55 protein-coding genes and 2 pseudogenes are annotated in these 54,727 nt (G+C 42.7%); 25 read left to right on the top strand and 32 right to left on the bottom strand.

Annotated elements, in window-relative coordinates:
* Positions 1 to 378 precede the first annotated feature (378 nt).
* From F6K51_RS12730 to F6K51_RS12705, 6 genes are all read right to left on the bottom strand, one after another.
* Positions 379 to 738, bottom strand: coding sequence for a hypothetical protein (locus F6K51_RS12730; RefSeq protein WP_293020810.1), 360 nt, complete (start codon positions 736 to 738; stop codon positions 379 to 381).
* 51 nt (positions 739 to 789) lie between these two features.
* A complete protein-coding gene (locus tag F6K51_RS12725; protein ID WP_293020808.1) occupies positions 790 to 1,029 on the bottom strand; it encodes a hypothetical protein in 240 nt (79 codons plus the stop codon).
* 31 nt (positions 1,030 to 1,060) lie between these two features.
* Complete coding sequence (locus F6K51_RS12720; protein ID WP_293020806.1) at positions 1,061 to 2,506, bottom strand: PRC-barrel domain-containing protein; 1,446 nt, start codon at positions 2,504 to 2,506, stop codon at positions 1,061 to 1,063.
* A 486-nt stretch (positions 2,507 to 2,992) separates the two neighbouring features.
* Positions 2,993 to 3,394 carry a hypothetical protein gene (locus F6K51_RS12715; RefSeq protein ID WP_293020804.1) on the bottom strand — a complete coding sequence of 134 codons (402 nt, stop codon included), beginning with the start codon at positions 3,392 to 3,394 and terminating at the stop codon, positions 2,993 to 2,995.
* 118 nt (positions 3,395 to 3,512) lie between these two features.
* Positions 3,513 to 4,442, bottom strand: coding sequence for a 30S ribosomal protein S6--L-glutamate ligase (gene rimK, locus F6K51_RS12710; RefSeq protein ID WP_293020803.1), 930 nt, complete (start codon positions 4,440 to 4,442; stop codon positions 3,513 to 3,515).
* Complete coding sequence (locus F6K51_RS12705) at positions 4,439 to 4,915, bottom strand: ATP-dependent zinc protease (protein WP_293020802.1); 477 nt, start codon at positions 4,913 to 4,915, stop codon at positions 4,439 to 4,441. The genes rimK and F6K51_RS12705 overlap by 4 nt, the downstream gene beginning before the upstream one ends.
* 15 nt (positions 4,916 to 4,930) lie before the next feature.
* On the opposite strand from F6K51_RS12705, the gene F6K51_RS12700 reads away from it, so the two are divergent.
* Positions 4,931 to 5,062: a hypothetical protein gene (locus F6K51_RS12700; protein ID WP_293020801.1), complete on the top strand. Its 132-nt coding sequence runs from the start codon at positions 4,931 to 4,933 to the stop codon at positions 5,060 to 5,062.
* 169 nt (positions 5,063 to 5,231) lie between these two features.
* Here F6K51_RS12700 and F6K51_RS12695 read toward each other — a convergent pair whose 3' ends face one another.
* A complete protein-coding gene (locus tag F6K51_RS12695; protein WP_293020800.1) occupies positions 5,232 to 6,440 on the bottom strand; it encodes a VCBS repeat-containing protein in 1,209 nt (402 codons plus the stop codon).
* A gap of 1,104 nt (positions 6,441 to 7,544) precedes the next feature.
* Between F6K51_RS12695 and F6K51_RS12690 the strand changes: the two genes are divergently transcribed.
* The 5 genes from F6K51_RS12690 to typA all read left to right on the top strand — a co-directional run bounded on the left by F6K51_RS12690 (position 7,545) and on the right by typA (position 11,872).
* Positions 7,545 to 7,694, top strand: coding sequence for a hypothetical protein (locus F6K51_RS12690; protein WP_293020799.1), 150 nt, complete (start codon positions 7,545 to 7,547; stop codon positions 7,692 to 7,694).
* Positions 7,695 to 7,928: 234 nt separating this feature from the next.
* Positions 7,929 to 9,659: a peptidoglycan-binding domain-containing protein gene (locus tag F6K51_RS12685; RefSeq protein ID WP_293020798.1), complete on the top strand. Its 1,731-nt coding sequence runs from the start codon at positions 7,929 to 7,931 to the stop codon at positions 9,657 to 9,659.
* Positions 9,660 to 9,710: 51 nt separating this feature from the next.
* Positions 9,711 to 9,839: a hypothetical protein gene (locus F6K51_RS12680; RefSeq protein ID WP_293020797.1), complete on the top strand. Its 129-nt coding sequence runs from the start codon at positions 9,711 to 9,713 to the stop codon at positions 9,837 to 9,839.
* 11 nt (positions 9,840 to 9,850) lie between these two features.
* The gene (locus F6K51_RS12675) at positions 9,851 to 10,009 is read left to right on the top strand and encodes a hypothetical protein (RefSeq protein ID WP_158069414.1); all 159 of its coding nucleotides are present in this window, start codon (positions 9,851 to 9,853) and stop codon (positions 10,007 to 10,009) included.
* Between the two features lie 60 nt (positions 10,010 to 10,069).
* Positions 10,070 to 11,872: a translational GTPase TypA gene (gene typA, locus F6K51_RS12670; protein WP_075896790.1), complete on the top strand. Its 1,803-nt coding sequence runs from the start codon at positions 10,070 to 10,072 to the stop codon at positions 11,870 to 11,872.
* Positions 11,873 to 11,959: 87 nt separating this feature from the next.
* Here typA and F6K51_RS12665 read toward each other — a convergent pair whose 3' ends face one another.
* Together F6K51_RS12665 and F6K51_RS12660 are read right to left on the bottom strand one after the other, a co-directional pair.
* Positions 11,960 to 13,171: a PilT/PilU family type 4a pilus ATPase gene (locus F6K51_RS12665; RefSeq protein ID WP_075896792.1), complete on the bottom strand. Its 1,212-nt coding sequence runs from the start codon at positions 13,169 to 13,171 to the stop codon at positions 11,960 to 11,962.
* 658 nt (positions 13,172 to 13,829) lie between these two features.
* Positions 13,830 to 14,816: a GntR family transcriptional regulator gene (locus F6K51_RS12660; protein WP_075896794.1), complete on the bottom strand. Its 987-nt coding sequence runs from the start codon at positions 14,814 to 14,816 to the stop codon at positions 13,830 to 13,832.
* Positions 14,817 to 15,483: 667 nt separating this feature from the next.
* Here F6K51_RS12660 and F6K51_RS12655 point away from each other — a divergent pair.
* Together F6K51_RS12655 and F6K51_RS12650 are read left to right on the top strand one after the other, a co-directional pair.
* Complete coding sequence (locus F6K51_RS12655; protein ID WP_293020796.1) at positions 15,484 to 16,227, top strand: dienelactone hydrolase family protein; 744 nt, start codon at positions 15,484 to 15,486, stop codon at positions 16,225 to 16,227.
* Positions 16,228 to 16,304: 77 nt separating this feature from the next.
* Positions 16,305 to 17,210, top strand: coding sequence for a S1 RNA-binding domain-containing protein (locus F6K51_RS12650; RefSeq protein WP_293020795.1), 906 nt, complete (start codon positions 16,305 to 16,307; stop codon positions 17,208 to 17,210).
* Between the two features lies 1 nt (position 17,211).
* Here the strand turns inward: F6K51_RS12650 and F6K51_RS12645 are convergent, their stop codons facing one another.
* On the bottom strand, positions 17,212 to 17,340 hold the full coding sequence (locus tag F6K51_RS12645; protein WP_293020794.1) for a hypothetical protein: 129 nt from the start codon (positions 17,338 to 17,340) through the stop codon (positions 17,212 to 17,214).
* Positions 17,341 to 17,357: 17 nt separating this feature from the next.
* Here F6K51_RS12645 and F6K51_RS12640 point away from each other — a divergent pair, with 17 nt between their 5' ends.
* Positions 17,358 to 18,065, top strand: coding sequence for an ROK family protein (locus F6K51_RS12640; protein WP_293020793.1), 708 nt, complete (start codon positions 17,358 to 17,360; stop codon positions 18,063 to 18,065).
* Positions 18,066 to 18,111: 46 nt separating this feature from the next.
* Here the strand turns inward: F6K51_RS12640 and F6K51_RS12635 are convergent, their stop codons facing one another.
* The 5 genes from F6K51_RS12635 to F6K51_RS12615 form a co-directional block, all read right to left on the bottom strand.
* A complete protein-coding gene (locus F6K51_RS12635; protein WP_293020792.1) occupies positions 18,112 to 18,960 on the bottom strand; it encodes an alpha/beta fold hydrolase in 849 nt (282 codons plus the stop codon).
* A gap of 19 nt (positions 18,961 to 18,979) precedes the next feature.
* On the bottom strand, positions 18,980 to 20,449 hold the full coding sequence (gatA, locus tag F6K51_RS12630) for an Asp-tRNA(Asn)/Glu-tRNA(Gln) amidotransferase subunit GatA (protein ID WP_293020791.1): 1,470 nt from the start codon (positions 20,447 to 20,449) through the stop codon (positions 18,980 to 18,982).
* A gap of 75 nt (positions 20,450 to 20,524) precedes the next feature.
* Positions 20,525 to 20,674 (bottom strand): hypothetical protein, encoded by a 150-nt coding sequence (locus F6K51_RS12625; protein ID WP_293020789.1) that lies wholly within the window; start codon positions 20,672 to 20,674, stop codon positions 20,525 to 20,527.
* A 372-nt stretch (positions 20,675 to 21,046) separates the two neighbouring features.
* Complete coding sequence (locus tag F6K51_RS12620) at positions 21,047 to 21,634, bottom strand: class I SAM-dependent methyltransferase (protein ID WP_293020788.1); 588 nt, start codon at positions 21,632 to 21,634, stop codon at positions 21,047 to 21,049.
* Between the two features lie 237 nt (positions 21,635 to 21,871).
* Positions 21,872 to 22,030: a hypothetical protein gene (locus tag F6K51_RS12615; protein ID WP_293020787.1), complete on the bottom strand. Its 159-nt coding sequence runs from the start codon at positions 22,028 to 22,030 to the stop codon at positions 21,872 to 21,874.
* A gap of 152 nt (positions 22,031 to 22,182) precedes the next feature.
* Here F6K51_RS12615 and F6K51_RS12610 point away from each other — a divergent pair, with 152 nt between their 5' ends.
* Both F6K51_RS12610 and F6K51_RS12605 read left to right on the top strand, forming a co-directional pair.
* The gene (locus F6K51_RS12610; protein WP_293020786.1) at positions 22,183 to 24,210 is read left to right on the top strand and encodes a hypothetical protein; all 2,028 of its coding nucleotides are present in this window, start codon (positions 22,183 to 22,185) and stop codon (positions 24,208 to 24,210) included.
* On the top strand, positions 24,207 to 24,662 hold the full coding sequence (locus tag F6K51_RS12605; protein WP_293020785.1) for a hypothetical protein: 456 nt from the start codon (positions 24,207 to 24,209) through the stop codon (positions 24,660 to 24,662). Before F6K51_RS12610 ends, F6K51_RS12605 begins: the two co-directional genes overlap by 4 nt.
* Positions 24,663 to 24,962: 300 nt before the next feature.
* Here the strand turns inward: F6K51_RS12605 and F6K51_RS12600 are convergent, their stop codons facing one another.
* On the bottom strand, positions 24,963 to 25,295 hold the full coding sequence (locus F6K51_RS12600; RefSeq protein WP_293020784.1) for a DUF433 domain-containing protein: 333 nt from the start codon (positions 25,293 to 25,295) through the stop codon (positions 24,963 to 24,965).
* A gap of 170 nt (positions 25,296 to 25,465) precedes the next feature.
* On the bottom strand, positions 25,466 to 26,101 hold the full coding sequence (locus F6K51_RS12595) for a restriction endonuclease subunit R (protein ID WP_293020782.1): 636 nt from the start codon (positions 26,099 to 26,101) through the stop codon (positions 25,466 to 25,468).
* Between the two features lie 327 nt (positions 26,102 to 26,428).
* Between F6K51_RS12595 and F6K51_RS12590 the strand changes: the two genes are divergently transcribed.
* Entirely contained in the window at positions 26,429 to 27,001 is a 573-nt protein-coding gene (locus F6K51_RS12590) for a Uma2 family endonuclease (RefSeq protein ID WP_293020780.1), read from the top strand.
* Here F6K51_RS12590 and F6K51_RS12585 read toward each other — a convergent pair.
* Entirely contained in the window at positions 26,944 to 27,096 is a 153-nt protein-coding gene (locus tag F6K51_RS12585; RefSeq protein ID WP_293020779.1) for a hypothetical protein, read from the bottom strand. The genes F6K51_RS12590 and F6K51_RS12585 overlap by 58 nt on opposite strands.
* A gap of 134 nt (positions 27,097 to 27,230) precedes the next feature.
* Between F6K51_RS12585 and F6K51_RS12580 the strand changes: the two genes are divergently transcribed.
* Complete coding sequence (locus F6K51_RS12580; protein WP_293020778.1) at positions 27,231 to 27,380, top strand: hypothetical protein; 150 nt, start codon at positions 27,231 to 27,233, stop codon at positions 27,378 to 27,380.
* Here F6K51_RS12580 and F6K51_RS12575 read toward each other — a convergent pair.
* The 5 genes from F6K51_RS12575 to F6K51_RS12560 form a co-directional block, all read right to left on the bottom strand.
* A complete protein-coding gene (locus tag F6K51_RS12575; protein WP_293020777.1) occupies positions 27,355 to 31,323 on the bottom strand; it encodes a DUF6519 domain-containing protein in 3,969 nt (1,322 codons plus the stop codon). The genes F6K51_RS12580 and F6K51_RS12575 overlap by 26 nt on opposite strands.
* A gap of 47 nt (positions 31,324 to 31,370) precedes the next feature.
* Positions 31,371 to 32,462 (bottom strand): transposase, encoded by a 1,092-nt coding sequence (locus tag F6K51_RS12570; protein ID WP_293020776.1) that lies wholly within the window; start codon positions 32,460 to 32,462, stop codon positions 31,371 to 31,373.
* Positions 32,446 to 32,709, bottom strand: a complete 264-nt coding sequence (locus F6K51_RS12565) for a hypothetical protein (protein ID WP_293020775.1) — start codon at positions 32,707 to 32,709, stop codon at positions 32,446 to 32,448. The genes F6K51_RS12570 and F6K51_RS12565 overlap by 17 nt, the downstream gene beginning before the upstream one ends.
* 57 nt (positions 32,710 to 32,766) lie before the next feature.
* Positions 32,767 to 33,045 carry a MerR family transcriptional regulator gene (locus F6K51_RS38425; RefSeq protein ID WP_365939951.1) on the bottom strand — a complete coding sequence of 93 codons (279 nt, stop codon included), beginning with the start codon at positions 33,043 to 33,045 and terminating at the stop codon, positions 32,767 to 32,769.
* 354 nt (positions 33,046 to 33,399) lie between these two features.
* Positions 33,400 to 35,562 carry a phage tail protein gene (locus F6K51_RS12560; protein ID WP_293020773.1) on the bottom strand — a complete coding sequence of 721 codons (2,163 nt, stop codon included), beginning with the start codon at positions 35,560 to 35,562 and terminating at the stop codon, positions 33,400 to 33,402.
* 739 nt (positions 35,563 to 36,301) lie between these two features.
* On the opposite strand from F6K51_RS12560, the gene F6K51_RS12555 reads away from it, so the two are divergent.
* Positions 36,302 to 37,783: a putative Ig domain-containing protein gene (locus tag F6K51_RS12555; RefSeq protein WP_293020771.1), complete on the top strand. Its 1,482-nt coding sequence runs from the start codon at positions 36,302 to 36,304 to the stop codon at positions 37,781 to 37,783.
* A gap of 178 nt (positions 37,784 to 37,961) precedes the next feature.
* Here F6K51_RS12555 and F6K51_RS12550 read toward each other — a convergent pair whose 3' ends face one another.
* Entirely contained in the window at positions 37,962 to 38,249 is a 288-nt protein-coding gene (locus F6K51_RS12550) for a DUF433 domain-containing protein (protein WP_293020770.1), read from the bottom strand.
* A 911-nt stretch (positions 38,250 to 39,160) separates the two neighbouring features.
* On the opposite strand from F6K51_RS12550, the gene F6K51_RS12545 reads away from it, so the two are divergent.
* Both F6K51_RS12545 and F6K51_RS12540 read left to right on the top strand, forming a co-directional pair.
* Positions 39,161 to 40,126: a hypothetical protein gene (locus tag F6K51_RS12545; RefSeq protein ID WP_293020769.1), complete on the top strand. Its 966-nt coding sequence runs from the start codon at positions 39,161 to 39,163 to the stop codon at positions 40,124 to 40,126.
* Positions 40,127 to 40,330: 204 nt separating this feature from the next.
* Positions 40,331 to 40,816, top strand: coding sequence for an NINE protein (locus F6K51_RS12540; RefSeq protein WP_293020767.1), 486 nt, complete (start codon positions 40,331 to 40,333; stop codon positions 40,814 to 40,816).
* 474 nt (positions 40,817 to 41,290) lie between these two features.
* Here the strand turns inward: F6K51_RS12540 and F6K51_RS12535 are convergent, their stop codons facing one another.
* The 3 genes and pseudogenes from F6K51_RS12535 to F6K51_RS38415 all read right to left on the bottom strand — a co-directional run.
* Positions 41,291 to 41,800: a DUF29 family protein gene (locus F6K51_RS12535; protein ID WP_293020764.1), complete on the bottom strand. Its 510-nt coding sequence runs from the start codon at positions 41,798 to 41,800 to the stop codon at positions 41,291 to 41,293.
* A gap of 195 nt (positions 41,801 to 41,995) precedes the next feature.
* A complete protein-coding gene (locus tag F6K51_RS38420; protein ID WP_365939950.1) occupies positions 41,996 to 42,151 on the bottom strand; it encodes a hypothetical protein in 156 nt (51 codons plus the stop codon).
* A 30-nt stretch (positions 42,152 to 42,181) separates the two neighbouring features.
* Positions 42,182 to 42,301: pseudogene (locus tag F6K51_RS38415) on the bottom strand (DUF433 domain-containing protein); the annotation flags it as partial.
* 307 nt (positions 42,302 to 42,608) lie between these two features.
* Between F6K51_RS38415 and F6K51_RS12525 the strand changes: the two are divergent.
* Positions 42,609 to 42,944, top strand: coding sequence for a XisI protein (locus F6K51_RS12525; protein WP_293020762.1), 336 nt, complete (start codon positions 42,609 to 42,611; stop codon positions 42,942 to 42,944).
* 149 nt (positions 42,945 to 43,093) lie between these two features.
* Here the strand turns inward: F6K51_RS12525 and F6K51_RS12520 are convergent, their stop codons facing one another.
* From F6K51_RS12520 to F6K51_RS12505, 4 genes are all read right to left on the bottom strand, one after another.
* Positions 43,094 to 43,258 (bottom strand): hypothetical protein, encoded by a 165-nt coding sequence (locus F6K51_RS12520; protein ID WP_293020760.1) that lies wholly within the window; start codon positions 43,256 to 43,258, stop codon positions 43,094 to 43,096.
* Complete coding sequence (locus F6K51_RS12515; RefSeq protein WP_293020758.1) at positions 43,224 to 44,498, bottom strand: glycosyltransferase; 1,275 nt, start codon at positions 44,496 to 44,498, stop codon at positions 43,224 to 43,226. Before F6K51_RS12515 ends, F6K51_RS12520 begins: the two co-directional genes overlap by 35 nt.
* 105 nt (positions 44,499 to 44,603) lie before the next feature.
* Positions 44,604 to 45,575 (bottom strand): CinA family protein, encoded by a 972-nt coding sequence (locus F6K51_RS12510; protein WP_293020757.1) that lies wholly within the window; start codon positions 45,573 to 45,575, stop codon positions 44,604 to 44,606.
* 362 nt (positions 45,576 to 45,937) lie between these two features.
* Complete coding sequence (locus F6K51_RS12505; protein WP_293020755.1) at positions 45,938 to 46,600, bottom strand: Uma2 family endonuclease; 663 nt, start codon at positions 46,598 to 46,600, stop codon at positions 45,938 to 45,940.
* A 261-nt stretch (positions 46,601 to 46,861) separates the two neighbouring features.
* Between F6K51_RS12505 and F6K51_RS12500 the strand changes: the two genes are divergently transcribed.
* The 6 genes from F6K51_RS12500 to F6K51_RS12480 all read left to right on the top strand — a co-directional run bounded on the left by F6K51_RS12500 (position 46,862) and on the right by F6K51_RS12480 (position 51,033).
* Positions 46,862 to 47,065 (top strand): hypothetical protein, encoded by a 204-nt coding sequence (locus tag F6K51_RS12500; protein WP_293020753.1) that lies wholly within the window; start codon positions 46,862 to 46,864, stop codon positions 47,063 to 47,065.
* 284 nt (positions 47,066 to 47,349) lie between these two features.
* Positions 47,350 to 48,198: a hypothetical protein gene (locus F6K51_RS12495; RefSeq protein ID WP_293020751.1), complete on the top strand. Its 849-nt coding sequence runs from the start codon at positions 47,350 to 47,352 to the stop codon at positions 48,196 to 48,198.
* A gap of 9 nt (positions 48,199 to 48,207) precedes the next feature.
* Positions 48,208 to 48,363 (top strand): 3-oxoacyl-[acyl-carrier-protein] synthase III C-terminal domain-containing protein, encoded by a 156-nt coding sequence (locus tag F6K51_RS38410; RefSeq protein ID WP_365939954.1) that lies wholly within the window; start codon positions 48,208 to 48,210, stop codon positions 48,361 to 48,363.
* Between the two features lie 121 nt (positions 48,364 to 48,484).
* A complete protein-coding gene (locus tag F6K51_RS12490) occupies positions 48,485 to 48,766 on the top strand; it encodes a hypothetical protein (protein WP_293020749.1) in 282 nt (93 codons plus the stop codon).
* 401 nt (positions 48,767 to 49,167) lie between these two features.
* Positions 49,168 to 50,274 (top strand): hypothetical protein, encoded by a 1,107-nt coding sequence (locus tag F6K51_RS12485; RefSeq protein WP_293020747.1) that lies wholly within the window; start codon positions 49,168 to 49,170, stop codon positions 50,272 to 50,274.
* Between the two features lie 189 nt (positions 50,275 to 50,463).
* Complete coding sequence (locus tag F6K51_RS12480) at positions 50,464 to 51,033, top strand: Uma2 family endonuclease (protein WP_293020745.1); 570 nt, start codon at positions 50,464 to 50,466, stop codon at positions 51,031 to 51,033.
* A gap of 1 nt (position 51,034) precedes the next feature.
* Here F6K51_RS12480 and F6K51_RS12475 read toward each other — a convergent pair.
* Positions 51,035 to 51,966: pseudogene (locus tag F6K51_RS12475) on the bottom strand (transposase).
* A 679-nt stretch (positions 51,967 to 52,645) separates the two neighbouring features.
* Here F6K51_RS12475 and F6K51_RS12470 point away from each other — a divergent pair.
* Positions 52,646 to 53,374 (top strand): calcium-binding protein, encoded by a 729-nt coding sequence (locus F6K51_RS12470; protein WP_293020743.1) that lies wholly within the window; start codon positions 52,646 to 52,648, stop codon positions 53,372 to 53,374.
* 526 nt (positions 53,375 to 53,900) lie between these two features.
* The coding region (locus F6K51_RS12465; RefSeq protein WP_293020741.1) for a calcium-binding protein at positions 53,901 to 54,727 on the top strand (827 nt) is incomplete at its 3' end.

Below are 54,727 nucleotides of genomic sequence, written 5' to 3'. Positions count from 1 at the left end.
TGGCCTTGATTTGAAACTGTTGAGTGTTGAGTGTTTATAGCAAAGAGAACAGTGAGTAGGGAGTAGGGAGTAGGGAGTAGGAAAATTATGATCAAAAATGGGCACAATTAATTTAGTAATACTCTAGTATTTATTAGAGCAATTATATATGCCATGAGGTACCAAGAGATCCCCCTAAATCCACCTTATCAAGGGGGACTTTGAGGTTGAGAAGCGTACCTCATAAATCCTAGAAACGCTATATTTAGTTTTAATGGTAGACCTCTTGCAAAAGTATTTTTATGATAGTGTTTGCGTCAATTCTTCTCCACTGTTCCCTGTTCCCTGTTCCCTGTTCCCGACTTCTGCAAGAAGTCTGGTGAATAATTAATCAAAAAATCACCGGTTTTGTTGAGTGGTTTTCCAGGAATTTACTGGTGCGAATTGCTGCTGCAACTGCTTGTAAGTCATAGCACCAAGGGGACTGATAGCAGCAATACTACCTCCTAGGATCACAATACTTAAAACCAGCCAGATTTGGAGCCGTTTCACTGAGGCTTCTAGGAACTCCACCTCCTGTTGCAACCCATTAATAACTCTTATTGCTCTGAGGTCAGACCATATACTGTCTTCTTGAAGAAATTCACAATCGCTATTGTTGTCAGTGGTGATCATTATTTGAGTACTTCTTAAATAAACGTTTCTTGCCACCTTCTGAGATATTACTAAGTAAGCATTCAGCCGTTGGCCGTAGGCCAAGGGCTGATCGCTGAGGGCTGATCGCTGAGGGCTGATCGCTGAATACTGATATTACTGATCAGCGACCATTAACACAGAGATTATGTTCTGCAGAGAGCTCTGTTTTTCTTTTCTCTCGGATGCAACGGTTTCTGCTGGTGTTTGGGGTGCAGTTGCTTCTGCTGAACTCGGAGTCGGTTTAGACTGAGAGTTCTCATTACCATCAGTAGCTAGAGACAACCAAGATGCGATCGCTAAAATACTTAGCACCATTGCAAATTGTCTAGTTACCAGTATTGCAACTTGTCTCATGGTATTTTTCTCCTTGAGTTGTATAGATCAGTTAGTGCTTAAGAGCTGTTTTGGCAGATTCTGGCTCAGAACTAGCTTTGAGTGTCTTGTCTTTCTGAGCAGCTTCTGTAGTAGTAGCGGAGTCAGCACTCGGCAACTTTGTCTTTACTTGAACTAGTTTTTCCTTAGCCTGGTCAGTCAGCTGTTTAGTGGTCTGTTGTGCTTGACCAGCGACCTCAGAGAGCTTTTCTTGGGTATTCTCCGCTACTTTTTTAGTAGTTTCTTGCACTTGAGCGGTGACATCAGAAAGCTTCTCTTGAACATTACCAGTCACCTGTTTAGTGGTCTGTTGCACTTGAGCAGCAATCTCAAAAAACTTCTCTTGGGCATTCCCCGCTACTTTTTTATTGGTCGGTTGTACTTGACCAGCAACATCAGAGAGTTTCTGTTGAGCATTACCAGTTAACTGTTTAGTGGTCTGTTGTGCTTGACCAGCGACCTCAGAGAGCTTCTGTTGAGCATTACCAGTTAACTGTTTAGTGGTCTGTTGTGCTTGACCAGCAACCTCAGAAAACTTATTTTGGCTATTCTCCGCTACTTTTTTAGTAGTTTCTTGCACTTGACCAGCAACATCAGAGAGCTTCTGTTGAGCATTATCAGTCACCTGTTTAGTGGTCTGTTGCACTTGACCAGCAACCTCAGAAAACTTATTTTGGGTATTCTCCCCTACTTTTTTAGCATTTTCTTGCACTTGAGTGGTGACATCAGAAAACTTCTCTTGAACATTACCAGTCACCTGTTTAGTGGTCTGTTGCACTTGACCAGCAACCTCAGAGAACTTATTTTGGGTATTCTCCGCTACTGTTTTAGCATTTTCTTGCACTTGAGTCGCTAACCCCTGAGCCCCTTCCATCAGCGCCGCCATATCTTCCTTAGTTTTGGCGTAGTCATCTTTCAAGGATTCAGCCGCCTGAGCAACTTTTTGGTTGATGCCATCGGTATACTGCTCAGCGTTTTGCACCATCGCCTCTATGGCCATCACTCGTTTACCGCCCACACTGGCGATGGCGACAGGGGGAAGTCGGTAGGTGCCATCAGTGACACCACGCCAACCCTTGGAGCCAAAGATATACTCAACTACCGTCCCGGTGTTGGGGTCAAATCGATAGTCCACCAAAGTACCTGCCTGATTCCCTCCGTCCGTCCACAACTGATGTCCCACAATCGATTCCACTGATGGGGGTTTTTTCGCTGCGGTTTCCGAGTCAAGGTAAACTAGAATGCTGTCGGAGCCAATCGCCTCAATTTCTGCCCAAGTAAATGACCGTTTTTTGCGACCCAGCAGTCCTGACTTGCAAACCAAACCCAAAACTTTATGAGCCATTGGGTCGAGCCACAGCTCAGCTACCCGACCAATTTCTTCAGTGTTTTGGCGATTCAGTACTATCCGGTTGATTACATCACTGTGCTTAATGGCAGTTTCTGATTGTGTGTTCATCAACGTTCTCCTTAGTTTTAAATCAGAGTTTTTAGAGCAAATCTGGTAGCATCGGAGTTGTTAACAACTAGCATTTGCCGACCTTGACTCTCTCCATCTCCTCCCCTTTTTAGTCATGACATTAGGCATCAGCTGGTTGTTTACGCCGAAACAGAGTATTTACTTAGACATTCGGCTCCTTTGATTAAGCTCTGATGAAAGATTAATCAAACTTTGTGAACAAACTGTGAGTATGCTAGGGGCGCACTCGCGCTAAAAAAGCTTTTGAATGACTGATATCAGCAGAAAATTGTCAACTGCTTGACCAGATTTGTAAACTATTGGTTTTGTGAAAATTCCTAACTCAAGGTGTCAGCATTCAGCCGTCAGCTTATTTTATTCAAAAGCTGTTCGGTGTCAGGATAGGCTGAGCCAGCGGTAAACTTTTCAGGACTTACGCATAAAGGCGTTTCTCGTACTTATCAGGTACACTCAATTTTATTCCCCCTACTCCCTACTCCCTACTCCCGACTCCCGACTCCCGACTCCCGACTCCCGACTCCCGACTCCCGACTCGCTGCTCCCTTGCACTTGCTCCCCCAGCCACTTAGTAATTAGTTCTGGACAATTCTTCTTAAACCAGCGCAGAGCAACAACTCTGAAGGCTGGTTTGGACATACGGGCAATTGATTTCATCATCCAGTTGAGGGAGCGAGACTGAAACTTTTTGTTGATCAGGTTTACTGAGCCCACATCGTAGAGGCAATCGAGGATGAGCTTCACGGTAGCCTCTTCCCTTTCTACTAAATGTTCCAGCAGCAGCAGGACATCATGCATACGCTCCTTTTGCATGCGCTCTTCTTCCAAGATTTTCGGCACCTCGACCAATGGTTCGGAAGATGTCATCATAGTCGTAGTATCTATACTTGACTGTTCCAGGCTTGGATTCATTCCTGACACCCTAATCAATAATTTACCTATGTTCTAGTAACAATAACCTAGTATTCCGTCAAAATTGAATGACAATTTAATACTTTATGCGATCGCGAACAGCTCCACTGCGAGGTGTACCTTTTTTATCATTTGCAGCACTTTTTTCCAAAAATTCAATAATCTTCCCCGCCACATCTACTTCAGTCGCCTTTTCAATTCCTTCTAGTCCTGGTGAAGAATTTACTTCCAACACTACCGGACCATGATTGGAGCGTACCATGTCTACCCCAGCTATGCGTAATCCCATGGCTTTAGCAGCACGAATTGCTGTGCTACGCTCTTCAGGGGTTAACTTGATTTTTTCTGCTGTTCCCCCTCGGTGTAGGTTCGAGCGAAATTCCCCTTCTGCTCCCTGTCGCTTCATTGATGCTACTATTTTACTATCAATCACAAGGCAACGAATATCCATACCCCCTGCTTCTTTGATAAATTCTTGGACTAAAATATTGGCTTCTAAACCGCGAAAGGCTTCAATGACGGACGTAGCAGCTTGATGGGTTTCTGCCAGTACCACCCCAATGCCTTGGGTACCCTCCAATAGTTTAATCACCAAAGGAGCACCACCTACCATCTCGATTAAGCCGTCAATATCTTGGGTGGAATGGGCAAAGCCAGTTACGGGCAAACCAATACCTTCACGAGAAAGGATCTGAAGAGAGCGTAGCTTATCACGAGAGCGGGAAATTGCCTGAGTTGGATTAGCACTAAAAACACCCATCACTTCAAACTGCCGTACAACGGCGGTGCCATAGAAGGTCTTTGATGCCCCGATCCGGGGAATAATGGCATCAAAGTCATCTAAGGGTTTGCCCTGATACATTACCATTGGCTTGTGAGCTGTAATATTCATATAACAGCGCATATAGTCAATCACCCGCATTTCATGACCCAGCTTTTCCCCAGCATCCTTCAAGCGTCGGGTAGAATATAAGCCAGCATCTAGGGATAAGATAGCAATTTTCATCCTTGATTACTCCTATCATTGCTCTGGTGACTCGTAGTTGAACTTTGTACAAAGGAATGACCTGAGTCTACCAAAAAGCGCCTCTGAACAGCTTGACGCCCCAGCAACATCCGGAAACCCATGGCATCTCGATTGGTTAAGGTAAGTTCAATCGGCCACTGCTTGCTACCTAGTTTTACAGTAGTCTGGATAACCGGTCGCAACTGAGTTTGTCCATTGGAACTGCGTACCTTTCGCTGGTCTAACAGTTTCGCTTCTGCGATTACAGTTTGATGGCTGTCCCGCTGATAGGGATGCACTTTGAAGCGAACCCACTTGATCCCATCATGGTCGAAGGTTTTGATATCAAAGGCATGTAAGGCGGATGAACGTGCGCCAGTGTCAATTTTCGCCTTGACCTGTATAATACCAAGTTCAGGCAACGTCAACCATTCTCGCCAGCCAATGATTGGCAAGTGTTCGGAGTGCTTCATTTAGGGTAAATTAGTATGCTATGGCGCAGGGAATCGGGAATCGGGAATCGGGAATCGGGAATCGGGAATCAGAACAGTGTGGGGAGAGGGGCGGGGGCGCGTTCCTATAACTATCGTTCTCTTGATAATGAATATAACAAAAATTAGCCTTAGGGGCGCATCCCGTGCGCCCCTAAGGTGTGTGAGTAATTGATTGTATGCGACAGCAAGTCAGAAGTGCGATTGGCCGTAGGCCACGCTACGCGAACGCATAATTTGATTGAGCGCTGTTTGTTGACAGTCAACCGTCAACAAACAGCGCTCAACAAAGGTCACTTTAGGCATGGCTTTCCCAGCTCAAATCTATCGACTCAGAGATTACTGGTCGCTCGTAACCGTTTTCATTGATCATCCACATCCCTGTCTTGCCATCAACAGTATTGCTCCAGAAAATGTCATCGTAATTATTGTCGTCAAAATCCATAACTCCTTGAAATTTCCAGGTGTTGTCGAAGGGTGCATTATTCACCAACACTGACTCTATGTAATCTGTACCTGCCATCCGCCAGTAGGAAACATTTTGGTTTTCAGTATTAAGCCAGAGAATATCCCCGTCATCATCTCCATCAAAGTCTCCGGCACCAAGCATCTTCCATTTACTGTCGGCTGATTCTGATTTGATTAGTACTCCCTGAGTTAGCTCAGTGCCATTCATCAGCCAAACTGCATTTTCGCCAGTGGAGTGATTACGCCACAGCAGATCGGTTTGCTGATCACCGTTGAAATCTGCTGTGCCATGGATTTGCCAGTTAAGGTCTGAGACTGGGACGATGGATACTGCTTCTTGGAACTGGGAACCCTTCATTAACCAGATACCAATGTCTCCAGTAACGGTATTGCGCCAAACCATATCTTTGTGGCTATCATCGTTAAAGTCTCCAGCAGCACGAATCTCCCAGTCACTGTTAACTGATTCCATTTGAATCGTCACTGCCTCATCTAGGTCAGTACCCATGACCCCATGCATCCGCCAAGCTCCCATGGCACCAGTCTGAGAATTATGCCAGAACAGATCCACTTCAGCAGAGGTAAATTCGATGGCGTCAATTCGCCCTAACTCGAAGGTCTCATTATCAAGACTATCTGCCTCTACAACAATTTCGATGCGATCGCCTGGGGCAAGTTGTACATCCTTAAAGATAGGATTTGGATTAGGATCACCATTGCTGAGAGAGTCAGTGAAACCGACATAGTTAAGGGAGTTGGGTCCATCTCCACCAAGGTTTTTCTCCAAAGTATAGGTGTCAATTTCAATACCGTTAACCTGTAGTTTTAGTTTGGCTTTTCCATCCACTTCATCAAAGTGAGCGATACCGATATGGTATTTGCCAGCAACACCATCACTTTCTGTCCAGTCAATTCTGATTATGCCGTTGCTTTCAATGTCTTCGATTCTGACTGCTTTAGAGCCTGAAGCAATATCATTATCAAAAACCTCGTAATTTTCCAGGGTAACGCGAATTGAGTTTTCTGCTTCGATTTTCATGGTTGTTTTCCTGTTTTAGATGAAGCGCGTTTTGTGGATTGGTAACTGTTGACAGTAAACTGTCAGCGGTCAGCCGTCAGCGGTCAGCCGTCAGCGGTCAGCTTCAAATAAAATAGAAAGTCTGGGGAAAACCCCCATTTCACGTAGCCCATAGGCTGATAGCTGATAGCACCTCAAGTAGCACCATCTGTAGCGCATTAGCTGATAGCTGATAGCTTACATTAACAGCTAATTAACTAGTAGTTTGCTGAAAATCCCTTTGGCATAACTGTTAGGAATTGCTCTAAGAATTCCCAAACTATTGAGCAAAACTATTGGTAGAATGCAGTTTTTGGTTTAAATGCAGCCTGGTTTTGTCTTGTGTCGATTGCACAAGTGTCTCTTTTACGTGGATGGTAGAGATTGCACACTAGATTATTTTATACCATGACAGATTTTTGAGCTGTTTTGAAATTAGGTCACTTTGACAAGTGGCACAGTTAAATGCTATTATCGAAATTAGCTGCTATAATATTTCGGGTTTTAATTGGGTGAGGTATAGGAAAGGGAATAGGGAACAGGGAATAGGGAATAGGGAATAGGAAACAAAAATTATCACAATTCCTACACGGATTCCTCTTTAACCATCAAAAATAAATTATTTGAATTATTTATAATAGTTTATTTACGATATTTATTTAAATAAGTATGAAGCTTTATTTAAGCTAATTTATGATTGCTATAGCGATAATATATAGGACAGGTAACCAACAAAAAAAATCACCATTGACTTAGGTTTTTTATACTACTCATATCTTAAAAAATCCTGCTAAAATTTGTGACTCGCTAGTCTGATATAAAAAGCTTTTTGAAGGAAATAATTTAAAATTCAAAAATAATTAGTGCGTAGTTAGGGGCGGACTTGCCATTATTTTTCGCCTCTTAGCCAGCCTTGGGATAGTCCGCCCCGTAACGCACCACTACTAATAACGTTTAATAATAGCATTTTCTAGTCAGGGTGGGGGGAGTTTCTGGAAATTGATAAACGCGATTGACCTTGGCCAAAAGGCCACGCTACGCGAATGGTCACGCTACGGGATTGGCCGTAGGCCACGCTAAAAGCGATTGACCTTGGCCAAAAGGCCACGCTACGCGAATGGTCACGCTACGCGATCGCATCTAGCCGAATTCCCCATATTCCCTACTCCCTACTCCCTACTCCCTACTCCCTGTTCCCTGTTCCCTGTTCCCTGTTCCCTGCTCCCTTTACCATAGTTTACAAAACTTTACAAATTTCCTCACTAAAATATCCGGGTTGACAAAATAAATTGTGCAAAGCTTACTAGACTCAAGTGCTGTCTATAGCGTTTCTCCATCAGATGTAAACCGAGGAGGTCTTTTTTTATTGTCGAATAAAACTCCGGATCTCTTTCCCCTCTAGCATGCATGCCTCTTACCTCTTGCCTTTTAAAGCAAGAGGTGTGTTTACAACCTAGATAAAAACGCTATATGCCTGACCCCTCTACTCTCCTACTACTAGCCTACAGCCACTGCAAAAATGCCACTGCTAGTCTTGACTACAGTGACAGCATTATCTGCACGCCCACTCAAGAGCCCAACCAATCCCCTCGGCTGGGGAAACCCTCCAAGAGCATCACTGCTCCAGAAGCGATCGCAATTGCTCAAAACTCTCGATTCAGTAATCTCAAAACAGTCCAGGGACGGTCTTTACCAGGAATAAATGTCCCCCCAACACTGCGTTTGGGGAGTAAAGGGGAAGTTGTCACTAGACTACAAACTATACTGCAACAGTTAGGAAACTACCAACAGCCAGTGGATGGTGTATACGGTTCCAATACCTTTGCTGCTGTCTCTACATTCCAGCAAGCACTAGGATTGAATGCGGATGGTATTGTTGGACCAATAACCTGGATAACTCTACAACAATTGCACTCAGAATTCTTATCTGCTACCCAAGAGAGGGAGTTGATCGAGATTTCCCCAAATCAGCCACAAACTAGAGGGGAAGGTCAGGATACTATCATTAATAATTTTATTTCAACACCAGAGTCTGCCTTAGCAAATCAATCGGTTACTTCAACCCCCTTGAACGCCCTCTCCAATAAACCACTATACCGATGGTTGTTTGGCTGGGCAGTGGTATCTCTTGGAGGATGGGGAGTAATTGCGCTACAGATAAACTATCAACGGCTGCCGATTCGGCTGAGGATAGGAAAATCCTCTACAAAAACAGGGCAACCTGAGAATATTGTGCCCAGAGAAGATATAGAAGATAGCGAATCAAGCATCTATTCCATGGATGATTTGCTAACTACCATCAGTGAGAGCGAGATAGACCAATCTTCAACCCCTGAAACGGTCTCTGAAACGGTTGCTATTGAGGAAACTGTAGACCAAAACAATCAAGACTTAAGCTTAGAGAAGTATGGTCTACTTCTGTTCACCAGCCCAGTGGCAACAAGCCCTAATGTTTTACCGATACAATTTGAAGATAGTAATGAAAATAAAGCTAAGCTAAACTTAGCTAAATCCTCTACTTTGTTCTTGCCCTTAGATCAGATTAAATTTAAACAATCCCCACCATCGAGCGGTGAAGATAATCTATCTTTATCAGCTGTTTTGGAATCTTATGAGGAAGGTCTCTACAGTTTTACCCACCCTTCTATATCCTCCGTTATTCAAGAATTGACCAACAGTGAGTTAGTGGAAGTCGAGGCAGCTAAGGGTGGGATTAAACCTCTCAATAACTTCTTTACTGACCTGTATCGCCTTGCTCAAAACGCTAGCTTACCTGACCAAAACCATCACCAAGATACCAGCACAACTCAGGAAAACGTTCCCCAAAGATCCCAAAACTCTGACCAAGCTGATCAACGTATCCCTGATCAGATCAAACCAGGAACTGTAGTTGGTATCCTATCCCCGACTAATCCAAAAACAGGAGAACGGTATACCTACTCATTAATTGATGATGCTGGCGGGCGGTTTATGTTGAAGGAGAATAAACTGGCTCTTACCGAGCAAAGCTTGATTAATTTCAAAACAGACACCAGCCATACCGTGATTGTCCGTCGCACGGATTCCAAAGGTATCTATGTTGATAAATCCTTTACTCTGCGTTTGAAGGCTGAGAACGAGTCAGCACCTCCTCAGCCCCCGGTTGAAAGCCAGAAGAAGGTATCCACGGAAACGCGATCGCTTACCACTGTCAGCAGTTGATCAATTCATCACTGACCCAGTAACTTTACAGTAACAGGTAACCCAGAACTGATGGAACTAGCAGCAACGATTGACCTTGGCCTTTGGGCCACGCTACGCGAATGGTCACGCTACGCGATGTTCCTTTGGAACCGCTTCGCGAACGCAAACCTATCAAGACGGCATAGTTTGATAGGGTAACTAAATCAATTGTGATAATTTTTGATGCCATATTCCCTACTCCCGATTCCAGATTCCCTACTCCCTACTCCCTACTCCCTACTCCCTTTGCTATACATAGGTTTAGCTTAGCCGGATGCTACAAGTGGAACACCAGCTATTTTTCTTCGGGTCTTCCCAAGGTAAGCTAGAATTATTAAGAAATCTTTAGAAAAAATTGTAACTGCTGCTACCTATTTCCAGGCGCTGGTATGACTCTCCCAATTCGCAACGTTGCTATTATTGCTCACGTCGATCACGGCAAAACTACCTTAGTTGACGCTCTACTCAAACAATCCGGTATCTTCCGCGAAGGGGAAGACGTTCCAGACTGCGTCATGGACTCCAACGATTTAGAGCGGGAGCGGGGTATTACTATTCTTTCTAAGAATACCGCCGTTCGGTACAAAGACATCCTAATTAATATTGTTGATACTCCCGGTCACGCTGACTTTGGTGGAGAAGTAGAGCGGGTATTGGGTATGGTGGATGGCTGCATCCTAATTGTGGATGCTAATGAAGGACCAATGCCTCAAACCCGATTTGTCCTGAAAAAAGCTCTGGAAAAAGGACTCCGCCCGATTGTAGTGGTCAATAAAATTGACCGACCCCAAGCGGACCCTTATGGTGCCATCGACAAAGTGCTGGATCTGTTCCTAGAATTAGGAGCAGACGATGACCAGTGTGAGTTTCCCTACCTATTTGCCTCCGGTCTACAAGGCTACGCCAAAGAAGATTTGGACGCAGAAGCGGTAGATATGCAACCACTGTTTGAAGCGATTTTGCATCATGTCCCGCCACCAGTAGGAGACCCTGCCAAGCCGCTACAACTACAAGTCACCACCTTGGACTATTCCGAGTACCTAGGTCGCATTGTGATTGGCAGAATTCACAACGGAACCATTAAGGCCAGTCAACAAGCTGCTTTAGTTAAGGATACTGGGGACATAGTTCAGGCAAAAGTTACCAAGTTGATGGGATTTGAAGGACTCAAGCGAGTTGACCTAAAAGAAGCATCAGCTGGTTATATCGTGGCGGTAGCTGGGTTTGCTGATGCCAATATTGGTGAAACCATTACTTGTCCCAATGAACCCCAAGCTTTACCCCTAATTAAGGTAGATGAGCCTACCTTGCAAATGACCTTCTGCGTGAATGATTCGCCCTTTGCGGGTAAGGAAGGGGACTTTGTAACTTCGCGACAATTACGCGATCGCTTATTCCGAGAATTAGAAACAAACGTAGCACTACGGGTAGAACCCACTGACTCCCCCGATAAATTCCTAGTATCTGGTCGTGGAGAGCTACACCTGGGTATTCTGATCGAAACCATGCGTCGCCAAGGATATGAGTTCCAAGTTTCCCAACCCCAAGTCATCTACCGGGAAGTCAATGGTCAACCTTGCGAACCCTTTGAATATCTAGTGCTAGATGTGCCAGAAGAAGCCGTGGGTAGCTGTATCGAGCGTTTAGGACAGCGCAAAGGGGAAATGCAAGATATGCAAGTGGGTGCCAATGGTCGCACCCAAATCGATTTTGTGATTCCTGCCCGTGGCTTAGTTGGTTTCCGGGGGGACTTCCTTCGCTTGACCAAAGGTGAAGGGATCATGAATCATAGCTTCCTAGAATATCGTCCCATGACTGGGGAATTAGAAACTCGCCGCAATGGAGTAATTGTAGCCTTTGAAGAAGGGATGGCTACCTTCTATGCCCTGAAAAATGGAGAAGACCGTGGTGTATTCTTTATTAAACCAGGCACTAAGGTTTACAAAAACATGATTATTGGGGAACACAATCGTCCTCAGGACTTAGATCTAAATGTCTGTAAAACGAAGCAGTTAACTAACCATCGTTCCGCCACTGGGGATGAATTAGTGCAGTTACAAGCCCCAATGGAGATGAGTTTGGAACGGGCTTTGGAGTATATTGGACCCGATGAACTGGTGGAGATTACACCTCAGTCAGTTCGTTTGCGGAAGCTGTCTAAGAAGAAGTTGGCGAAGCAAGGTAAAAGGTAAGAATTGAGAATGTAGAATTTAGAATTTAGAATTTAGAATTGGGAATTGAGAATGCATTCTTAATTCTAAATTCTGACAGACAACCTCCTAACCTTCATTCATCCAATCACGAGCCGAGGCGGAAGCATCTATACCACCAGTGCGCATCTGGCGTATCAAAGCCTGGGGATCAGGAGACACTTTAAGGGCTTCGGTGGGTGTGATTTTTTCATCAATTAGGTAGTTGTAGAGAGCCTGATTCATAACTTGCATTCCTTCAATGGTTTCAGTTTCCATCAGTCGGAACACATCCCCATCTTCTCCCTTAAGCAGGTAATCCTGTACAGTTGGGGTATTGATTAAAATGTCATGAACCGCAATCCGACCCTTATCGATGGTTGGTACTAAGAGTTGGGCAATAACTGCCAACAGGGACTCAGCAATCTGGATGCGGATCGCTGACTGTTCATCAGGATTGTAGAGATTCAACAGACGGTTAATACTGCTGATGGCATTGCGAGTGTGTAGAGTACCCAAGACCAGATGACCGGTTTGGGCAGCTTGCAGGGCAGTATCAACTGTGATGCGATCGCGCATTTCCCCAATTAGAATTATATCGGGATCCTCCCGTAACACAGACCGCAGAGCGTGGTGAAACTCATGGGTGTGTAATCCCACTTCTCGCTGACTAATCAGGCACTTTCGGGAGCGGTGGACATATTCAACCGGGTCTTCAATGGTAACAATATGTTTGTACTCTGTTTCATTGAGATGGCGAATCATCGCCGCAAGAGTCGTTGATTTACCTGATCCTGTCGGACCGGTAACTAAAATAATTCCCTGACCCTTGCTAACTATTTTTTTTAAAACTTGCGGTAGAGTTAAATCATCGATTGAAGGAACATCAAGGCTGATTAATCGCAGCACAATGGCTCCGCCGTTTAGGGAGTCAAAACAATTCACCCGACAGCGCACTAAGCCAGGGTAAAAAATAGCAGTATCCAGTTCTTTGGCTTCAGCAAACTGCTTCCTCTGAGCCGGAGTGAGAATCTCATTGAGGTATGCCTCAAAGACTTCCACTGTGACCTTGGTATGACGTTTAGCCACATACATCTTGCCCCGAATCCTAAATCTGGGGACCTGTCCCACTCGAATATGAATGTCAGAAGCTTTGTGACCATGAGCCTCTGCGACGATTTGCTCGATAGAAGGGGGATGGCTAAGGTTCGAGTTAAGTTCTACTACTGGTTTAAGTGGTGATGGTAAAGTTTGAGGCTCTTGATCAATTTGCACTCCTACACCAGAATTCGTGTTCTTCATATGATGTACCTAGGGATACCCTTGCTGGACTGATCAGGTCGGGGCGTTGATGTTTGCTGATCTTCTTGTTGGCAGTGAATTTCGGTTGCTTGTGATCCAACCAAAGAACTGTCAACCCTAGAGAAATTTTACTTTATATAAAAAGTTTTCACACTAATCCAGCTAGGTTTTTGATATTGCTGTCAGACCTCACCTAGATATGATATACTTAAATGCCACGGATTAGTATGATAGCCTTAGGTACCGAACTTAAGCGTAAGTATTCAGCTATCAGCGGTCAGCCGTGAGCTTTTAGCTCACGGTACTTGAGGTGCCCTCAACGGGTCGCACCTCTGCATCGCTTATTCCATAGCTGCTCGCGTAGCGTATCCGTAGCGCATTAGCTGATAGCTAGCTGATAGCTGACGGCTAAATGCTTACGGCAGAAGGTAGAAGGCAGAAGGGACGAGATTTGGAGCTAGTTTTTAAAAAGTCCAGTGATTTTACGAATAATTAATTGCTTTAGTTAAGTTAAAGGAGTTAATTTAAACTAGGGAATTGAGCTGATGGAGTGAATTTTATAAAAAGGTTTACTGGACAAGATATTTTGATTTTGATATTGATTTTTAGCAGTTTAATCCATGATATTCCATAGTTTTAATTCCATCAAAGCGTTCAATTAACCCAAACCCAGTTCCCGTTTGAGCAGATTAATCGACTTGCTACCAATATAGTTTTCACAACGGATCAGCTTGGGTGGTCGAATAATATCTTCACGAGCGGCTAAGATGGCCTCTTTAACAGTTTGATAACTTGCTTGATCGCTAATAATTATCTGGGAACTACGAACCAGAGCTTTTAGTTTGTAGTTGTCCTTGATTTGAGCCGTCATCACTAACAACTCATCTCCCCGTAGACTATGGATAATAATTTCTACTATTTTTAAAATCCCAGAACTGATGCTAACCACTCCTAAACGGCTACCTTTGGAGAGATTCTTAATTAGCTTAATTTCTGGCTCATAGTCATAAATATCAACAGGGATGACACGGACAGATTTAGGGGCAACAATCCCTTCTGCTTTACCGATAAAATAGCGACTAGTAACTACTGTCGCCGAGTGAGTTTGATCCAAAGCTTCCGAGAGTTCTTCCATTGGCACCAACTGCACCGGGATTCCCAAGGATTGTTCTAACTCCTGCACCATCAATTCTCCAGCACCAATGTCTCGTGACTCTACTGTCACCAGTACCCTAGCGCTACACCGTAACCGCCAGTCAATCTCCGACAAAAATAGTTCCCTAGCTTGGTTAAGGGAGCAACCTTGTCCGAGAAGTTGATTGAGGCTATCTTGAACAACCTTGTAAGCTTCGGGGGAAAACTGGTTAAGAATGCCAACCTGACGTCGATTACCCCCTTCATGACCCTGTGCCTTAACATAAATGCCTGACCCAGCATGGGACTCTACTAGTCCTGTTTCTTCTAACTGCCGATATACCTTGCTGATGGTATTGCGGTGCAAACCCGTCTCCATCGCTAGCTGACGGGTACTGGGCAGTTTATGACCTGGGGAATATTGTCGGGATGCGATCGCAAACTGAATTTGGTCAAATAGCTGCTTCGAGGCAGGTATTTCACTATCTTGTTGAATATGATACTGAACCATTACAGAGTCTCCAAAATCCCCTGTTTATCACTATTATATGGTAAATTTTATATTTTAAACTTTTCGTTCAAATTTTGCTATCCACTTCAGCTATAATGTAAGCATTCAGCTATCAGCCGTGAGCTAAAAGCTCACGCGTGCGCGTTCAGCGGTCAGCTTAAAATAAGATTTGGGATAATTTAATAGTTCGAGATTTTATCGAATTCAAAGTCTCGGTAGTAATGATTCAGCCGTCACCTGATAGCACCTCAAGTAGCATCTCAAGTAGCGCATTAGCTGATACGCGACACGCTGATACCATCTCAAGTAGCACCATCTGTAGAGCCTAGGCTGATAGCTGATCCCTAATAGCTTATCGCTGATCCCTAATAGCTTATCGTTTAAAAATTAGCTAATTATAACTAAGTTAGCTCCCAAATAACTAAGTCAATAAAAATCAATAAAAATCAATAAAAATTAATAGATTTTTAATTTATACTCTGGACTATACTGAACTATCCAATTAAGTAAACTAGTTAATTAACTTATTATTTATTTATTAAATACAGGTATAATTTAGAGTTAAGCTACTGCTGTAGAATTGGCGCTGAATTCAGAAAGCCAAGAAAACCTTTAGCTTAGCATCTATAACTGCCAAGCAAGAGCTTCACATCCTTCCAAATCGATTATGACACATAGCGAAATTCGTACCATTACCGTCAAGGTGGTCAATGGTGATCTAGACATAGCAGCTTACCTGGCAATGCCGGTGGCAGAAAGACCTCTTCCTGGAATTGTGGTGCTGCAAGAAATTTTTGGGGTGAATGGCCATATCCGGGATATCACAGAACGATTTGCCAAAGAAGGCTATGTTGCGATCGCTCCCGCACTCTATCAACGCCAAGCCCCAGGCTTTGAGACAGGTTACACCACTGAAGACATTAAGATTGGCAAGGAATACAAGGCACAAACCAGAGCAGCTGAACTGCTGGGAGACATACTCGGGGCCATCGATTACCTGAGGAGTCAAACCCCTGTGCAAGATAACTCCATCGGCTCTATTGGCTTTTGTTTCGGCGGTCATGTTGCCTATCTGGCTGCTACCTTACCCGATATTAAAGCTACTGCTTCGTTCTATGGCGCTGGGATTACTACTATGACTCCTGGCGGTGGTGAACCAACGATTACTCGCACACCAGAGATTAACGGTACACTCTATGGTTTCTTTGGCATGGAAGATGCTAGCATTCCAGCAGAAGAGGTTGATCAGATTGAAGCTGCTCTTGAGAAAAATAAAATTAATTATCGTGTCTTTCGTTACGATGGAGCAGACCACGGATTTTTCTGTGACCAACGGGCTAGCTACAATGAAAAAGCAGCTACTGATGCTTGGCAAAACGTTTTGCAGCTCTTTAGGGAAAAACTTGACTAAACTGTCACCGGCTCCCAACTTTTTAAGCAGCTGATCCCATATCAGAAATCATCACTGATTTTAAACCGTTAATCATCATGAATTCAAAATCAACCTCTTCGACCACCAGCAATTCATCCTTTTCTATGGATGATTTTGCTCAAGCCCTAGAAGAATACGACTATGAGTTTAAACAGGGACAGGTGGTTCGTGGCAGAGTACATAACTACGAAACCGATGGTGCTTATGTAGACATCGGTGGTAAGTCCCTGGCTTATCTACCAATTAGTGAAGTTTCCTTAGAATTGGATCTCGATTGGTCGGAAGTACTGCCCTTGAATGAGGAAATGGATTTCCTGATTATTCGGGAGCAGAATGCCGATGGTCAAGTTACCCTTTCCCGGCGTCAGCTGGAGATTAAGCAGGTTTGGGATGATTTAATGGAACTCCAAGAGAATGGAAAATCATTAGATGTCCGGGTTTCTGGAGTGAATAAAGGTGGTGTCACCGTGGATGTGCGCGGATTGCGGGGATTTATTCCGCGATCGCACTTGAGTCAGCACGACCATCTAGATTCCTTGATTGGTCAGAAACTAACAGTCACTTTCCTAGAAGCTGACCGCGATCGCAATAAGCTAGTGCTTTCTCAGCGGGAAGCTGTGCGTGCTGCTACTTTCTCTGAGCTAGAAGTGGGACAATTAGTGGAAGGTAAAGTAGCTGCGATCAAGCCCTTTGGTGTGTTTGTGGACTTTAATCAAACCAATGGCTTGCTACACATTAAGCAAGTAAGCCAAAATTTCGTTGAAGACCTCTCCAAGGTGTTTGAAATCGGTCAAGTGATCCAGGTAATGATTATTAACTTGGATGAAGGCAAAGGTCGTATTTCTATGTCTACCAGGGTTTTAGAAAATTACCCAGGAGAAATGCTCGAAAAGATGGCAGAGGTAATGGCTAGTGCTCCAGCTCGTGCTGAACGTGCTAGGCAAAAACTATTACAAGCATAAGTTAGGTCTTTTTAATCGATAATGTTTGTTGTTGGCTGTTGACCGTTGACCGTTGACTGTTGACTGTTGACTGTTGACCATTGACTGTTGACTGTTGACCGTTGACCGTTGACCGTTGACAGTGAACCATGAACCGTAAAATACCTGATGAATCAAAACAATAGCTCAATCCATACCCTTACTGTAGATATTGGTGGCAGTGGCGTTAAGGTGATGGTATTAGATGAAGTGGGTAATCCCATCACCGAACGTAGTCGCTTAGAAACACCCCAACCTCCTAAGCCGGATGCTATTATTGATGCGATCGCATCCCATGCTCTCGGACAAGGGAATTTTGAACGGGTATCGGTGGGATTTCCTGGAGTGGTGCGCAATGGGATAACCTATACGGCGGTAAACCTCGATCCTGATTGGCAGGGATTTGATCTCGCTACTACCCTATCTCAACGCTTAGGCAAACCGGTGCGGGTAGCTAATGATGCCGATGTGCAAGGATTAGGAGCAATTACTGGCCAGGGAGTGGAATTGACGATTACCCTAGGCACAGGGTTTGGTTCTGCTTTATTTGTAGATGGCAAGCTGGTGCCAAATCTGGAAATGGGACACCATCCTTTTCGTAAAGGGGAAACCTACGAAGAACAGTTGGGGCGAGCGGCCTTAGAGAAAGATGGTAAGAAGAAATGGAATAACCGTCTCAAAAAAGCGATCGCATCCCTGGAGCGTTTGTTTAATTATAATTCCCTTTACATTGGTGGTGGTGAAGCCAAAAAAATTAACTTTGAGCTACCCCCCAATGTAAAAGTAGTGCCCAATGTTGCTGGGTTATTGGGGGGTATTGCTTTGTGGCGGGATTAGAAAAAACCCTTAAATACTATCGCCTATCGCGCTAAATACTATAACGCTAAGCTATAGCTTTTCCTGCATAAACCTGTGTTACAAATTCCCCAATTTTCTGCTGATATTCGGAAGTAGCAACAGTTGTCAAATCATTGTGACCTGCATCAGGAACTAGCCAAAGCTGTTTAGGAACTGTAGCAGCATCGAACAAGACTTGACTCATACTAGCAGGAACTGTGGCATCACTAGTGCCATGGATTAAGAATATAGGTGTTTGGAGTGACTTGATTTTACTAATTGAGTCAAACCGCTGGGTAAGCAGAAGATCGATCGGCAAGAAACCATATTTTCTCTCATAATCTGCCATATCCCGCATGGAAGTAAATGAGCCTTCCGAAATCAAGCCTGCCATTTCTGGGTTACGCACCGCTAGATCAATCGCGATTGCTCCCCCCATGGAATGACCATAGACAAAAATATCTTGGGGATTGATGCCTCGTTGTTGGACTAGATAATCCCAAGCTACTTGAGCATCTTGATAAACTTGGGATTCCCTAGGAAATTTCCCCTCGCTGCGACCATAGCCTCGGTAGTCAATCAGCAGCAGGGATAAACCGACCTGATGTAACCGTTGGGCTATTTCAAGATATCCCCCAATATTAGAGGCATTACCGTGCAGATATAGCATCACCTTACTTTTTGGTGAGTCAGAGGGAATCCACCAGCTGTGAATTTTGTCAACTTTACCCTGATTGGATATTGGTAACCAAACCTCTTCGTAAGGCAAACCAAAGTCAGCTGGTGTATTTTCAATCACTGAGGCAGGACAAAACATTAGCCTATGTTGCAACAGCAACACGGAGGTACAAACTAAGGCGTAAGCGATCGCTATAAATCCTGCAACAATCAACATAATCAATTATCTTGATACTTCATCCTTCATCCTTCAAAACCGGTTGACTTAGATGCCATTCGGTTGCTTTTTCATAAGCATAACCTACTTGGAATAGCTGGTCTTCCCGCAATACATTACTAATCAACTGCATCCCAATGGGTAATCCCTGTTCATCAAAGCCACAGGGTATACTCATCCCTGGTAACCCAGCCAGATTAACTGGAATAGTCATCAGGTCAGTCAGATACATACTTAAAGGGTCTTCTGTCTTTTCCCCAGCTTTAAACGCTGTGGAGGGAGCTGTGGGACAAACTAGCACATCGACCTTGTCAAAGGCTGCCTCAAAATCCTGTTTAATCAGAGTACGAACTTTCTGGGCTTTGAGATAATAGGCATCATAGTAACCAGCGGATAGGGCATAGGTTCCTAGCATAATCCGGCGCTTGACTTCTGCACCGAACCCTTCAGCACGGGTTTTGGTGTACATAGAAAGGAGATTGTCAGCATCTGATGCCCGTAAGCCATATTTAACGCCATCGTAGCGAGCTAGATTTGCTGATGCTTCTGACGGAGCAATGATGTAGTAGCAAGGCAAACCATACCGGAATCGGGCACAGGAAATTTCCTGAATCTCAGCACCTAAGTCTTTGAGCTGATCAATGGCTTTAGTGACTGCTTTCTCTACTACTGGGTCTAAGCCTTCACCAAAGGTTTCTGTGATAATGCCAATCTTAACTTTACCATTAGATTTTAGGTCTGGTTTGAGGAATTGAGTATAGTCGGGAATGTCTACTTTGAGGCTGGTAGCGTCATTGGGGTCATATCCTGCGATCGCATTCAGTAAAATAGCGGCATCTTCTACAGTGCGAGCAAATGGTCCAATTTGATCTAAGGACGACGCGAATGCCACTAAACCATAGCGCGATACTAAACCATAGGTCGGTTTCATGCCAACTACTCCACAGTAAGAAGCCGGTTGACGAATAGAACCACCGGTATCAGAACCGAGAGCAATGGGACATTCCCCAGAAGCTACGGCTGCCGCTGAGCCCCCGGAGGAGCCCCCGGGAACATGGGATAAATTCCAAGGGTTTTTAGTAAGTTGAAAAGCCGAGTTTTCCGTAGAACTCCCCATGGCAAATTCATCCAAGTTGGTTTTACCTACCATTACTGCCCCAGCATCTTTCAGTTTTTGGGTCACTGTTGACTCGTAGGGTGGGACAAACTTGGCCAGAATCCGGGAGCCGCAGGTGGTCGGAATCCCTTGGGTACACATATTGTCTTTGATGCCAATGGGTATACCGGCTAAGGTCGGGAGCTCTTCACCAGCTGCGATTTTAGCATCTACTTGACTGGCCTGTTCTAGGGCATAGTCTGAGGTGATGTGGAGGAAGCTTTGGACTTGAGGCTCTAGGGCTTGAATCTTATCTAGGGCTTCTTGGGTAATTTCTACAGCTGAGCGTTCTTTGTTGATTAGCTGTTGATGCAACTCGCGGACCGTGTCCATGCTTACTACCTTTACTGACTTAACCATTTCAACTCTAGTATTCTGACAAAAAATTCGGTGCTTAGGGGTTTGGGCTCAGGCTTTAGGAAAGGGAGTCGGGAGTCGGGAGTCGGGAGTCGGGAGTCGGGAGTCGGGAGTTGTGTAGGGTGCGTTAGGGGAGCCTTCATGTTTCGCTTCGTAGCCAGAGTTAGGTTGCTGCCCCGTAACGCACCACTGCTGGGTCAAACAACTTTTAGAAGATGCACCCGATTTTGATTAAAGGGAATTTTACGCGATGTTCCTTCGGAACCGCTTCGCGAACGCATCATCTCCCCCACAACCGGTAGAGTTTTTGTTCCCGGTCTAAGTGACGCTATCTGGAATGATAGAAACAATCTTGTTTCCCGATTCTAAATTCTTAATTCTAAATTCTTAATTCTTAATTCTTAATTCTTAATTATAAATTATAATTTATAATTGGTGGTGCGTTACGGTGCGGGCTGTCCCATGGCGCTCGGGATTGAACATGAGGACAAGCCCGCCCCTAACGCACCCTACATTCGCGCATTTTAAATTCTTAATTCTTAATTCTTAATTCTTAATTCTTAATTCTTAATTCTATTTATTTGCTTCAATGTAAATCATCCGAGTTCGGATTGTAATTCCTTGGCTGGGAGAAGTCCAACCTACAATAAAATAATCTTCCATGGCATTGTCGAGGGCAAGTTTCGAGTGGTCATAAACTGGAATAGGCACCTTTTGAATATATTCCTCTGTTGTTTCATCAAGGCTAAAAATAATCGTTTGGCGAGCAATCCGATTCATCTGCTTAATAGCTGTTGCCGCGTCTTCCACAAACAGTAACGAACTTAAACAAAAAACAAAATCGTAGGACTGGCTATCAATTTCAGCTAGGGCTGTTTCAATGGGCTTGTGGATGGTTTTATACCCTCTTTTTGCCGCATAATCCAGCATTTTACTGGAAATATCAATCCCTGTATAGTCAAACTCTCCCTGCAACAAGTCACTTAGGATCCCTGTCCCACAAGCAATATCTAAAACACTGCCTTGATGGTGATTATGTCCATGGAATATTTTAACCGCTTCATTGACATACTGTACATTAGAACTGGGTGCCTTTAACACCTCGTCATATTTGGCAGCAAATTTATCATAATAGTCTTCAGCACCATTTTTTTTTGACATAGTTTTGATTTATAAATTTAGATATAGTATAAGTCTTAATTATCTTAGAGCAAATCCGGATAATTCCCCATACTTCTAATATCCATATAAAATCTGGCTACCCCTGCTCCCTTGCTCCCCTACTCCCCCTGATATCCTCACCTAGACGTATTGTTTTTTGACCGGATTTTAGATGACACTTATTAGTGGTATTATTGGAAATTGAGCAAAAGTTAAACCCAAACACAGCAATACGGTTCAAAATCCGCAAAACATCATATAAATAATTGCCATGATTCCAGAAATCAAAAGCTTTTGCTCAAGCCTATCGTAGGTTTTATATTTTAAATAAATAACTTTATAAATATCAAGCTGGCACCCTATTTTAGGATAGTTTTTTATTTTTTTTACTATCATTCAAAATTTCTGGTTTAAAAGATTGAGTTACAGTTTGTGAAACTAGGTAATGAAGGAGTAGTATACCTTTTGTGTAAATTTTTGTTGCAGAATTAAACATTTCTGGGAACTTGAGCTAAAATCAATATAGGCTTTAAGTCCTTAAAAATTATATGAATAATCGTCAGAGGTTTGTCTTTAGATTCTTGGTGTTGCTTGTCTCAGGAGCTCTTGTTGCTTGGCTAGTGTTCGATAATAATCACTGGAGCGGTCGTAAGTCTGCAATAGAGAAAGCACTTAGTCAGGGTACTATAGGTCAGCTTAGTTCCAGAGAGGAAAAGCATCTTCAAGAGTTGCTTGACGAACTAGCAAGTGTCTCCACAACTGACTCAAAATGTAACATACAAGTCATTTTGAACAAGCCTTTCAGTGAAGATGGTCTGAATGTTTTCACTACGACTCCAGATTTAAAAAAACTAACCAAATGCAAATATGCTGATGCGATTTATGATGCAGGACTTGATGCCGTTTTTTTAGATAAGTCTCTTCTCCGCAGTTCAAGGATTAGTTGTACATTTGGAAGTTGCAAAATAGATTACTTTAATTTGAGCGATCCGACAGCCGAAATCTATCTACGCTACATAATTTTGCATGAATTTGGTCATAAATGTCTTCATCGAAATTTAAATTTTTTAAGTATTTTTTTCGCTTCTTCTGATGCTGCAAAAAAAATAGAAAGAGAAGCAGATTATTTTGCTCAAGAGGCGATTCAGCGACTTGGAGAAAAAGGAAAATTGCCTTCTCCGGCTGGGAGGGCAAGGTGGATTCATTTACCACCATCTACGCCAATATCTCCATCAGACAAAGTACAGGTAGCTCTGGCAGATATGGCTAACGAAATTACAGATGCATTACTTTTTTCAGATGCACCATACTCATCGATTTCTGATAATAAAACTCACGATAGCTTTGTAACTCGTTCTTTAGAAGTTCTAGAGAGAACCAATTCGATAATAACTAGTGATGATGTTTCAGGCTATGTTAACTTTGCTATTCAGCAAATTGAACGTATTCGAGATGTAACACCTCTGTTAAAAGCTGAAATCCATCTTGAAGAGAAAGATAAAAAGAAAGAGATCACTCAGAGAGTTAGCTTTGAAAAAGACCAGCTTATTATTTTCGGTAATGAAGGAGGAATTTTTTCGATTCCCTATTCAGATATTCGCAATGCTTGTCGTTATAAGCCATGCGCAGCAAAAACAGCAAAAAAAATTAACTCTCTTTCATCAGATTTACTAACAGATTTACTAAATCCATTTACACAGGTTGTTGCGACAAAAGCTTTTGGAACTTTGATCTCTATTCCTGGAAAAGGCTTTTTTTCTATTCACCAGAATAAGTGGATAGAAGTCTCTGACAGTATAAGTTTTCCCTTTAATTGGGAATATATTATTACCCCTTCACAACCAAGCGATGTTTTCCTAATCGTCTCAAAAAAAGATAGTGATCGTATTTTTAACTATGTTCAACTAGGTGAGCCAACTGTTTCAAAGAGCCAGACAGATCTATGTCGAGAAATTTCATTAGAGGGAGGAGCATATAAATGTTCAATGGAACCCGAGTTTGCTGGAGATGAAATTTATTTCTTAGTCAAGGATCTAAGCAATAAAAATAGGCTTGGTGTAGTTTTTGAAAATGCCAAAAACTTAGAATTTACGACATATAAATCCTTAAAAGCACCACCAGGTTTTTCCGCTTTTAGTACCAATATGAGGTTCGTTATTACTCATGATTATAATAAATGGTCTTACTATGCAGTAACTCATAATTTCGATCCTTACTTATTACATAAAGAAAAGTATCAAATAACTCTTTGGAAATTATCTGAAGTCGATGATCAAGCAAAAATAATTGACCAACATCAACTTACACTAGAAGCTATTCCTAGAGGAAATCAACCTAGAGACTGGTTGAATGTGCGACATCCCTCTCTCTTGACCTGTCAAAATATTTCATCAAGTTCAGTGATATGCACAGCCTGGAATGATTCGATCTATGGTTTTAACTCTGTCACTGAAAAACTTTATCCAGTTTTTCACCCTTCAGGTGTGAATAACCAATCAGGGGGTGGTTTAGTAGCTTATTGGACTAATAATGGCCACAAGGTAATTGTTATGGATGGGAGTAGAAATGATTTATGAAAAAGCTAATTTATTTATTTATTCGTTTCTTATTATTTGGCTTTGGTCTTATAGGTTTCTTGTGGCTACTTAGTCCAAAGTTTTTAGTTCTGGGTGCACACCAAGATCCTGAACCGAATTCTTTACTGATGCTTATAGGAGGCTACATTACGACAACAGTGGGTGTCGTGCTGGGTTCAGGTTATAGAGAGCTACAGCGCCGCATCAGAAAAGGGGAAGCAACAATCTCTCCCCGCAAGTTTCTTAAATACTTGGCTCAATCAACAGACCTTTGGTTAGGTCTTTTTGGTTCGCCTCTTGCGTTTGCTTTATTATGGAATTCGATCGAAGCAATTAGTCCTGGAGGTCTGGTAGTGACTGCCCTTGAAAACGGTTTCTGCTGTACTATTCTTGTAAATTCAGTAGTAGAGCCAGGTCCACCTACCACACCATCACCGCCAGCTGAGCAGTGAAAGTTGCACCGTTTTGGTCGGTAAGGTTAATTGGAAGCAATGGGATTTTGTTATCGAGACTTAGACAAAAAATCATGAAAAAAAAGCATCAAAGCTAAGTAGGGCAAAGGATATACACCACAGGTTAATCCCATCTAATTTAAGTAAGTTGTAAGTAAGTTTGCTCTACCGAACCTAGTATGCAGAACACCGCTGGCTAATTAATCACGTCGTAGGCATCATCTACCAAACAACCGGTAGAGTTTTTACTCTAGGTATAGTTCACCAGTACACCATTATTATTACTAACGCTTAGCTAATCTACTGATAGATTTCCATGTAGAGTTGGGCAAAAGCTAAATCTATCGAAGATAAATAAGGATAGTCTTCAAGAATAAACTCTGGAGATTCTCCCCGGTTAAGCCGACCAGCAATACGACGAACTGACAAGCGAGATTGAGGAAAAATCAACTCCCCTCCCATCAGCTTAGGATCTCTAACCAAACTATCGACCCATATGGCAAATTTTTCAATTACAGCTAGCAAGCAGAGATTATATATTTCCTTGGGCTGGATTTCCAATAGCCAGCGCCAAAGTTGCCAATGATCAGCAAGTCCACTTTTAGGTTTAGTTTTGTCTAGGGTATTTGTCATGGTTTAGGCTTTATATTCCATCAAAACTAAACGAATGATTACCTCTTTTATTCAAAAGCACCTCAAGTAGCGTGGCACAGGCTTCTAGGGTGGCACAGGCTTCTAGCCTGTGAACTAACGCATAAGCTGATAGCTGAGAGCTGAGAGCTGATAGCTTACTTGTGTCTCCTCTAAGAATTAGCCGTAACAGCAGCAATACGCTTCAAAATACTCAAAACATCATATAAATAATTGCCAGGATTCCAGATATCAAAGGCTTTTGATAAAGCATAGCGTAGAGTTTCGCCTTTAACTAACTTGATAAAGATAAAGCTAGCACCATTAGTAACAAGACCAAATGTTGGTTGCTCTGTTTGGGGACTCTTGACCATGTAAACTAGTGCTTGAGGAATTGCTGGTTGTAAGGAAACAGCAGAACGCTTCGACTCAATAACGGCTATCCAAATTGGTTTGCTAGTCACCAAAATATCAATACGTCCTTTGATAATTGTGTCTTCATCTTTATCTTCAATGGGTAAAGACACTTCATACTCTGCTTTAACTTTAAAAGGCGGTTGGTAAAATCCTGCCAAATCCAATAAGGGAGAAACAACAACCATTTTAACTAGGTCTTCTAGTACCAAATCTTTAGACAAGTACTTGTAATTAGCTTTTGCTCTATCAATAATTTGCATTTCTAGTTCACTTAGTTGGGGCAGGTTTTCCACGCACTCTGGAAAAAACTCTGGCTCCATTACTTCTTGGAGCTTAAATTTATCTTCTACGTCACTAAGGCTGAGTTTTGATGGAGAAATAATAGTAGCCATGATATATGGATTTTACGGAATCATTTTTCCATGATATCTCAAATAAAAACTGTGGCATTATCGGGTGCATCAAGACAGCGACTCGTGCGGTTTTAACCGCTGTGATACCTACCACCTTGGGAATCGACTAGTTCGACGTATTGCATTCGCCTTTCGCCTAAGCAATTATATGACTTTGCGGCAGTTATGGGTAACTTCAGATCAGGGAACTTCGGATCAGTGGAGAATAATTGACGGAAACAGTATCATAAAACCAAGAAGGAAAGTACCTGACCCGATTGAGAATTGCTATAGTATGGTCAAATCTGTTTCTCGAACTAGCTGCCAATGGTAAAGATAGCTTCCTTACCTTTGACTCTCGAAGAGTTTCTGGAACTACCAGAAACTAAACCCCCTAGGGAATATATCAACGGTGACATTACCCAGAAACCAATGCCTAAAACTCGCCACTCCAGACTTCAGAGCAAGTTGACGAGTACAATTAATTCTGTTGTTGAGGAACGGCAAATAGCCTACGCTTTCCCAGATATACGATGTACTTTTGGCGGACGGTCAATTGTTTCAGATCTAGCAGTTCTTCGCTGGAACCAGATTGAATTTGATGATGAATGGGAGCCTGTCGATGATGTGTTTATTGCTCCAGACTGGACTATTGAAATTATATCTCCAGGCCAGAGTTCAAACCGAGTAACAGGTAACATTTTACATTGTCTAAGACATGGTTCTCAACTAGGATGGCTAATTGATCCTTACGACCGCTCGGTCTTGGTTTTTCTACCTAACCAACAACCGGAATTGTGTCAGAGAAGTGACTCTCTAGTGGTGTTAGATGGTATCGAGCTTCAGTTGACAGCAGAGCAAATTTTTGGCTGGTTGAAAATGGGAAGTTTAGCAACATAAGGGAGTAGGGAGTAGGGAGTAGGGAGTAGGGAGTTTTGATTAAGCTGAATTAAGCGCGATCGCATTATCATTGAAACAACCGGTAGAGTTTTCATTCCCGGTCTAGTTCACAACTACACTATTAGAATTAGTAACGCCATCTGGCCAGATGGGACAGATGTTGATTAAGCTGAATTAAGTGCGATGTTCCGTTCGCGCAGCGTCTGGCACTGCCAGTAAGGAACCGCTTGTGGCCTTCGGCCTCCGCTGCGCGAACGCGATTGGCCGTAGGCCACGCTACGCGAACGCATTATCTACCCAACCTTCCCTACTCCCTACTCCCTACTCCCTACTCCCTACTCCCTTATTACCAACTATTGACCAATCAGGAATCCCATAAAAGAACTATAAGACACACTAAAGGTACTTTTATCTACACCTTCTAATCTGACATCAACACTGTCTTTAGGATCTAATTTCATCATTGCTGTTATCGATTGTGCTGTGGAATTTTTAATCAGCCCAGGTTCGATTACAATAATCGTTGTGTTATTGTCATCAGTCTTACCATTCTTATAAATGCCCATAATCACACCATCGCTGTTACCATTCCCTCCTGAAAATTGTAATGTGGCAGCAAAAAAGTAATAGCCTGATGTGGGGGCTATAAACGCATTGCTTTTATCATCAAAAACCTTGTAAGGGTCATTCCTTTCAACAAATTCTATGACATGGGTTCCTGAGCTTTTAATATTTTGACCATCAAATTTTCTGTCTGCAGAAAATTGATATCGTGTTGCTGTGCCCCCCTCTGCAACAACACCCTGACTAATTTTGGTATCAACATAGGTTTTTACCGCCTTTTCGGTCGGTACGGCTGAATCACTGTTACCCTTAAGCTCTTGATCATTGGAAAAATCATTGACTGCTACACCATTTTTAAGCTTCAGATTACCATTGACATCTAGATTTGCCCCTGGATTGGTCTTGTTAATACCAAGTCTGCCATTATTGGTATTGAAGTGCATCTTGATATTGTTAGAATCCCCTGTATCACGGATGTAGAGATTATCGTCAACACTTATATAAACCTGTCCACCGTAACGATAGAAGGCACCATCTTTATTTATATGCTCAGTGCGATTAAATCCACCCACATCAAACACTTGGCTCTGGGTAATCCCAGCAATGGTTAGGTTACCGGCAAAGGAAGAGTTACCTGTGCCGAGCACACTCAGGCCACCATTGGCTGTTGTGGTTAATGCCATTCTCTCATTGATGCCATTTAGGTCTCGCCAGGAGTGCTTGAGATCAGCAGCATAGAACAAGGTTTGATAGTTGATACCTAGACCATATCCGCCCCATAATTGCAACTTCAGGTTGTTGTTGAGATCTGTATTTGTAAAGACAATTTGTTGGCTACCGTGAATTTGAAGCTTGCTGGTCTCCCCTAAGGTAACATTACCATCAACACTCAGGTTTTCGGCGACGTGTAAGGCATCAGCTACCTGTAGGGCACCGGATGAATGTTGCGATCGCACTGTGCCATGAATCGCGATATTGTCAGTATCCTGATTCCCAAGAAAGACAAACCCTGATAGGATACTATCCCCTTGCACACTTAGTCTGGCATCAGCATTAGCATTGGTCCCAATCCCAACATTGCCATTAACTGTCAGGTCTTGGTTGACGTTGAGAGTCTTGGCTTGAAAGTCTTGCTCCGATGAACCAGCTAGATTAGCTTTTCTCTGGTCAACTTGGTTTATTTGGTTGTCAATATAGCTCTTTACTGCCCTTTCGGTGGGTACGGCTAAATCATTGTTACCACCAAGACTGCCATCATTGGAAAACTCATTAACTGCTACACCCAGTTGCAGCTTCAGATTACCATTGACATCTAGATTTGCCCCTGGATTGGTCTTGTTAATACCAAGGCTGCCATTATTGGTATTGAAGTGCATCCTAATATTGTCAGAATTATCATTAGGATTATTAAAATCACGGATATAGAGATTATCGTCAACGGTTATATAAACCTGTCCATTGTAACGATAGAAGACACCATCTTTATTTATATGCTGACTCCGACTAAATTCACCCACATCAAGGCCAGGAGTCTCGGTAATCCCAGCAATGCGTAGGTTACCGCCAAAAAAAGAGTTACCTGTACCGAGCACACTCAGCCCACCATCGGCTGCTGTGGTTAATACCATTCTCTCATTGGTGCCATTTTTGTCTCGCCAGGAGTGGAAGCCATTAGCAGCGTAGAACAACGTTTTACCGTTGATACCTAGACCATATCCGCTCCATAATTGCAACTTCAGGTTGTTGCTGGTGTTGGTGTCGGTAAAGACAATTTGTTGGCTACCGTTGAGGTTAAGCTTGCTGTTATCTAGAATGACTTGCCCAGTGCCTTTGGGATGAATCACAATATCTTGGCTACCATTACTCCCAATCGCTTCAATACGGTTAAAGCCAATCCCAATGCCTTGGGTCAGATTTTGGGCATAGAAGGCTCCAATATCAGCAGTTATCTCATTGTGGTTAGCTCTAACTCTGAGTTCACCCTGTTCAACATGAAGTTTCTTCTCTGGAGTGTCTATAGCGATACCAACATTCCCAGCAACACTCAGGTCTTCTGCTACCTTGAGGGCATCAGCGATTTCGAGTTTTCCGGATGAATGTTGCGATCGCAATGTGCCATGAAAGGTAATCTTATCTTCATCCTGGTCCCCCAGTAACACATCCCCCGGTTGATGATCAACGTCCCGAGCAATGACATCCCCTCGAAATGTTACATTTCCCTCTACCTCTAGATTCCCGGAGACCGTCACTGCTCCATTTAAATGGGTATCTCCCCCATCAACCTTAAGCTTGTAATTCCCTGGTTGTGTTGTGCCAATCCCAACCTTACCATCAACGGTCAGGTTTTCCGAGACGTTTAAGGCATCCGCTATCCGCAGTGACCCAGATGAATGTTGCGATCGCACTGTGCCATAAATAGTCACTGTATCTTGATCGCTGTTCCCTAGGGTGACGTTATCACTGACCGTTAGAGCACTCTCAATGGTCAAGGGTCCGGTCATGGTACCCCCAGATTGACTCACTACTCCAGTCAAGGGAGAGAAAATAGCGCGACGGTCTTCTACTAATTCCCACTTGCTGCCATCACAGAGCAGTAGGGCTAAGGGAGAGTAGTGATGACTAATGCCATGGGGATTGGCTTTGTCTATACTCCATTCAACGGTCTGTGAGGTTCGGGTAGGAATCAACCAATAATCCCCAGTGCTGTAGTGTCCCGATTCAAACTTAACTTCTAGGTCATTGTTTAACTGGATATATCCCTCATTCCCCTCAGGCTGTGTCACTGTGATCGCTTGTTCCGAATCCCAAAGCCGCACTGTGGGAATTGTCCCCAAAGACTCTCGTGTCACCGGTTGATTGTTGGGCCACTCGGTCACATACAGGTTATCCCCTTGGACATTGTTGAGCTTGACAAATATCCCCGGGATGCCCTGTAGGGTATTCCGCTCATCAGTGATTTCCACCCACTGACCAGTAGCAAACTCAGCTTGGGAATCACCGCCAATATTAATCCGGTTACTATCAATGCTTTCGATCCGAGCTGCGATCGCACCATTATGCCGTGACCACTTAAAGGTGGCTTGCCCTAATTCTCCGGATTGATGAATTTCTAAACGGTACAACTGATTTGCCTGACTTCCCCCTGCCCCTTGGGGAGTACGGGCTAAGAGCTGCCCTTTGTTATTAGCAACGTTAACCCAGTTATTCCATAGTTCAGATAATGTGTTATTATCTAATTCCTTATTAATATCCGCTTCCACCTTAAGCAGCTTAGCCTGCCAAACGGTCTTAGTCCTGGTGCTGGTATCTGGTCCACCGAGAGCTTCTTCTCGAATACTGGGGTCTTCAATGATTGTGATGTGCCGTTGCCAGACATCCAGATAAGCCAAGTAGTAACCTGAGGTTTTGTCCAGTTCTACCTCAGGCAAATCCGGTTGTTTGGTATATTCCACCTGCTGATCATTTTCACAAAAGATGCCATCCACATAGCAGTGTCCCTTGTTAATGGTCAACGTGCTACCATTGTCACTCACCTTAAGTTGAAAGCTGCTACTGGTATTACTCAGAACACCATTTTGAGTATCAGTGGGAAAACCATTTAGCCCAATGGTATCTTGAGCAATTGTCCAATCGCGATAGGCACTGATATCTAGCTGTTCATTCCAATCCGCATCCAGCAATACCCTACCTTGCTGCATCCGGACGCTACTGTAGTGTTTGTTGCGATTAAATGTGAAGCGAGTAAAATCCCCTTTCATCAAACCCTCCGATACTTTTTAGCTACCAAAATCTACAAAAGCAAATTTTAGCCCACTAATGCAAGCTGATTTCTCAGCCAGGGGGTATCTCCCAAGGCTCGCAGAAAGATTCCACGAGCGCCGTTGATATCTCGATCCATAGATCGACCATCAACTTTAGATTTAATTATTTTGCTTCCACCGATGTTGACCAGTTCACCAGTCCAACTGACTGTTTTACTGGTATAGGCTTCGCAGACATCGACTACTGTCTTTCCGGTCTCTTTGGCTTTATGCTTTAAGAACTCTTTAAAGCGATAATGGGCAAAAGTAAGCATGTTGCGGACAGTCTTAGATCTAATTTTTCTATTTCCTTTTTTTGACATTTGAGATGTTTCAAATGTAGGAAGTAATATCACATCAAAGTTGTCCACAAGGAACCTAGCTGCTTTGTGATGAAGTTCATCTATCAGGTTTTGAATTCTGATAATCATCCGCCGAGTAGCTTTCCTCATTCTGCGCTTCTGTCCACGCTTAGCTTTACTAATTTTGGACAATAGGTTGTCCAGGTGTTGGCACAGCCTCTGAATTTTAGAGAAATCTCCGTGTCCAATCTTTCCGACAGAAGTCTCGCTAAAGAAAGTAAGAAAGGTTCTGACTCCAGGGTCTAAAGCAACTACTCGCCCTTGGTTATCGAGTTTCTCTTTCGTTGCTTCATGGGGAACTACCAAGTAATAATTTCCATTGTGGCTGGTCAGTCTGCCATCTCCAATATTGTTGGGGAGACGCTCGGCATAGGATATTTCCCCTAGTTTGGTGTGGTAGACGCCTTTTTCAGATACTGCGGACTTTGGAATGTAGCAAGACTGTCTTGGATTTTTACGAGATCTAAATTTGACCCGATTAATCTGAAAAGTCTTCTTGTACTTTCTCTTAGCCTCCCGAACGGCGGCGCAAGCATCCTTTATCGCTATTGATTTAATTTGATAAGGTACTGACTTGCACCACTCGGGTAGGTCGTTTAATATTTCAGTTTTAATCGCTTTCCAGTTGGCTTTAATCTCACCAGACTGAAGGAGCTTTACTGTTTTGTTGAACACATAGCGGGACACCCCAAACCATTTGCGAACAAGAGAACGCTGTTCAGGGTTTAGGAACACTCTGATCTTCTTGGATTTTCTTACCGTATTTCCTGAGTCCGTGGACTCGACAGGAGAAGACGTGAATGATGGAGAGAAGATCTGCGGTAAGTTCGGATTCCGGACAACTTTCAGGTTGGTCGAGAACCAGGATTTTTCCACCGTTGAGACCGACCAAGTACTCAATGAGTTCAAACCCGAATCGGGTGAGCCTGTCTCTACAGGTAACAATAATCGTGAGCTTATCTCCGCGCACAATTCGTTCCAATATGGCTCTAAGACCTTTCCTTTTGTAGTTGAGTCCTGATCCGATGTCTTTAATGATTTATGCTTGTGGGAAGAGCGAGTGGAGGTAGGCAACTTGCCTGGAAAGGTCGTCTTTTTGCTTGTGGGTGCTAACTCTGCAATACCCAATGCTGAATTCACGAACTCGATCCACGTTTCCTTTGAAACTACCAAATCTGAGCAGACTCTCTGTGTCAAAGAGTCTGGTTCCACCGGGAGTTTTCTCGCACCTGATCGTGCCATTATCCGCGTACTTCCTTAGAGTGTTCCCAGATAATCCCGTAAGTTCGACCGCCTTACGGAGAGGGACTAGTACCATGATTAAAATCTAATACACTTTTGTAAAAAGTGCAAGATTTTTGTAGATAATCATTAACATCTGCTAGCCTTATTATCAGATAGATATCACATACCTATAGACAATTGCCTAAAACTGAAACCAGGCCATGAATTCAAATCGTTTAACCAGCAACCTGCTACTTATAACCAGCAACCTGCCACTTATAACCTGCCATTTGCCACCTGCAACCTTCCAACTTTAACCTTTCACTTTATAACCTGCAACCTTATAACCTTCAACCTTAAAACTTTCAACCTTCAACCTTAAAACTTTCAACCTTCAACCTTAAAACTTTCAACCTTCAACCTTACAACTTTCAACCTTATAACCTTCTCAAGTCACATAAAATACCCCTACCTGAAGACCAAAGCGCAAGTATTCATTCAGGGCTGCTTTTAAGTTAGCTTGGCGTTGGGGCTGCACTAAGGGATTGAATGCTCCCATCTCAGAGCCATTTTCAGCACCGGTGCGGATTCCCTCAGGAGTGTCAAAGGTCAATTGGCCATAGCCCGGTTGACCATAGTTAAGAGTTGTGAAGACAGGTTGCTGGTTAGTTAGTAATGTGGTAGTTTCTGCTGCTGTCAACTCGTCGATACTGTTGCGTCCCAGCCGCTGCGCCTCCTGTTCCAGGAATAGGTCAGGTTGACACTGATAGCGATTCGGTGTTTGGGAACCGGACGGAACATAAGAGAAGCGTATCCCACCAACCTGTCGTTGTTCAACGGTGACAGTATCTGTGAAGATAGTTTCTGAAGCCAAGATTATTTCCTGGACAGCGACTTGACCGAAAACAGTGGTTCTTGCCATAGTGGTTGGGGGTCCGTAACTGTTGTTAGCAACAGATGCGATCGCAAATTTCCCAGCGCCATCAATAATACTATCTTCGACAGTTAAGTTAGCACTCTGTGCTGGTAGGCGTAATGGTCCGACAATGCTGTGTCTAATCATTAGCTGTAAATCAGCTGTCTGTCCTTCTTCGACAACTATGCTGGCTTGACCTTCTTCTGCCATCACGGTGCAGTGGGTTAGGTTCAGTCTCAGATTCCCTTGAATTGCGATCGCACCTTTGATCAGCAAGCCATTGAGATCTAAGGTTGACCCCGCTGCTGCCCCCACTACAGTTAACTTTCCATCCACGGGATGGATACTAGGGCAAGCGCCATCAGCGGCTTCAATCACTAATCCCTTAAGATTGCTCAGTTGCAGGGGAGTGTAATAGGTACTGTTATCCATAATTCGGATAATTCCGAGCTTGCCACGGTTTACCCATTCCTTGAGTGCTCCCTGCAAGCTAGTAAACCATTGCTCAGATTTGGGAGTATGGGTTTTTGAAACAAACCATACCGTGTTAGAGGTCTGGGTTAAGCTTTGGCGTCGGCTGTAGGGTCCACCACCAAGGTCAGCACTAAATCCGTAATTGTAGCTGACTTGTAGTTGATCTGGCTCCGGGTCTTCCCCTTCTGCAAAGGTCAAGCGTCCCAAATCCACATCCACAGCTACGGTTTTCCCCTCTGAAGGGCGACTCCAGTTGCGCAAATCCCTCCCTTCTACCTTATCGATTGGGATCAGTTGACCATTTTTAATAATCGTGACACTGCTGAGATCACCGTAGTAGTCTTGTAACTCTTCCTGAAAAGCTTGGGATGCGATCGCTTGGGGTACATTAATTGCTGCCGCCACCTCGCTAAACTCGGTTCTAGTTTCAGGACGGTTAAACAAGGGCATGTCATAACCCAAAGGATGGAAGGTATAGCGACCTTTGTTCGGTAAGGGAGTGACTTGAAAGGTATACTTGCGCTGGGTTGAGGCCGATTGCACCGCAACAATGGTATTTTGGAAGCGTTCTGGATCCTGACCGAGGGCAAAGGAATAGGCAACATTCCGTTGTTCGGTAATGGCATAAGCATTACTATTCCTGACCGGGTAGCTTTCCAGACGCCACAAAAACACTCCTACACTGGGGATGTTATATCTACCGCGATTGGATTCAAAGGGACGGATATCGATAGTGTGGGCAGCAGTGTTGAAAGGACTGTCTAAGCGCTCTAGGGCATCGGTTCGACGCAGGTCAAAGGTACCCCCTTTCCCTGGGCGGATGTGAGACAGATGCTGGGTTGTGGCGATATAGTCAAAATATTCTACTACCCTGGCTTTCCAGCCAGTTACATCCTGAACCACCATTTCCAAAGTGGCAGTAGTCCCTTTACGGCGACGGTAACGAATTGTATTAGCAATCCGGGTACGTTGGCTGAAGATAATCTGCTTTTCATCATTTAAATCCTCGATGCCCAGTAACTCAGCAATATAGGGCATCACCCAGGAATCACAGGTTTCAATAAACCAGTTGTCATACAAGCCTTCAATATCAGCTTCTATAATCTGGAGTTCCTTTTCCATTACTGCCAACAGCGCCCGTAGGGGTTCCCCTTGGGCAAAATCTCGCTGCCGGTAGATAGCAGGTAATAGATTATAAAGCCGCTCGGTTGATTGGTTCATCTTAGGAATACCGTTGTTCACCAGGGAGATTATAGAGAAACAGGACTTACGTATGCCCCCTAAATCCCCCAATTCTGGGGGACTTTGACAGGATTAAATCCGCAAATTCTGGGGGACTTTGACATCATTCCCCCCCAAACTTGGGGGGTTAGGGGGGCAAAACCAACTAAACTTCGTAAGTCCCCCCCAAACTTGGGGGGTTAGGGGGGCAAAACCAACTAAACTTCGTAAGTCCCCCCCAAACTTGGGGGGTTAGGGGGGCAAAACCAACTAAACTTGGTTCATCTATAGAGAACTCAAAAGTCAAAAATAACAGGATTTGATCAGATGCGCATCTTATGGTAATAAACAATATAGATTCTTAATAAGGGGAGCAGTAAAGGTAATTGATAATTCCTGAAACCCTTATCTATCAAGATATACGAGCTTGTAAATCAAAAATAATATCTAAAAAGCCTAAACTCCTATAAAATTATAATTTGGGCAAAATTCAATATCTGCATAGCCTTGCACCATACTTTAGCTACGGTTTCCCCAAAGGAGACCATTGAGCTGTTTGCAGTTACATACAGCAAAAAACAACAGGGCTACTTACACGTAGTACCCGATTAATCTGTAAACCATTAGTTGGAGGTGCAGCGGAAAGGGGCTGAGTGCGGTATTGCGTCCACACTTTGAAAGCTCCTTGCTAACTCTAACCCTCAGGGTTTAAGTGGTGTATTCTGCTGCGAAATTTTCGATGAAAAAAATCCGTATTGTTCTGTGGGCGGCACTATTGTCTGGTGCTATGCTCATGATTCCACAGCCAGCTCAGGCGATTGAAAGCATAATCGAGCCGGTCAGTCACTTTGATACTGGCACAGAGGGTTGGAGCGTTGTTGACGTTAATGATCAAGAAGTTGACCCCGAACAGTCTAGAATCTGTGGATTCATCACTGGTGGCTACATTCGTAATGATGATCAAGTCGGTGATGGACCCTACGATTACGTTGCTCCCGAGAAGTTTGTTGGTGACAAATCCAGTTTTTTCAATGGAAACCTCAGGTTTGCTGTTGAGGTTAATTTGGAAAATAGCGATCAGATTACCGAGGATATCAATAGTTTAAATAATAGTTTAATAAATGGTTTAATAAATGGTTTAACAATAAGTGGTGGTGGTTTGGAACTACAGAACCATGTATCGACGCCCACTATAGACCAATGGACTCCCTACACAATCCCCCTTAATGCAGAGGGTGGATGGATAAAAACTGACAGCAATGAAGCAGCGACGAATTTAGAGATAATGCAAGTGCTGACAGATTTGGATTATTTAAAGATTAATGGCGATTGGTTTACAAATACCAACAAAGACCGTTCCAGTCTCGATGAAGTTCGCTGGGAAAAGTGTGGATCTCTCTACGTCTATGAACCCCCGAATAATTCTGCCCCTGTGGTGACTAATCCCATTGGCGCTCAAACCATTAACGAGAATGAGTCTTTTACCCTGACAATTGGGGAAGCAACATTTAGCGATACCGATGGAGATAGTCTGAGCTTGAGTGCAACCATACCGAGCTGGTTGAATTTTGATGGCACTACTTTTAGTGGTACTCCCACTAGCGATGACATTGGCACAACCACAATTACTGTAACAGCGTCTGACGAGCTATGCAAAACCGTCAGCAATGCCTTTGAAATTCAGGTTAACCATGTTCCCGTGCCTACTGAAATTGCCAATTCAGTGGAGGATTTTTCTGATACTCAAGGAGAGCATAATTGGTTCTACGGCTACTACGATGGTTCCCTGACCAGTGCTGATTTCCATGAAATGGAGCAATACACTAAGGGATCCTGGAAAGTGAAGCAAGGAAAATACTGGACTGAGCTATCTAACACTATTGCTCATCCCAACGGTCCGAAAACCACCGGTAGACGGAAAAGGGTTGAGCAGTGGGGAGTTCGTCGCTGGGTTAGTGACATTGAAGGGGAAGTTACCTTCAAGGGTCACCTCGCCAAGAAAGACAGTCGTACTGCCAGCGATGGTGTGATTGCCTATATCTTTGTTGATGGTACTAAAATCTGGTCTGACGCAATCCATGGCAATGATGGTGTTGGGGTTTATTTCACTGTATCGAGCAAAGTGCAAAAAGGCTCGGTAGTTGACTTTGCCCTGGCACCTGGCAATAGCGACTTTTTTGATAAGAGCACATTCACGATTAGCATCATTGGTTTGTTGTAGAGCCTAAGCGGTCAGCGGTCAGCGGTCAGCGGTCAGCGGTCAGCGGTTATGGGAGTCACGAAATTAAGTACTGACTCCCTTGGCACCAGCTAATTCTATTGTTCGTTTATAGCTTGATTCAGCAACGCCGCGTTCGCGAAGCGGTTCCAAAGGAACATCGCGTTTTTTTAGTTCACGATCAACCTAAGATAGACTTTACAGATGGATGCACTAATTCATCAGGGACTTGGTTTTGCTCAATATACTCATTAATCTCCCCCTGATTGTCAAGATAGAAACTTAAGGCATCAAATACTTGCGCCAGAGTCAAATGAGTTAAATGGTTTAGAATTTCTTCTGGCATAATACCCAAGCGCCATAAACCAACAATAGCACGGACAGATGTCCGAGTGCCGATGATGATTGGTTCTCCGTTCAAAATTTCCGGATTACGAGTAACGTAGCGCGAGATTGTTTTAGCAGTCATCAGGCTCTTTGCTTTGGGAAACCAGTGGTATCTCTAATTTACCAATAAGATTTCAGGTAAGCATTCAGCGGTCAGCGGTCAGCTGACGTTAGCACAAGCTAATTCTATTGTTGGTTAATAGCTTGATTCAGCAACAGCGCGTTCGCGAAGCGGTTCCAAAGGAACATCGCGTAGTGGTTCCAAAGGAACATCGCGTTTTCTTACTTTACTGCTTGGTTATCTGGTTTTACGATTTGGGCTTGGTGGTGATGATGTTTACGCTACAGCCAACGTCTCACCTCTCCCTATTACTATTGATAGTTTTATCAAATTTATTTTGATTTGGCAATGAGTATTTGTACTGTTTTTTGATAAATGAGTTGTAAAACTAGATTGTGATTTTTGATAAACTAAAAAACTCTGTATTCCTTACTGCTCTTAGCTATGCGGAGTTTTAGGTTTCCTAAACCTTGGGATTATTTGTTCACATCTCAAATATAAATACTAGATTAATCTTAATTTACTTCATGTAGCTTCGGTAGTGCTTCAGACCACTTCATTGACTGCTCATGCCCTACTTTATACTTCCTACTTACTAGGACAAAAATCCCTTAAATCCTTTACTCATAAGCTGTTCGGAATTATCTATTATCAAAGTATTTATGATAAAAACTCATAAATGTAAAGCTTTGATGAATTTAACTTAGACTAACTAAAATTGTTAGAATTGTGTGTAATACTGGTTTTGTAAAGTAAATCAGATATCAATAACGAATTGATTGGTATTATCTCTACCAATCTCAAGCCCTAATTTTATTGACATCTACCATTACTGAAGAACTGAGCAACTCCATTATTGATTTCTGATAATACCAAAAAATAAATAGTTTAAGGTAGCTATAAATAATCTCAAGTTAAGGTCAATAAAGCAAATGATCAAAAATAGCTTAACCGAAGAACAATTCCAAGGATTAGTAGAACGGCTTTCCAAACGTAAAAATGAGCTGGAAGGCAGAATCACCATTGAAACGGTTAAGGATAGTTTAAGGGAATTAGGACTATCCGATCTACTTCGTGAAAATGATATTGATGAGGTTTGTAAACAAATGAATAGAGAATTGAGAATGCGACAATGGACAAACTATTTCAAGTTTGCCTTAATCCTAATGATTTTGACAGCACCATTAGCTGCCTTTGGAGGATATAAACTTCGAGAAGTTATTGTGACTAAGTTTCCGACATTAGTAGGACTCACTAATGATGAGTCTTTACAATCAAGGGAGCTGAAACTACAAGTCAAAGACCTCCAAGATAAAGTCAAGGATTTGGAAACAGACAAGGATAAACTAAACGAAAGAATCCAAGACCTCAAGACTGAAAATAAAACGCTTAAAAATCTTGGTAAGCCTGACACAATATCGCAAGCTACGAGAACTTCAGTAATTACTGAACCTACACCGACTACAGTTCCATCCCAATCAGTTGAGCTGGAAGGTATTATCTATGAATTTAAAAGTTGCCAAAAATCCTACAATGTGAATTCAAGTACTCAATCTATGAGTTGTAATATATTAATCACAAGTACCAAAGAAAATGTTAAATTAGAGTTGTATTCTAATAGCCGTTATGGATATGGAAGAAGTAGAATTTTGGATAAAGGGAAAGAATATGTAGCTACAAAAGTTGAATTGGGTACATATAGTAATAACCGTTATGGTTCTGTAAAAAATAGCTTAATTAAGGATATACCAATAGAAGCAATTATTACTTTTAAGGGAGTTTCACTAGATGTCAAGCAGATAGATGTCCTCCAATTTAGAAATCATTTGAAGAGTTCTTATTACACTGGTTATCTCAATCCTGAGTTACGGAATGTGTCGGTTACTCCAGAAGAATAGAAACTATTTAATTTACAACTAGGTTATGAAAAATAAGCCAGATTTTAATAACCTCAAAAACTATGCGGGCTCTGCCAACACTGGCTACCGATAACATCAGGGCAAGCCCGCCCCTAACGCACCCTACGAACTTGGGTGCTGCGTTACTAACGCACCCTACGAACTAACTAACGAGCAAATATTTAGATAAGGAGTAATTCAATCATGAGAAAAACTGAAATAGCTTACCTTTTATGGTTTACCTGTTTATTAGGTTTTTCCGGCGCCCACCGTTTTTACACTGGTAAGTACATTAGTGGAATAATCTGGTTATTTACATGGGGTTTTTTTGGACTTGGGCAACTTGTAGATTTAGCTCTGATACCAGGAATGGTTGAAGAGAAAAATCTTAAGTATAGGATGCTCTATGGCGGCGCACAACCAAACAACCAGGTCACTCCGCAGGTTGTTGTCAACGTCGCAGATGTAATTGCTCCAAGTGCCGATAACCAAAAGGTCAAGAATGACACCCAACTTATCCTTCAAGTCGCAAAGGATAATGGTGGTAATATATCTGTAGCTGATTGCGTACTTGCTACAGGAAAGCCAGTTGAAGAGATCAAAGAGATGCTTAATACTATGTGTAAGCAAGAGCTAATAATGGTAGATAATCACCCCGATACTGGAGCAATTATCTACAAAGTTATGTAAGTAAATTAACTATAAAATTGCAATTATTCAGCCGTCATCTATCAGCTATAAACTATCAGCTATCAGGCACTTTAACTGGATGGTATCGGATTAGTAAAACGAGCAGGGATTTTCAATCAGTCGTATCAGCATCCACCAGCTTGTTTACTATCTCCCGTTGATTAGCTGACGGCTAACTGCTTATAGCTGAATGCTTACATATAGCGTTTATAGGACTCATAAGCTACAAAGGGATCCCCCTAAATCCCCCTTAAAAAGGGGGACTTTGAGGTTGAGCAGTGTACCTCATACATGGAATAAACGCTATAACATTAATTTTCTTGTGGGCAGTGCATCAGACCAATTGAAAAGCTGACTATCCTAAAGGTAAGCACTGCCCACCCTACATCTGAATACGCCCTCTTACCACTGTTCCCTATTCCCTGTTCCCTGTTCCCTGTTCCAGACTATTTTAAAAATACCTTATATCCTCAATTATATACCCCACTCTTCGCCACCTGGTAATTCAGTTAAATGATCATCTAAAACTGCTGGTAGTTCTTTAGCTGAATAGCGGTAAGTCAGACTAAGTAAACTAGTTGCAGTCAAAATCAGCTGTGGTTTATCCAGCCTCTGGGAAAGTTGAGACCGCCTTAACTCTCCATTGAAAACTTCCAGACTAGCAGGAGCGATCGCTGCTTCTAGTGCTTCCTCTAATCTGGGCTGCCATTGATCAGGTTTAATATAATAGGATGTCTTATTATCTTTGAGATTAAGCTTTTTAATTTCCAGAATTGAACTGGCAATTGAAGCTGCCCAAGAATTGGTTAAACGCTGCTCTACTTGGTTTTTAATTAAGTGGATAAATAGCCTAACTAGGAACGAATCAATATTACGCAAAATTGCCTGTTTACTCATCCCTTCTAATTCATCAACAATTGCTAAAGCATCTGCGTATCGTCCTTCTAAAATGCTAGTTTTGAGGTCTATAAGTTCTTGTGTCATAGGTAAGGGAATTGTTAGGGAGTCGGGAGTCGGGAGTCGGGAGTCGGGAGTCGGGAGTCGGGAGTCGGGAGTCGGGAATAGGGAGCAGGGAGTAGGGAGTAGGGAGTAGTTAATTTAGAAGAGGTGATTTTGATAACATTAGTGTGTTCAAGATTTAAAGTAGAGGCATAAAACTAATTTGGTCTTGATATTAATCTAACTAGCCTCTATTGTTTTAGTCTGGTTTTGATATGCCGCCTCTTTTTCAGCTTTAAACTGTCGGAGTTTTTCAATAAAAGGAGGAGGATTTTTACGCTGTTGCTCGCGCATTTGATGACTCCACGCCAACCAGTCAGCAATATAGGCGCTCACGGAAACTTGGTTGTGTAAATAGTATAAAATTGTGGCATAAACCTGTTCTAGTGTTACCGTCCTATAGCGTTCGGCAATCGCTTCTGGTGTCTGGGCACGATGGATATATTGATAGAGAATATGTTCTATCCCAATGCGTGTTCCTTTAATCCGAATATCATCGGGTGCTAAAAAATCAAAGTAATCTTATAATTGCATTAGTAAATTGAGGGAGTAGGGAGTAGGGAGTAGGGAGTAGGGAACAGGGAACAGGGAACAGGGAACAGGGAACAGGGAACAGGGAACAGGGAACAGGTAAAAAATATTGTGTACCTGATTAGGCTATAACCCGCTATTATATATAATACGTGGTGATAATGCGTAGGCTACTTGCCAAAATCATACCCTAATTCAGCAACACCTGGTATTTGACTATGGTAATTATTGTTTTTGAACCAAATACCCAGGATATTTTACAATGGATACCGTAAAATTTTACCAAGATACCGTCGAAAAAATTCTCAAAGACTATGCGGCAATCCCATACAGTTATGGTGATATTAGGCAGTATGTCATTATTGATGCCGAGCGTACTCATTTCCTACTGTTTAATGAAGGATGGAACGGCAAAAAAAGAGTCCATGGCGTTGTCACCCATGTTGAAATTCGTCAGAGCAAACTCTGGATTCATTATGATGGCATCGAAGACGGCATTACCGATGAACTAGTTGCGGCGGGTGTGCCAAAGGATCATATTGTCCTCGCGTTTCATCCTCCCCATTTACGTCAACATACTGGATATGCGATCGCATAACCCCAATCACAAATAATATCAAGTCCGGTTGAATACCCATTATAAAAGTGTCGGGAGGGTGGGGAGATGGGGAGATGGGGAGATGGGGAGATGGGGGAGATTTTTATAAAGGGTAATTATGCTGAGATGATATAACTAGTAGGGTGCGTTCATAACCCACCCATCCCATTAACAATTCCCTCTTCTTTCTTCCCAGATCCGCTGTTCCCTATTCCCTGTTCCCTACTCCCTGGTTCCTGTTCCCGACTCCCGACTCCCGACTCCCGACTCCCTAAAATCCTAACCCAATTGAGATTCAATAATAGCGATCGCATTAGCAATGCCATCTTCATCCCGGATTTGTTTGCCCAAGGCTTCAGCATTTTGCCGAATAGTCTGGTTTGTCGTCACTTCGCGGATAGCAGTAGCCAGCTTCTCGGCAGTCAACGTCTTCTGGGGAATCGGTTTACTGCCGACACCAAGGGCATGAACACGGTCGCCCCAAAACGGTTGGTCTACAAAAAAGGGACAAATGATAGTCGGACGACCTGCCCGTAAGCCAGCAGCGGTAGTGCCAGCCCCACCATGATGCACCACTGCCGCCATACGGGGGAAAAGCCAATCGTGGGGAGCGCTATCAATTTTGAAAATGCTGTCGGGCAAGTCATCCACAGCCAAGCCACCCCAACCCGTAGCAATAATCCCCCGCACATTGGCTTGCTGTAACCCTTCAATCACAATTTCCGTCAGCCGCTGGGGATCTCGTCCAGCCATACTGCCAAAACCGACATAAACCGGAGGATTGCCAGCATCAAGGAAATCCTGTAACTCAGCCGGTGGTTGCCATGTGTCCTTTTCCTCTAGAAACCAGTAGCCTGTTGGCACCACACTCTCAGGCCAGTCCGTAGCTTCTGGCATAACAAACTTACTGTAACAATATAAAACCGGAATCTGTTCACCGGTAGTGGTACGCAGAATATTAAAATTGCCGCGTTGGGGTGGCAAATCATGGTCAGCTCGCCACTTTTTAACAGGTTTGCCTGCTGAAAACTCCATTAATCGATTGACGAAGCGATAGGTCAGTTTGTTATACCAGCCCCCTAAAGGCCAATTCGGGAAGCCCATGTTAGGAAATTCAGCTGTAGGCACCAGCATCGGCACAGGAACCGCCATGATCACGGGAATGCCCAATTTTTCGGCGAAATGAGGACCCCCATAGGCTTTGGGGTGGAAGATGATCAGATCCGGGTTGGCTTCTTGTGCGGAATTCCAACTATCATTAAGCATCATCCTTTGCATGGGAGCAACTTGTTTAGATAACTTGCGAGTGAGTTTGATGATTTCCCAGAGGTTGGTGGTATTTTCCATGGCATCCCGACCTTGATCTGAATTGATCAGCTTCATCATCTCATCGGTCATATAGCCATAACTTAAGCCATGCTCGGTGATGAATAATTCAAAACTGGCACTGGTACAGACTGTGACGGTATGTCCTGCTGCTTTTAAACCTTTGCCTAATGCTACATAGGGCTGGACATCGCCCCGTGAACCTAGTGTTTGGATAAATATATGCATAGGTCAGTAGACTTCTTTGCTGAAGTAGGGAACAGGGAACAGCGGATCTGGGAATAAGGGTACATGAATCAATTGTGATAATTTTTGTTCCCTGTTCCCTACTCTCTACTGCCTGCTCCGTCTTTCCTGTTCCCTTTTCTTTCTTCCCTTTCCTATACCCAATCGACAACGCTCGCTGTGCTCCTTGATCACCCAAGTTGGTTCACCGTACCTGATGTAACGGCCATCATAGGGTTCTTGACACATGGAGTCGAGAGTTTTACAAGTCACATTATCGCCGTCGCTGGTACAGACAAAGTTTTGGAGGTGTTGTGTCGCCAGTTCCAGAGCGTCAATCACCACATTTTGCCGAATCAATTTCCGGGTCATGGATAAGATTGGAGCTGATACATAGCCCTTAGGGTCGGCCTCAGCTTCGGAACGATATTGTTGGCATACAACTTCAGTCATAGGCAATCCATCACCATCGCACAGTGCCATGCGCCGGTGGCTGGTATTGAAGACAATGGGCTGCTCTTGGATGTCACTGTCTTGGCTCTCAGAGATGGTGCGAATAGAAACTGCTGCGTTGACAACACCGAGGTCTTCCAATTTATTTTTGTCAACTGGTCCCGCTTGTCCGGTAACTGCAATGGAGACCATCGCCCGACTATTTTTCAAAGCACCAGCAGCCATTTGTCGAGCTGTGGTTTCTGTATAAACATCGCCTTTTTTGACCCCAAGCATCTTGCGCTTAGCATCACTATCATAGGTGGAAAATCCACCGTAGGTGTAGGAGCCATAGAGGGGAATGTTGACGATTGTGGAAATAATCATGCCACTGGTCAGAGACTCCGCTGTGACAACATTGAGCTGCCGTGCTTTAATTTCTTTCAAAAAGCTTTCAGCTTTGTCATTCATCACAGGAGTGTAATCAATTGACATATAATCTACTGTACTGCAACCGTTGTCCATGTACAGTAACCCTCGTAAGCAGGTTTGATCTGAGTCGCTGGTATCAGCCATTGCTAGTTGGACACCAAGCACAAAGGGTAAGATTAGCGAGACCAGTACCATCAAAACCTTATTTTTCGACATTTTTGATTGTCTTTGTCCAAAAGATCAATGAATTGACTCTGATTACACTATCAATGATTGGGTTTTATTAGCTGGTCTTTATTTAAATTTAATGGTTTTGAGAGCAAGGGAGTAGGGAGTAGGGAGTCGGGAGTAGGGAGTAGGGAGTAGGGAGTAGGGAGTAGGGAACTTCGGATTAAAAATTATCACAATTCATTAATAGACCTCTTGCCAAAGTATTTTTCTGATAGTGTTGGCGTCAATTATTCTCAACTGTTCCCTGTTCCCTATTCCCTGTTCCCTGTTCCCTGCTCCCTGTTCCCTTTGCTAAAGTACTAAATCACCACAATTAATTAAGAAAAACTTGCCAACTGCTGCAAAAACTATTGATGTTCCTTACTGGCCAAGCCAGCTTGCAAGGTTGCCATCACCTTCACCATATCTTCCGCCAAAAGTGCCGAAACTGCTAACCATAATCCCGGAAAAAATTGGCTGCGGATAATCCCTTCTCCATCAGCTACAAGCGAAACATAGTCTCCCTCTTGCCAAGAAAACCAATCAAAACGCTGGTCAATTACCTGCCAAACCAGATATTCTTTTACTCCATTGCGACGATAAACTCGTTTTTTATCCCGGAGGTTAATGGAAGCAGTACTTGCTGCAATTTCTGCCACTAGTTCTGGTGCGCCCTCAATATAACCATCATCGTCCAGGCGACTTTGGCCACCACAATTGCTATCAATTAGTAAAACCACATCAGGTTGGGGTTCATTATCAAGATCCAGCCGCACTGTAGGATTATCACCTAATCTTACACCAGGAGTCGCTATTTTATAGTTGCCCAACCAAACGAGTAAATTAGCATGGGGCTCAGCCTGGGATTCAAACCGTAAGGGTGATCCTATATAAACAATTCCTTCAATTAGTTCTGCTTTTTTGAGATGGGGCATGGCTTGATAACGCCGCTCAAATTCTCCACGAGATAGCAGATCTCCATTTTCTAGGACTGGAAGAGTTCTCTGTCTGTTACTAGTGGGAGCACTCATAACTTTTCTACTGTTTCCTAATGGGTTTGTAATCAAGTTATTAGTTATTAGTTATAGCAGTTTTAAATTGGGTGAGGTACATTTTTTAGGGAGCAGGGAGCAGGGAGTAGGGAGTAGGGAGTAGGGAGTAAGGAGTAGGGAGCAGGGCTGTTTGAGTAAAACGTAAGCATATGCGCGAAGCGCACGCTACGCGAACAGCTGAATGCTGACAGCTGTCAGTTGTTCGCTTAAAATAAATCTGGGGAAAAGTTTTGCTTAGCGATGCGCTACGGGCAGCCAAATGCGATTGGCCTATGGCCTCAGCTTCCGCGCTTATGCGATCGCAAAGCGTGGCCTATGGCCTCAGCTTCCGCGCTTATGCGATCGCGTTTGAATTGGGATGTTGGTTTTTGCTGGGGTAATTCCAACGCAACGGTCAAAGTTGGCTTCAGCTACGACAACCTATCCCTGGATGTCTGTCGATAACAGTCTGTATGTTAATAAACACAATAAAGCAGGGTTTATTAAGAATTATTTCCAGTTTATTGACAAGAAGTGTTTATCATAGTAAATGATTTAAAGTAAACTTACCGACTCCCGACTCCCGACTCCCGACTCCCGACTCCCGACTCCCGACTCCCTATTTCCTATTATGACTTCGGAGCAGGTAAAAGTGCTGCTTTGCTTGACAACAACGATAGAAAAACATCAGCCATTTTGGTAAACTTGTATTACTGGATTCAACACTTATGGGAATAGAGAATATAGAGATGAGTCATCAGTCAATCGGTATTACTTCTCTTGGTTACTATTTACCAACTGGAAGAATGACTAGTTTGGAAATGTCCCAGCTTTCTAATACTCCGGAAAATGTCTTTATTGAAAAAATCGGCATCTTTCAAAAGTGCGTAGTCACTGATGATGATCAACCCTCAGAAATGGGGACCAAAGCGGCATTGTCTGCTATAGATAATGCCGGGATTAGAGCTAGTGATATCGATCTTATTGTTTACTGTGGTGTAGGGGATTATGATTATCGACTATGGTCACCGGCTGCTAAGATCCAATCTGAAATAGGAGCTGATCAAGCTTTTGCTTTTGAGGTCAGAAACTTCTGTAATAGCGGCAATCTAGGGATAGATATATGCCGTAATATGTTAATAGCAAACACTGAGTTTACCTATGGGTTAGTTGTTTGTAGTGACAGATTATCAAGTCTTGTGGACTACTCTAATCAAGATAGTTTATCCACATTTATGTTTGCCGATGGTGCTACTGCTGCCATTCTGAAGAAAGGAGAAACTAGTAACCAAATTTTGGCTTATCACGCGGTTACTGATTCAGAAGCTGTGGACTGTCTTAAAATTCCACTAGGGGGAACTAGGCTACCTTTTCATTCTGACAATGTAGACCAAAGCTTAAATTATATGCAAGTTGCTGACCGTGAAAAGCTAGACAAAATTATTTCAGAAGTTTACCTGGAGAATTATAAAAAAGTAATTTTTAAATCCCTACAAAAAAGCTCATACACTATCAATGATGTAGATTTAATCTTTACTAATCAAGGAAAAAAAAGCCTATTAATAAATATTTTTTCCTGGTTGGGCTTGACCCTATAACAAACATTTATCTCTCTTCCTGAACATGGAAACTTAGGGGCTAGTGATACGTTACTTGGCCTCTGCAAAAGTAGAGAAGAGGGTAAGATTAAACCAGGGAATTTGGTAGTGCTAGCAAGTAGCGCTGCTGGCTTTTCCTGGGGGGCTTTGACTATTAAATTTTAAATCCATGTACCTGGAAAAAAGCAGAGTAATCAAAAAGTAAGCATATGCGCTACGGGCACGCTACTTGAGGTGCCGTCAGTTGTCAGCTGTCAGTTGTCAGCTTAAAATAAACCTGGTTTCCATGGCAAAGTTTTGCTTAGCGATGCGCTACGGGCAGCCAAATGCGATTGGCCTATGGCCTCAGCTTCCGCGCTTATGCGATCGCGTTTCCATTGGGATGTTGGTTTTTGCTCGGGTAATTCCAACGCAACGGTTAAAGTGGGCTTCAGCTACGACAACCTATCCCTGGATGTCTGTCGATAACAGTCTGTATGTTAATAAACACAATAAAGCAGGGTTTATTAATAATTATTACCAGTTGATTGACAACAAGCGTTTATCATACTATAAGTATTATAACTAAACTTCCCGACTCCCGACTCCCGACTCCCGACTCCCTATTCCCTCTTATGACTTCAGAGCAGGGAAAAGCGCTGCTTTGCTTGACAACAACGATAGACAGACATCAGCCATTTTGGGAAACTTTTATTACTGGATTCAACACTTCTGAACTAAATTATAATACACTAAAGTATTATCAAATTTCTCTAAAAGATAGGTCGCTTATAGAGTCTGGGTTTTACATTATTTCATCGCCCCCTCAGGGAGTTTAGACTAATTTGACAGCAAGCGATCACTACTTATCAGGTATAGGAGTAAATGAGCAAAAATACTCTTTTTGTCTATAGGCTGTTTTGAATGACTCTAGGCAATTGGAGCATTCTTTTCTTGCAAGTGCCTAAGATAATCATTGGAGTTGTAATTATGAAAAGAAAGCATCTTTTCCAAGAAATAGCTTGGCTGGCTGTTGTATCTTCATTTTCCACTATATTGCTGGCCCAAAAAGCCCAGGCTCAACCACCATTATGTAGAGAAGTATCTTCAAATCCTCCAATTGGCACAGTATGTATAGATATCCAGAGAATTCGTGCAAAGGGAGACAATAGTACAGATTCTTTTCGCTCAACCTATCCTGACTCTTGGGTAATTAAGCAGGTTGAACCACGAGTATTTACAAGATATGGAAATACTGATGGCCCACACATTCGATATTATGAATCTGGTACAAGATTAAAATCATATGAAGCTTGGAAAAGAGCTGTTCAAGAGCTAGAGAATTTGAGGGCAAGAGCAGAAGGAACTGATCCTAATACTGGGCAAAGCAGAGCTTACGAGTATATCAATCAACAGCTGAGTGAATTCAGAAATAATCTTAGTGCTGTAGCTTCTGTCAGTACAAATCGTGCCCAAGTTGAAGCTCATGTTAGTGCATCTAGAAGATGTACAGCCCGTACACCTGTTGGGTGTGTAGACTGGCAAGGAGGATCCTTTGGTGTGGATCTGTATATCTACAGAGAATATGTAGGTACACCTCAACTAGCGTCAAGTCAATTAAGTACAGTAAGAGAAAGAGCTTTATCTCTCATACGTGAAACGGAGAGAGAAGAGCAGCAACAGGAAAGTATTTATAAACGGGTTACGGTTAATGCTTCAACATCTAAATGGCATAGTGGATTCAGTTTGCCAGGAAATACTAGATATAGGATAGTACCTTCAAGGGAAAGTCGTTACACTCTTAATGGAGGAAAATCCTATGATCGGTATTATGGTAGTGGCGTAATAGATGGTACGCCCCTTGGCATACCCTCGAAGAGGATAAGTTTAGGGGGATTAAATGTTTTAATTTGGCATCACAGACCTGATGGGAACCATGTCCCTCAGATTATTTCTTTCTTTCAAGGCATGACTAGTGAGAGTGTATCTATTGGTTCCCATGGAGGATCGATGCATTTTATAATTGGTGATCTTGCTGGCACTTATGGAGATAATTTTGGTCAATTAGAAGTAAGCGTCTACTCTTTAGATAGATGATGTATCAGAGGAATAGATATCCGATTAAATCTACAATTTCTTTGATACCAAGCTGCATCATCGTTCGTGGTTGCTATCGGGTGCATCTCATAGTTGTAAACAAGGTCGAAGCCTGTGCTACGGCTGACCGCTGACCGCTGACCGCTGACCGCTTACAATAGGCTTATCAGCTCAAGTAACAATTTTCCAATGGTTCAGCAGCTAACTCCCACCACCGATGACATTTTTTATCCCGAAAGTGACGGTAAGCCCTTGGCGGACAATACCCTTCAATTTGAACTAATTACCACCATTAAGTTTGGCCTAGAAGTTCGATTCAAAGATGACCCCAATGTGTTTATCGCCGGGGATTTGTTGTGGTATCCAGTACAAGGACAACCAAAAATCAACCAAGCCCCCGATGTCATGGTAGTTATCGGTAGACCAAAAGGGCATCGGCCTTCTTACAAAACCTGGGTTGAAGATAACCTTAATCCCCAGGTGACCTTTGAAATAGCCTCACACACAAACACTATCAAAGAATTAGAAGAGGATAAACTCAAGTTTTACCAGACCCATGGAGTAGAAGAGTACTATCTTTTTGACCCAAATCGGACAAAACTAAAAGGCTGGTTGCGTTCATCAGAAACCTTAGAACCCATCCCCCAGATGCTTGGTTGGGTTAGTCCGCGTTTAGGAATTACCTTTGACTTAGTAGACTCGGAATTGGTACTGTATTCTCCTAAGGTCGAGCGCTTTGCTATAGCAGTCGAAGTATAGATTAGGACGTTAACTGAACAGCTAAATCAACTCTCTCTCTAAAATATTCGATAGTACCTTTTGATTTTATAACCCGATTTTTAATCGGAAACCAATAATGTTATATTTTATTTAAATCAGGAGAATAGGGGGGCAAATAGTGAATTTCACAATCCGCTGCTTCAACTAATTATCTAATTCTTTATCCTCTCTTGATGCGCGTTACCTAGGCGAATAAACATCGCGCCTTGTCGCACCTCTGGATTTAATTCAGGAATCAATTTATCTTTAAGCCATGTCTCAAATACTGAAGGATTACAAGAACCATCAAAAGTCAGTGGCGCTATCAGTTTTCCTTCAACCAAACCACTCATAATCCTGACTCTTACACTTCTTTTTACTGATTTTAAGTCATAAAATCTTTTTCCTTTTATTGATGCAGTCCCTCATGGAGGAAACCCCCGTCATGCCACTGCATCGCTCTCATTCCATCCATAACCATAGTCTTCACGATTATCCATTCCTGATTCATCTATATAAACTAACTGTTCCAGCTTCTTTTGACTAACTTTTTATCGAAACGCTTTTTTTATTCATCTCTTTATCGATAACCGTAAGTTTTTTTTTCGGGTATAACCAATTTTTTTAAAGCCAAAACCTATAGTCCTATCACTAATCTTTTATGACCACGCTTCTGCCATTTTATTCTGAGTTAAGCTACCATGAGCACGGGACAAATTACCGAAATTTATCCAAATCAGCTATTTTCGAAATATATCCCTTTTGATAACCCTCTTTTGCCCTATAATCTCTTGTTTACTTTCTCTTTTTTAACCAGAGATCAATTGTATTTCGGCTAATTTTGAAGAGATGACTAGCTTCAGTTTTTCCCATGCCATCGTCAATAGCGCCCATGACTTTTGTTCTTAAATCGTAACTGTAAGGAACTGGCATTTAATTAATTGATTAACAATACTTTACTTTCTGACTAGTATGTCCTAAGATTTGCTTCGACTGCTATAAATGCTGCTAAAACTCGTTACCAACAACAGATTTACCGGCATTCTTTGGAGATGATCAAATATCAGACTAATTTACAACGGCAGCAGTACCAGCTGGCATCCTTGGTGAAGCAGTCTCAGGAGGTGGAGAAGGAGCTGGCGGAGTTGAGTGTTGTGCGATTCTCCTAGGTCGCCGCTACGCGAACGCCCTATGCTGGTCGGGTTAGACGGGTGAAGATTGTCTCGCAGACGGACCGGGTGATCACTGCTGAGATTACTCTTGATGTTAGGGATGGTGGTTAATTCTAGGGCAAGGGCATGTTTGTGGTAGTGGTGTCTTTGCCCAATAAGTTGAAAATGATCGGAGTCAATAACATCATCTGACCACTAAGACTTGGACTTTTATTCTCTCATTAAAGTATATTTACCGGATACCACTAAGATAATTTAAAAACCATTGTCTAGTCAATGACTTTGTTGATTATTGTATGATATTAAGCATTTTGATAGTCAATAATCTGTAGTTAATCAGACAAATTACTGAACTTTTATGTTCGAGATTTAAACAATATTTTTTATGGGATAATTTTTTTAGTTATCAAGGATAGTATTTACTATCAAGGAAAATAAACATGACTAATATCATCAATGGAACACCAGGGAATGATTTGCTTGAGGGTACTCCTGGTGATGACCAGATTAATGGTAACGGTGGAGATGATACTCTTTTAGGTCTTGCTGGCAATGATCAAATCAATGGTGGTTCTGGCAATGATTCCATCGAAGGTAATGATGGTGATGACCAGCTTAATGGCAATGGTGGCAATGATTTGATTTTCGGTGGTCCTGGAAATGACCAAATCAATGGTGGTTCCCAAGCTGATTTTATTATTGGCGGTGCTGGTGATGATGTAATAAATGGCAACGGTAGCAATGATGGCGGTGAGATCCTTGTTGATTTTGATGGAGGAAATGATACTTTAACGGGATCTTCAGACCGAGAGCTTATTGCTGGTGGCGATGGCGATGATATTATTTTTGGTAATGGTGGAGACGATAGAATTTTTGGTGGCGAGGGTCTAGACCAAGTCTTTTTAGGAACCGGTGCTGCTGAAGTCATTTTAACTACAGGGGAGGGGTATGATACTATCTATAATTTTGATCTTAGTCAAGCTAAATTTGTTCTACTCCCATTCTTTGTAGGCCAAGACTTAGATTTTGGGAGCTTGGAATTTTCTGATACTAACCAAGGAACTGAAATAATTGGTAACGGTGACCTTCTAGCGGTTGTCGTTGGAGTTCAGGCTAGTCAAATCGATAATCCTGATCTCTTTCGCGATTCAATATTATTATTCGAATAATTTGTGATTGTCAGCTTCATCTATTTAGTAGTTGCTCTTCATTTATGGGGAAAAACTAACAATAGAAGTTATTCACAAATATTTTTTGGAAGTTCAATAGTCTGATGCGCTTCTAACTATATTGTTTCTAGACCCGATCATGGGTCTTTTTTTGTTAGGACTGCGGTTGGATCTATCTTTTTGATGGCTGGGATTCTCCTACAGAGACCCTACGGGAACGCCTTTGGATACCGATAGGGTATTGTGCTTTTACACCCGTAGTCAATAACATTATTTGACCACTAATACTTGGAATTTTATTCTCTCATTAAAGTATATTTACCAGATACAAATAAGATAATTTAAAAACCATTGTCTAGTCAATGACTTTGTTGATTATTGTATGATATTAAGCATTTTGATAGTCAATAATCTGTAGTTAATCAGACAAATTAATGAACTTTTATGTTCGGGATTTAAACAATATTTTTTATGGGATAATTGTTTTAGTGATCAAGGATATTATTTACTATCAAGGAAAATAAACATGACTAATATCATCAATGGAACACCAGGGAATGATTTGCTTGAGGGTACTCCTGGTGATGACCAGATTAATGGTAACGGCGGGTATGATACTCTTTTAGGTGGTGCTGGCAATGATCAAATCAATGGTGGTTCTGGCAATGATTCCATCGAAGGTGGTTCTGGTGATGACCAGCTTAATGGCAATGGTGGCAATGATACTCTTTTAGGTGGTGCTGGCAATGATCAAATCAATGGTGGCTCTGGTAATGATTCCATCGAAGGTGGTTCTGGTGATGACCAGCTTAATGGCAATGGTGGCAATGATACTCTTTTAGGTGGTGCTGGCAATGATCAAATCAATGGTGGTTCCCAAGCTGATTTTATTGTTGGCGGTGCTGGTGATGATGTAATAAATGGCAACGGTAGCAATGATGGCTTTGATATCCTTGTTGATTTTGATGGAGGAAATGATACTTTAACGGGATCTTCAGACCGAGAGATTATTATTGATGGCGATGGCGATGATATTATTTTTGGTAATGGTGGAGACGATATAATTTTTGGTGGCGAGGGTCTAGACCAAGTCTTTTTAGGAACCGGTGCTGCTCAAGTCATTTTAACTACAGGGGAGGGGTATGATACTATCTATAATTTTGATCTTAGTCAAGCTAAATTTGTTCTAGACCCATTCTTTGTAGGCCAAGACTTAGATTTTGGGAGCTTGGAATTTTCTGATACTAACCAAGGAACTGAAATAATTGGTAACGGTGACCTTCTAGCGGTTGTCGTTGGAGTTCAGGCTAGTCAAATCGATAATCCTGATCTCTTTCGCGATTCAATATTATT

The sequence above is a fragment of the Moorena sp. SIO3I8 genome (assembly GCF_010692325.1).
GTDB lineage: Bacteria > Cyanobacteriota > Cyanobacteriia > Cyanobacteriales > Coleofasciculaceae > Moorena.
Note: the sequence above shows the minus strand (reverse complement) of the source record. Positions and strands in the feature narration are given on the sequence as shown.

Bases quoted from the DNA above. Each gene is read 5' to 3' on its own strand.
- F6K51_RS12655 (WP_293020796.1), top strand. From the start codon at position 15,484: ATGACACATAGCGAAATTCGTACCATTACCGTCAAGGTGGTCAATGGT.
- F6K51_RS12515 (WP_293020758.1), bottom strand. From the start codon at position 44,498: ATGCATATATTTATCCAAACACTAGGTTCACGGGGCGATGTCCAGCCC.
- F6K51_RS12550 (WP_293020770.1), bottom strand. From the start codon at position 38,249: ATGACTGCTAAAACAATCTCGCGCTACGTTACTCGTAATCCGGAAATT.
- gatA (WP_293020791.1), bottom strand. From the start codon at position 20,449: ATGGACACGGTCCGCGAGTTGCATCAACAGCTAATCAACAAAGAACGC.
- F6K51_RS12575 (WP_293020777.1), bottom strand. From the start codon at position 31,323: ATGAAAGGGGATTTTACTCGCTTCACATTTAATCGCAACAAACACTAC.
- F6K51_RS12725 (WP_293020808.1), bottom strand. From the start codon at position 1,029: ATGAGACAAGTTGCAATACTGGTAACTAGACAATTTGCAATGGTGCTA.
- F6K51_RS12555 (WP_293020771.1), top strand. From the start codon at position 36,302: ATGAAAAAAATCCGTATTGTTCTGTGGGCGGCACTATTGTCTGGTGCT.
- F6K51_RS12505 (WP_293020755.1), bottom strand. From the start codon at position 46,600: ATGAGTGCTCCCACTAGTAACAGACAGAGAACTCTTCCAGTCCTAGAA.
- F6K51_RS12645 (WP_293020794.1), bottom strand. From the start codon at position 17,340: ATGGTTCACTGTCAACGGTCAACGGTCAACGGTCAACAGTCAACAGTC.
- F6K51_RS12590 (WP_293020780.1), top strand. From the start codon at position 26,429: ATGGTAAAGATAGCTTCCTTACCTTTGACTCTCGAAGAGTTTCTGGAA.
- F6K51_RS12525 (WP_293020762.1), top strand. From the start codon at position 42,609: ATGGATACCGTAAAATTTTACCAAGATACCGTCGAAAAAATTCTCAAA.
- F6K51_RS12595 (WP_293020782.1), bottom strand. From the start codon at position 26,101: ATGGCTACTATTATTTCTCCATCAAAACTCAGCCTTAGTGACGTAGAA.
- F6K51_RS12605 (WP_293020785.1), top strand. From the start codon at position 24,207: ATGAAAAAGCTAATTTATTTATTTATTCGTTTCTTATTATTTGGCTTT.
- F6K51_RS38425 (WP_365939951.1), bottom strand. From the start codon at position 33,045: ATGGTACTAGTCCCTCTCCGTAAGGCGGTCGAACTTACGGGATTATCT.
- F6K51_RS12490 (WP_293020749.1), top strand. From the start codon at position 48,485: ATGGCAAAGTTTTGCTTAGCGATGCGCTACGGGCAGCCAAATGCGATT.
- F6K51_RS12545 (WP_293020769.1), top strand. From the start codon at position 39,161: ATGATCAAAAATAGCTTAACCGAAGAACAATTCCAAGGATTAGTAGAA.
- F6K51_RS12695 (WP_293020800.1), bottom strand. From the start codon at position 6,440: ATGAAAATCGAAGCAGAAAACTCAATTCGCGTTACCCTGGAAAATTAC.
- F6K51_RS12540 (WP_293020767.1), top strand. From the start codon at position 40,331: ATGAGAAAAACTGAAATAGCTTACCTTTTATGGTTTACCTGTTTATTA.
- F6K51_RS12715 (WP_293020804.1), bottom strand. From the start codon at position 3,394: ATGATGACATCTTCCGAACCATTGGTCGAGGTGCCGAAAATCTTGGAA.
- F6K51_RS12700 (WP_293020801.1), top strand. From the start codon at position 4,931: ATGCTATGGCGCAGGGAATCGGGAATCGGGAATCGGGAATCGGGAATC.
- F6K51_RS12640 (WP_293020793.1), top strand. From the start codon at position 17,358: ATGAATCAAAACAATAGCTCAATCCATACCCTTACTGTAGATATTGGT.
- F6K51_RS12470 (WP_293020743.1), top strand. From the start codon at position 52,646: ATGACTAATATCATCAATGGAACACCAGGGAATGATTTGCTTGAGGGT.
- F6K51_RS12520 (WP_293020760.1), bottom strand. From the start codon at position 43,258: ATGCGATCGCTATTATTGAATCTCAATTGGGTTAGGATTTTAGGGAGT.
- F6K51_RS12620 (WP_293020788.1), bottom strand. From the start codon at position 21,634: ATGTCAAAAAAAAATGGTGCTGAAGACTATTATGATAAATTTGCTGCC.
- F6K51_RS12560 (WP_293020773.1), bottom strand. From the start codon at position 35,562: ATGAACCAATCAACCGAGCGGCTTTATAATCTATTACCTGCTATCTAC.
- F6K51_RS12535 (WP_293020764.1), bottom strand. From the start codon at position 41,800: ATGACACAAGAACTTATAGACCTCAAAACTAGCATTTTAGAAGGACGA.
- F6K51_RS12665 (WP_075896792.1), bottom strand. From the start codon at position 13,171: ATGAAGAACACGAATTCTGGTGTAGGAGTGCAAATTGATCAAGAGCCT.
- F6K51_RS12510 (WP_293020757.1), bottom strand. From the start codon at position 45,575: ATGTCGAAAAATAAGGTTTTGATGGTACTGGTCTCGCTAATCTTACCC.
- F6K51_RS12720 (WP_293020806.1), bottom strand. From the start codon at position 2,506: ATGAACACACAATCAGAAACTGCCATTAAGCACAGTGATGTAATCAAC.
- F6K51_RS12600 (WP_293020784.1), bottom strand. From the start codon at position 25,295: ATGACAAATACCCTAGACAAAACTAAACCTAAAAGTGGACTTGCTGAT.
- F6K51_RS12680 (WP_293020797.1), top strand. From the start codon at position 9,711: ATGGAACTAGCAGCAACGATTGACCTTGGCCTTTGGGCCACGCTACGC.
- F6K51_RS12685 (WP_293020798.1), top strand. From the start codon at position 7,929: ATGCCTGACCCCTCTACTCTCCTACTACTAGCCTACAGCCACTGCAAA.
- F6K51_RS12615 (WP_293020787.1), bottom strand. From the start codon at position 22,030: ATGATAGTAAAAAAAATAAAAAACTATCCTAAAATAGGGTGCCAGCTT.
- F6K51_RS12635 (WP_293020792.1), bottom strand. From the start codon at position 18,960: ATGTTGATTGTTGCAGGATTTATAGCGATCGCTTACGCCTTAGTTTGT.
- typA (WP_075896790.1), top strand. From the start codon at position 10,070: ATGACTCTCCCAATTCGCAACGTTGCTATTATTGCTCACGTCGATCAC.
- F6K51_RS12650 (WP_293020795.1), top strand. From the start codon at position 16,305: ATGAATTCAAAATCAACCTCTTCGACCACCAGCAATTCATCCTTTTCT.
- rimK (WP_293020803.1), bottom strand. From the start codon at position 4,442: ATGAAAATTGCTATCTTATCCCTAGATGCTGGCTTATATTCTACCCGA.
- F6K51_RS12660 (WP_075896794.1), bottom strand. From the start codon at position 14,816: ATGGTTCAGTATCATATTCAACAAGATAGTGAAATACCTGCCTCGAAG.
- F6K51_RS12495 (WP_293020751.1), top strand. From the start codon at position 47,350: ATGAGTCATCAGTCAATCGGTATTACTTCTCTTGGTTACTATTTACCA.
- F6K51_RS12585 (WP_293020779.1), bottom strand. From the start codon at position 27,096: ATGAAAACTCTACCGGTTGTTTCAATGATAATGCGATCGCGCTTAATT.
- F6K51_RS12500 (WP_293020753.1), top strand. From the start codon at position 46,862: ATGCGCTACGGGCAGCCAAATGCGATTGGCCTATGGCCTCAGCTTCCG.
- F6K51_RS12480 (WP_293020745.1), top strand. From the start codon at position 50,464: ATGGTTCAGCAGCTAACTCCCACCACCGATGACATTTTTTATCCCGAA.
- F6K51_RS12705 (WP_293020802.1), bottom strand. From the start codon at position 4,915: ATGAAGCACTCCGAACACTTGCCAATCATTGGCTGGCGAGAATGGTTG.
- F6K51_RS12485 (WP_293020747.1), top strand. From the start codon at position 49,168: ATGAAAAGAAAGCATCTTTTCCAAGAAATAGCTTGGCTGGCTGTTGTA.
- F6K51_RS12610 (WP_293020786.1), top strand. From the start codon at position 22,183: ATGAATAATCGTCAGAGGTTTGTCTTTAGATTCTTGGTGTTGCTTGTC.